This is a genomic window from Leisingera sp. ANG49 (assembly GCF_059694505.1).
This window is the reverse complement of sequence record NZ_JCATZN010000002.1, coordinates 167,938-220,608: the sequence shown is the minus strand read 5'-3', so window position 1 is coordinate 220,608 and position 52,671 is coordinate 167,938. Positions and strand designations below refer to the sequence as shown.

General features: G+C 65.7%; 62 protein-coding genes (2 of these 62 cut by a window edge). 25 read left to right on the top strand and 37 right to left on the bottom strand.

What is annotated here, in order from left to right:
- Positions 1 to 132: the 5' portion of a GNAT family N-acetyltransferase gene (locus AC58NV_RS07485; RefSeq protein WP_497226572.1), read on the bottom strand. Its footprint begins 372 nt before the window's first position; only the first 132 of its 504 coding nucleotides appear in the window; it begins with the start codon at positions 130 to 132; its stop codon lies beyond the left edge, outside the window.
- Positions 133 to 266: 134 nt separating this feature from the next.
- Between AC58NV_RS07485 and recR the strand changes: the two genes are divergently transcribed.
- Entirely contained in the window at positions 267 to 866 is a 600-nt protein-coding gene (gene recR, locus AC58NV_RS07480) for a recombination mediator RecR (protein ID WP_497226571.1), read from the top strand.
- Positions 867 to 912: 46 nt separating this feature from the next.
- Here recR and ltaE read toward each other — a convergent pair whose 3' ends face one another.
- Positions 913 to 1,962, bottom strand: coding sequence for a low-specificity L-threonine aldolase (gene ltaE, locus AC58NV_RS07475; RefSeq protein WP_497226570.1), 1,050 nt, complete (start codon positions 1,960 to 1,962; stop codon positions 913 to 915).
- A complete protein-coding gene (locus AC58NV_RS07470) occupies positions 1,959 to 2,636 on the bottom strand; it encodes a hypothetical protein (protein WP_497226569.1) in 678 nt (225 codons plus the stop codon). Before AC58NV_RS07470 ends, ltaE begins: the two co-directional genes overlap by 4 nt.
- A gap of 137 nt (positions 2,637 to 2,773) precedes the next feature.
- Here AC58NV_RS07470 and AC58NV_RS07465 point away from each other — a divergent pair, with 137 nt between their 5' ends.
- The gene (locus AC58NV_RS07465) at positions 2,774 to 3,661 is read left to right on the top strand and encodes a LysR substrate-binding domain-containing protein (protein ID WP_497226568.1); all 888 of its coding nucleotides are present in this window, start codon (positions 2,774 to 2,776) and stop codon (positions 3,659 to 3,661) included.
- Between the two features lie 96 nt (positions 3,662 to 3,757).
- Here AC58NV_RS07465 and AC58NV_RS07460 read toward each other — a convergent pair whose 3' ends face one another.
- Both AC58NV_RS07460 and AC58NV_RS07455 read right to left on the bottom strand, forming a co-directional pair.
- The gene (locus tag AC58NV_RS07460; protein ID WP_497226567.1) at positions 3,758 to 5,902 is read right to left on the bottom strand and encodes a hybrid sensor histidine kinase/response regulator; all 2,145 of its coding nucleotides are present in this window, start codon (positions 5,900 to 5,902) and stop codon (positions 3,758 to 3,760) included.
- A gap of 324 nt (positions 5,903 to 6,226) precedes the next feature.
- Complete coding sequence (locus tag AC58NV_RS07455; protein ID WP_497226566.1) at positions 6,227 to 6,994, bottom strand: DUF1013 domain-containing protein; 768 nt, start codon at positions 6,992 to 6,994, stop codon at positions 6,227 to 6,229.
- Between the two features lie 146 nt (positions 6,995 to 7,140).
- Between AC58NV_RS07455 and AC58NV_RS07450 the strand changes: the two genes are divergently transcribed.
- The 3 genes from AC58NV_RS07450 to AC58NV_RS07440 all read left to right on the top strand — a co-directional run bounded on the left by AC58NV_RS07450 (position 7,141) and on the right by AC58NV_RS07440 (position 9,546).
- The gene (locus AC58NV_RS07450; RefSeq protein ID WP_497226565.1) at positions 7,141 to 7,788 is read left to right on the top strand and encodes a ribonuclease T2 family protein; all 648 of its coding nucleotides are present in this window, start codon (positions 7,141 to 7,143) and stop codon (positions 7,786 to 7,788) included.
- 210 nt (positions 7,789 to 7,998) lie between these two features.
- Complete coding sequence (locus AC58NV_RS07445) at positions 7,999 to 8,400, top strand: hypothetical protein (protein ID WP_497226564.1); 402 nt, start codon at positions 7,999 to 8,001, stop codon at positions 8,398 to 8,400.
- 288 nt (positions 8,401 to 8,688) lie between these two features.
- Positions 8,689 to 9,546 carry a DUF2189 domain-containing protein gene (locus AC58NV_RS07440; protein ID WP_366661158.1) on the top strand — a complete coding sequence of 286 codons (858 nt, stop codon included), beginning with the start codon at positions 8,689 to 8,691 and terminating at the stop codon, positions 9,544 to 9,546.
- Between the two features lie 66 nt (positions 9,547 to 9,612).
- Here the strand turns inward: AC58NV_RS07440 and AC58NV_RS07435 are convergent, their stop codons facing one another.
- From AC58NV_RS07435 to AC58NV_RS07425, 3 genes are all read right to left on the bottom strand, one after another.
- The gene (locus tag AC58NV_RS07435; protein WP_497226563.1) at positions 9,613 to 10,596 is read right to left on the bottom strand and encodes an NAD(P)H-quinone oxidoreductase; all 984 of its coding nucleotides are present in this window, start codon (positions 10,594 to 10,596) and stop codon (positions 9,613 to 9,615) included.
- A gap of 138 nt (positions 10,597 to 10,734) precedes the next feature.
- A complete protein-coding gene (locus AC58NV_RS07430; protein WP_497226562.1) occupies positions 10,735 to 11,550 on the bottom strand; it encodes a methyltransferase domain-containing protein in 816 nt (271 codons plus the stop codon).
- Between the two features lie 150 nt (positions 11,551 to 11,700).
- Positions 11,701 to 12,402 carry a COQ9 family protein gene (locus AC58NV_RS07425; RefSeq protein WP_497226561.1) on the bottom strand — a complete coding sequence of 234 codons (702 nt, stop codon included), beginning with the start codon at positions 12,400 to 12,402 and terminating at the stop codon, positions 11,701 to 11,703.
- 116 nt (positions 12,403 to 12,518) lie between these two features.
- Between AC58NV_RS07425 and rpsU the strand changes: the two genes are divergently transcribed.
- Together rpsU and AC58NV_RS07415 are read left to right on the top strand one after the other, a co-directional pair.
- Positions 12,519 to 12,725, top strand: a complete 207-nt coding sequence (gene rpsU, locus AC58NV_RS07420) for a 30S ribosomal protein S21 (RefSeq protein ID WP_005614280.1) — start codon at positions 12,519 to 12,521, stop codon at positions 12,723 to 12,725.
- Between the two features lie 791 nt (positions 12,726 to 13,516).
- Positions 13,517 to 14,692, top strand: coding sequence for a CAP domain-containing protein (locus tag AC58NV_RS07415; RefSeq protein ID WP_497226560.1), 1,176 nt, complete (start codon positions 13,517 to 13,519; stop codon positions 14,690 to 14,692).
- Between the two features lie 67 nt (positions 14,693 to 14,759).
- Here AC58NV_RS07415 and ppk2 read toward each other — a convergent pair whose 3' ends face one another.
- Complete coding sequence (ppk2, locus tag AC58NV_RS07410; RefSeq protein ID WP_497226559.1) at positions 14,760 to 15,677, bottom strand: polyphosphate kinase 2; 918 nt, start codon at positions 15,675 to 15,677, stop codon at positions 14,760 to 14,762.
- Between the two features lie 193 nt (positions 15,678 to 15,870).
- Between ppk2 and AC58NV_RS07405 the strand changes: the two genes are divergently transcribed.
- Entirely contained in the window at positions 15,871 to 16,710 is an 840-nt protein-coding gene (locus AC58NV_RS07405) for a CPBP family intramembrane glutamic endopeptidase (protein ID WP_497226558.1), read from the top strand.
- A 57-nt stretch (positions 16,711 to 16,767) separates the two neighbouring features.
- Here the strand turns inward: AC58NV_RS07405 and AC58NV_RS07400 are convergent, their stop codons facing one another.
- Complete coding sequence (locus AC58NV_RS07400) at positions 16,768 to 17,226, bottom strand: Lrp/AsnC family transcriptional regulator (protein WP_008556791.1); 459 nt, start codon at positions 17,224 to 17,226, stop codon at positions 16,768 to 16,770.
- A 139-nt stretch (positions 17,227 to 17,365) separates the two neighbouring features.
- On the opposite strand from AC58NV_RS07400, the gene ald reads away from it, so the two are divergent.
- Positions 17,366 to 18,484: an alanine dehydrogenase gene (ald, locus tag AC58NV_RS07395; RefSeq protein WP_497226557.1), complete on the top strand. Its 1,119-nt coding sequence runs from the start codon at positions 17,366 to 17,368 to the stop codon at positions 18,482 to 18,484.
- A gap of 97 nt (positions 18,485 to 18,581) precedes the next feature.
- Here the strand turns inward: ald and AC58NV_RS07390 are convergent, their stop codons facing one another.
- Positions 18,582 to 18,773 (bottom strand): hypothetical protein, encoded by a 192-nt coding sequence (locus AC58NV_RS07390; protein WP_497226556.1) that lies wholly within the window; start codon positions 18,771 to 18,773, stop codon positions 18,582 to 18,584.
- On the bottom strand, positions 18,770 to 19,093 hold the full coding sequence (locus tag AC58NV_RS07385; protein ID WP_497226555.1) for a YdcH family protein: 324 nt from the start codon (positions 19,091 to 19,093) through the stop codon (positions 18,770 to 18,772). Before AC58NV_RS07385 ends, AC58NV_RS07390 begins: the two co-directional genes overlap by 4 nt.
- A 73-nt stretch (positions 19,094 to 19,166) precedes the next feature.
- Between AC58NV_RS07385 and AC58NV_RS07380 the strand changes: the two genes are divergently transcribed.
- Both AC58NV_RS07380 and AC58NV_RS07375 read left to right on the top strand, forming a co-directional pair.
- Positions 19,167 to 20,090: a hydrogen peroxide-inducible genes activator gene (locus tag AC58NV_RS07380; protein WP_497226554.1), complete on the top strand. Its 924-nt coding sequence runs from the start codon at positions 19,167 to 19,169 to the stop codon at positions 20,088 to 20,090.
- A gap of 180 nt (positions 20,091 to 20,270) precedes the next feature.
- Entirely contained in the window at positions 20,271 to 21,077 is an 807-nt protein-coding gene (locus AC58NV_RS07375; protein ID WP_497226553.1) for a mechanosensitive ion channel family protein, read from the top strand.
- Positions 21,078 to 21,152: 75 nt separating this feature from the next.
- Here the strand turns inward: AC58NV_RS07375 and AC58NV_RS07370 are convergent, their stop codons facing one another.
- From AC58NV_RS07370 to AC58NV_RS07350, 5 genes are all read right to left on the bottom strand, one after another.
- On the bottom strand, positions 21,153 to 21,698 hold the full coding sequence (locus AC58NV_RS07370) for a hypothetical protein (RefSeq protein WP_497226552.1): 546 nt from the start codon (positions 21,696 to 21,698) through the stop codon (positions 21,153 to 21,155).
- A 198-nt stretch (positions 21,699 to 21,896) separates the two neighbouring features.
- Entirely contained in the window at positions 21,897 to 22,427 is a 531-nt protein-coding gene (locus AC58NV_RS07365; protein WP_497226551.1) for a GNAT family N-acetyltransferase, read from the bottom strand.
- Positions 22,424 to 22,873: a YtoQ family protein gene (locus AC58NV_RS07360; RefSeq protein ID WP_497226550.1), complete on the bottom strand. Its 450-nt coding sequence runs from the start codon at positions 22,871 to 22,873 to the stop codon at positions 22,424 to 22,426. Before AC58NV_RS07360 ends, AC58NV_RS07365 begins: the two co-directional genes overlap by 4 nt.
- Positions 22,864 to 23,526, bottom strand: a complete 663-nt coding sequence (locus AC58NV_RS07355; RefSeq protein ID WP_497226549.1) for a phosphoribosyltransferase — start codon at positions 23,524 to 23,526, stop codon at positions 22,864 to 22,866. The genes AC58NV_RS07360 and AC58NV_RS07355 overlap by 10 nt, the downstream gene beginning before the upstream one ends.
- Positions 23,527 to 23,573: 47 nt before the next feature.
- A complete protein-coding gene (locus AC58NV_RS07350; protein WP_497226548.1) occupies positions 23,574 to 24,209 on the bottom strand; it encodes a class I SAM-dependent methyltransferase in 636 nt (211 codons plus the stop codon).
- A gap of 87 nt (positions 24,210 to 24,296) precedes the next feature.
- Here AC58NV_RS07350 and AC58NV_RS07345 point away from each other — a divergent pair, with 87 nt between their 5' ends.
- Positions 24,297 to 25,175, top strand: a complete 879-nt coding sequence (locus AC58NV_RS07345; RefSeq protein WP_497226547.1) for a LysR family transcriptional regulator — start codon at positions 24,297 to 24,299, stop codon at positions 25,173 to 25,175.
- Positions 25,176 to 25,265: 90 nt separating this feature from the next.
- On the opposite strand, the gene pheT is transcribed toward AC58NV_RS07345, so the two are convergent.
- The 5 genes from pheT to AC58NV_RS07320 all read right to left on the bottom strand — a co-directional run bounded on the left by pheT (position 25,266) and on the right by AC58NV_RS07320 (position 31,736).
- Complete coding sequence (gene pheT, locus AC58NV_RS07340; protein ID WP_497226546.1) at positions 25,266 to 27,662, bottom strand: phenylalanine--tRNA ligase subunit beta; 2,397 nt, start codon at positions 27,660 to 27,662, stop codon at positions 25,266 to 25,268.
- An 89-nt stretch (positions 27,663 to 27,751) separates the two neighbouring features.
- Positions 27,752 to 28,567, bottom strand: coding sequence for a CE1 family esterase (locus AC58NV_RS07335; protein ID WP_497226545.1), 816 nt, complete (start codon positions 28,565 to 28,567; stop codon positions 27,752 to 27,754).
- 452 nt (positions 28,568 to 29,019) lie between these two features.
- On the bottom strand, positions 29,020 to 30,093 hold the full coding sequence (gene pheS, locus AC58NV_RS07330; protein WP_497226544.1) for a phenylalanine--tRNA ligase subunit alpha: 1,074 nt from the start codon (positions 30,091 to 30,093) through the stop codon (positions 29,020 to 29,022).
- Positions 30,094 to 30,227: 134 nt separating this feature from the next.
- Positions 30,228 to 30,731: a hypothetical protein gene (locus AC58NV_RS07325; RefSeq protein ID WP_497226543.1), complete on the bottom strand. Its 504-nt coding sequence runs from the start codon at positions 30,729 to 30,731 to the stop codon at positions 30,228 to 30,230.
- A 108-nt stretch (positions 30,732 to 30,839) separates the two neighbouring features.
- Positions 30,840 to 31,736 carry a LysR family transcriptional regulator gene (locus tag AC58NV_RS07320; protein ID WP_497226542.1) on the bottom strand — a complete coding sequence of 299 codons (897 nt, stop codon included), beginning with the start codon at positions 31,734 to 31,736 and terminating at the stop codon, positions 30,840 to 30,842.
- 97 nt (positions 31,737 to 31,833) lie between these two features.
- Here AC58NV_RS07320 and AC58NV_RS07315 point away from each other — a divergent pair, with 97 nt between their 5' ends.
- From AC58NV_RS07315 to AC58NV_RS07305, 3 genes are all read left to right on the top strand, one after another.
- Positions 31,834 to 32,286, top strand: coding sequence for a PACE efflux transporter (locus tag AC58NV_RS07315; RefSeq protein WP_497226541.1), 453 nt, complete (start codon positions 31,834 to 31,836; stop codon positions 32,284 to 32,286).
- A gap of 90 nt (positions 32,287 to 32,376) precedes the next feature.
- Complete coding sequence (locus AC58NV_RS07310; RefSeq protein ID WP_497226540.1) at positions 32,377 to 33,012, top strand: DUF1326 domain-containing protein; 636 nt, start codon at positions 32,377 to 32,379, stop codon at positions 33,010 to 33,012.
- Between the two features lie 93 nt (positions 33,013 to 33,105).
- Positions 33,106 to 33,459: a GFA family protein gene (locus AC58NV_RS07305; RefSeq protein WP_497226539.1), complete on the top strand. Its 354-nt coding sequence runs from the start codon at positions 33,106 to 33,108 to the stop codon at positions 33,457 to 33,459.
- 17 nt (positions 33,460 to 33,476) lie between these two features.
- On the opposite strand, the gene AC58NV_RS07300 is transcribed toward AC58NV_RS07305, so the two are convergent.
- Entirely contained in the window at positions 33,477 to 34,244 is a 768-nt protein-coding gene (locus AC58NV_RS07300; protein WP_497226538.1) for an AraC family transcriptional regulator, read from the bottom strand.
- Positions 34,245 to 34,311: 67 nt separating this feature from the next.
- Here AC58NV_RS07300 and AC58NV_RS07295 point away from each other — a divergent pair, with 67 nt between their 5' ends.
- The 3 genes from AC58NV_RS07295 to AC58NV_RS07285 all read left to right on the top strand — a co-directional run bounded on the left by AC58NV_RS07295 (position 34,312) and on the right by AC58NV_RS07285 (position 36,100).
- Positions 34,312 to 34,914 (top strand): pyridoxamine 5'-phosphate oxidase family protein, encoded by a 603-nt coding sequence (locus AC58NV_RS07295; RefSeq protein WP_497226537.1) that lies wholly within the window; start codon positions 34,312 to 34,314, stop codon positions 34,912 to 34,914.
- Between the two features lie 143 nt (positions 34,915 to 35,057).
- The gene (locus AC58NV_RS07290; protein WP_497226536.1) at positions 35,058 to 35,597 is read left to right on the top strand and encodes a PAS domain-containing protein; all 540 of its coding nucleotides are present in this window, start codon (positions 35,058 to 35,060) and stop codon (positions 35,595 to 35,597) included.
- Complete coding sequence (locus AC58NV_RS07285; protein WP_497226535.1) at positions 35,513 to 36,100, top strand: sensor histidine kinase; 588 nt, start codon at positions 35,513 to 35,515, stop codon at positions 36,098 to 36,100. The genes AC58NV_RS07290 and AC58NV_RS07285 overlap by 85 nt, the downstream gene beginning before the upstream one ends.
- A gap of 65 nt (positions 36,101 to 36,165) precedes the next feature.
- Here AC58NV_RS07285 and AC58NV_RS07280 read toward each other — a convergent pair whose 3' ends face one another.
- The 5 genes from AC58NV_RS07280 to pyk form a co-directional block, all read right to left on the bottom strand.
- Positions 36,166 to 36,558: an ester cyclase gene (locus AC58NV_RS07280; protein WP_497226534.1), complete on the bottom strand. Its 393-nt coding sequence runs from the start codon at positions 36,556 to 36,558 to the stop codon at positions 36,166 to 36,168.
- Between the two features lie 198 nt (positions 36,559 to 36,756).
- Positions 36,757 to 37,122 (bottom strand): 50S ribosomal protein L20, encoded by a 366-nt coding sequence (gene rplT / locus AC58NV_RS07275; RefSeq protein ID WP_008557989.1) that lies wholly within the window; start codon positions 37,120 to 37,122, stop codon positions 36,757 to 36,759.
- A 15-nt stretch (positions 37,123 to 37,137) separates the two neighbouring features.
- Positions 37,138 to 37,338 (bottom strand): 50S ribosomal protein L35, encoded by a 201-nt coding sequence (rpmI, locus tag AC58NV_RS07270; protein WP_366661191.1) that lies wholly within the window; start codon positions 37,336 to 37,338, stop codon positions 37,138 to 37,140.
- Positions 37,339 to 37,456: 118 nt separating this feature from the next.
- Positions 37,457 to 37,678 carry a hypothetical protein gene (locus AC58NV_RS07265; protein ID WP_497226533.1) on the bottom strand — a complete coding sequence of 74 codons (222 nt, stop codon included), beginning with the start codon at positions 37,676 to 37,678 and terminating at the stop codon, positions 37,457 to 37,459.
- Between the two features lie 90 nt (positions 37,679 to 37,768).
- Positions 37,769 to 39,214, bottom strand: a complete 1,446-nt coding sequence (gene pyk / locus AC58NV_RS07260) for a pyruvate kinase (protein WP_497226532.1) — start codon at positions 39,212 to 39,214, stop codon at positions 37,769 to 37,771.
- Positions 39,215 to 39,332: 118 nt separating this feature from the next.
- On the opposite strand from pyk, the gene AC58NV_RS07255 reads away from it, so the two are divergent.
- From AC58NV_RS07255 to AC58NV_RS07245, 3 genes are all read left to right on the top strand, one after another.
- A complete protein-coding gene (locus tag AC58NV_RS07255) occupies positions 39,333 to 40,070 on the top strand; it encodes an N-formylglutamate amidohydrolase (protein ID WP_497226531.1) in 738 nt (245 codons plus the stop codon).
- Positions 40,071 to 40,228: 158 nt separating this feature from the next.
- A complete protein-coding gene (locus AC58NV_RS07250) occupies positions 40,229 to 40,468 on the top strand; it encodes a DUF6868 family protein (protein WP_366661195.1) in 240 nt (79 codons plus the stop codon).
- 84 nt (positions 40,469 to 40,552) lie between these two features.
- Positions 40,553 to 40,867 (top strand): DUF1244 domain-containing protein, encoded by a 315-nt coding sequence (locus AC58NV_RS07245; protein WP_497226530.1) that lies wholly within the window; start codon positions 40,553 to 40,555, stop codon positions 40,865 to 40,867.
- 210 nt (positions 40,868 to 41,077) lie between these two features.
- On the opposite strand, the gene AC58NV_RS07240 is transcribed toward AC58NV_RS07245, so the two are convergent.
- Both AC58NV_RS07240 and AC58NV_RS07235 read right to left on the bottom strand, forming a co-directional pair.
- Entirely contained in the window at positions 41,078 to 42,259 is a 1,182-nt protein-coding gene (locus AC58NV_RS07240) for a CaiB/BaiF CoA transferase family protein (protein ID WP_497226529.1), read from the bottom strand.
- 190 nt (positions 42,260 to 42,449) lie between these two features.
- Complete coding sequence (locus tag AC58NV_RS07235; protein ID WP_497226528.1) at positions 42,450 to 42,938, bottom strand: winged helix-turn-helix transcriptional regulator; 489 nt, start codon at positions 42,936 to 42,938, stop codon at positions 42,450 to 42,452.
- A 72-nt stretch (positions 42,939 to 43,010) separates the two neighbouring features.
- Here AC58NV_RS07235 and AC58NV_RS07230 point away from each other — a divergent pair, with 72 nt between their 5' ends.
- Complete coding sequence (locus tag AC58NV_RS07230) at positions 43,011 to 43,835, top strand: dienelactone hydrolase family protein (protein WP_497226527.1); 825 nt, start codon at positions 43,011 to 43,013, stop codon at positions 43,833 to 43,835.
- Positions 43,836 to 43,869: 34 nt separating this feature from the next.
- On the opposite strand, the gene AC58NV_RS07225 is transcribed toward AC58NV_RS07230, so the two are convergent.
- The 6 genes from AC58NV_RS07225 to AC58NV_RS07200 form a co-directional block, all read right to left on the bottom strand.
- A complete protein-coding gene (locus tag AC58NV_RS07225) occupies positions 43,870 to 44,706 on the bottom strand; it encodes a CE1 family esterase (RefSeq protein ID WP_497226526.1) in 837 nt (278 codons plus the stop codon).
- Between the two features lie 164 nt (positions 44,707 to 44,870).
- Positions 44,871 to 45,107 carry a hypothetical protein gene (locus AC58NV_RS07220; protein ID WP_497226525.1) on the bottom strand — a complete coding sequence of 79 codons (237 nt, stop codon included), beginning with the start codon at positions 45,105 to 45,107 and terminating at the stop codon, positions 44,871 to 44,873.
- Positions 45,108 to 45,429: 322 nt separating this feature from the next.
- Positions 45,430 to 46,290, bottom strand: coding sequence for a D-amino-acid transaminase (locus AC58NV_RS07215; protein ID WP_497226524.1), 861 nt, complete (start codon positions 46,288 to 46,290; stop codon positions 45,430 to 45,432).
- A 10-nt stretch (positions 46,291 to 46,300) separates the two neighbouring features.
- Positions 46,301 to 47,266 (bottom strand): N-acetyl-D-Glu racemase DgcA, encoded by a 966-nt coding sequence (gene dgcA / locus AC58NV_RS07210; RefSeq protein ID WP_497226523.1) that lies wholly within the window; start codon positions 47,264 to 47,266, stop codon positions 46,301 to 46,303.
- 148 nt (positions 47,267 to 47,414) lie between these two features.
- Positions 47,415 to 48,416 (bottom strand): N-acetyltransferase DgcN, encoded by a 1,002-nt coding sequence (dgcN, locus tag AC58NV_RS07205; RefSeq protein WP_497226522.1) that lies wholly within the window; start codon positions 48,414 to 48,416, stop codon positions 47,415 to 47,417.
- A gap of 114 nt (positions 48,417 to 48,530) precedes the next feature.
- A complete protein-coding gene (locus tag AC58NV_RS07200; protein WP_497226521.1) occupies positions 48,531 to 49,802 on the bottom strand; it encodes an MFS transporter in 1,272 nt (423 codons plus the stop codon).
- A gap of 223 nt (positions 49,803 to 50,025) precedes the next feature.
- On the opposite strand from AC58NV_RS07200, the gene AC58NV_RS07195 reads away from it, so the two are divergent.
- A complete protein-coding gene (locus AC58NV_RS07195) occupies positions 50,026 to 50,985 on the top strand; it encodes an L-malyl-CoA/beta-methylmalyl-CoA lyase (protein ID WP_497226520.1) in 960 nt (319 codons plus the stop codon).
- A gap of 67 nt (positions 50,986 to 51,052) precedes the next feature.
- Entirely contained in the window at positions 51,053 to 51,655 is a 603-nt protein-coding gene (locus AC58NV_RS07190) for a hypothetical protein (RefSeq protein WP_497226519.1), read from the top strand.
- Between the two features lie 442 nt (positions 51,656 to 52,097).
- On the opposite strand, the gene AC58NV_RS07185 is transcribed toward AC58NV_RS07190, so the two are convergent.
- On the bottom strand, positions 52,098 to 52,550 hold the full coding sequence (locus tag AC58NV_RS07185; protein ID WP_497226518.1) for an Lrp/AsnC family transcriptional regulator: 453 nt from the start codon (positions 52,548 to 52,550) through the stop codon (positions 52,098 to 52,100).
- A gap of 73 nt (positions 52,551 to 52,623) precedes the next feature.
- On the opposite strand from AC58NV_RS07185, the gene AC58NV_RS07180 reads away from it, so the two are divergent.
- On the top strand, positions 52,624 to 52,671 hold the 5' portion of the coding sequence (locus AC58NV_RS07180) for a LysE family translocator (protein WP_497226517.1). 549 nt of this gene lie beyond the right edge of the window; the window shows 48 of its 597 coding nt (coding positions 1-48); it begins with the start codon at positions 52,624 to 52,626; its stop codon lies beyond the right edge, outside the window.

Sequence of the window (52,671 nt, the reverse complement as noted above, 5' to 3'; positions counted from 1 at the left end):
CAGCAGCGGCATATGCTCGGTCATCCGCGGGTCTGACATGTGGCGGGCGATCTCCTGCGGCGGAACCTCCGTCAGCCGGGCAAAGCGCAGCTGTGAGGAATTGCTTTCTTCCCGCGCCGTGCTGCCTTCCATTCCGAACCCTCCGCCATTCCAGGCAAGGCATACCCCCGGCCCGCAGAAAAACAAACCCCGAGCATTTTGCCGCCCGGCCCTTGCGCTCCCCTGCCCCGGGTGGCCTATATGGAGGTCAGCAAAGGGCCCAAGGCATGATCAAGAATTCCACCAGCGACATCGAAGACCTGATTGCCCTGATGGCCAAGCTGCCGGGGCTCGGGCCCCGCTCGGCCCGGCGCGCGGTGCTGCATCTGATCCGCAAGCGGGCGCTGCTGCTGACGCCCTTGGCCGACGTGATGGGCGAGGTGGCGGCGACAGCGCGCGAGTGCCTCAATTGCGGCAATGTCGGCACCAGCGAGATCTGCCCGATCTGCACCGACGAGGTGCGCGGCAATGGCGAACTGTGCGTGGTCGAGGATGTGGCCGACCTCTGGGCGATGGAACGCTCGGGCGTGTTCAAGGGCCGCTACCACGTGCTGGGCGGCACCCTGTCGGCGCTGGATGCGGTGGGACCGGAGGACCTGCGCATCCCGCGGCTGGCGGACCGGGTCGCCACCGAAGGCATCAGCGAAGTCATCCTGGCGCTGAACGCCACCATCGACGGCCAGACCACGGCGCATTACATCGCCGACCAGCTGCAGGGGCAGGTGAAGCTCACCTCCCTTGCGCAGGGGGTTCCGATCGGCGGCGAGCTGGATTACCTCGACGACGGCACCATCTCCGCCGCGCTCAACGCGCGCAAGGAAATCTGACGGTCAAGCCGGGGACGGGACATTCGAACTTTCCGGCTACTCGCAGTTAGCCGTAAAAACTCCGCAGCGCCTGCACCGCTTGCGCCAGCGCGGCGTCATCCGCGTCCTTGTGAAGCACCATACGGATCGCACCGGAAGTGCCGCCGCCGATTACCACGCCCTCCGCCGCCAGATGCGCCCGCAGCGCATCATTGCGCCCGTCACCCGGCGTGAAGAACACCATATTGGTGGCCTGAGATACCTCTCCGGCGCCCAAGCCCCGAAGCACACCAGCCAGCTCTTCGGCCCGGCCATGATCCTCCGCCAGCCGCACCGTGTTATGCTCCAGCGCATGAAGACCCGCCGCCGCCAGCACACCCGCCTGGCGCATGCCGCCGCCCAGCATCTTGCGCCAGCGCCGCGCCCTGGCAATCAGATCTGCAGGCCCGACCAGAACCGAACCCGCCGGCGTGCCCAGACCCTTGGACAGGCAGACCGAGACCGTATCCACCGGCCCGGCCAGATCCGTTTCCGAACAGCCCAGCGCGGTGATCGCATTGAAGAACCGTGCCCCGTCCAGATGCAGGGACAGCCCAGCTTTGCGCCCGGCCTCCGCCGCAGCCGCCATATCTGCCAGTGGCACCGCCAGCCCATTATGGGTGTTCTCCAGCGACAGCAGGCGGCTGATGGCGAGATGGCTGTCATCCGCCTTCACCGCCCCGGCAACCACGCCCGGATCCAGCGCCCCGTCCGCGCGCACCACCACCGGGCACAGCGCAATCCCTCCCAGGACCGAGGCGCCTGCCGCCTCATAAGCATGCACGTGATACCCCGCGCCCGTGATGATCTCCTCGCCGCGCTGGCAGTGGGCCAGGAGGCCGGCGAGGTTGCTCATGGTTCCGGTGGGCAGGAACAGCGCCGCATCCTTGCCCAGTCGTTCGGCCAAAACCGCTTCCAGCCGGTTCACGGACGGGTCCTCGCCAAAGACGTCATCGCCCAGTTCCGCCGCAGCCATCGCCTGCAGCATGCCCGCATCGGGGCGCGTTACCGTATCGCTGCGCAGATCGCAGAGGACAACATTGCCCCCCGCTCCCGCAAGCCCTGCATATTGGCTCATTCCGTCACCTGATCATAAGCCAGCGCCGCCACGATGTGGACGCGCCGGGTTTCACCCCCGTTCAATGCGGTGTGGTAGCCGCGGGTGTCAGTGAAATACACCGACCCGTCGGCTGGCAAGTGGGTGACGTGATGATTCACGATGAACAGCGACCCGGGGTTGGAGAGCACCGGGATATGCAGCCGCGGCTCCGGGTCGCGGTGCCAGGAATTGCAGTTATAAAGCCCCTTGGACAGCACCCGCGTGCGCCCGATCGGGAAGCGCTTGGCCAGCTCTGCATGCACATGCTCGAAATAAGTGCCCGCAAATTTCGGATTGAACTCGCTGAAGTCCACCTCCGGCACCAGATCCTCGCGCGGCTCCTCGACATACCGCTCATCCGCCCGCAGCCAGTAGCGGCCCGACAGGTCATTGGCGGTCCACTCAGACTGCCCCGGCCGCTGGGTCAGCGGCAGCGCGGCAAAGCCCTGGTCCTGCATGCCGCCCATGAAGTCCTCGCGCTTCAGGCATTCCTCCAGCGCCTCCTGCAGCAGCTGGATGTCAAACCTCAGCGCCAGCCGCTGGATGCCCGGCCCGGGCACAAACTCCGCCACCGAGGCGGAATCGGGCATGGTCTGCATGGCCCGGGTGACGGCCTCCACATCGGCGTCCTTGATCTGCGGTACAAAACTCATGCCGCGCGCTCCCAATTTTCGTGCTGTTCGTGAGTGGTGATGCATTTGACGCCATCGTTGCAGGCCACCAGCCGCAATTAAAGCCGGGCCTTCGCAATGCTTGTTGCAAAATTTGCAACACATGGCAGGGTGGCCGCATGCGCCGCAAGATCCCGCCAACCGCAGCCCTCCTGTGTTTCGAGGCCGCCGCCCGTTCCGGCAGCTTTGCCCAAGGCGCCCGCGCCATGAACCTGTCGCAAAGCGCCTTCAGCCGCCAGATCCAGGGCCTGGAGGCGCAGACCGGCCAGACCCTGTTCAAGCGCGAACGCCAGCGGGTGCAGCTGACCGGCGCGGGCGAGATGCTGCTGCAGGAGCTTTCGCCGCTGCTGGAGGCGCTGGAGGCCGCGTTCTACCGGCTGCGCACCCGCGACAATCCTTACGGCGCGCTCAACATCGGCACCTATCCGACGCTCGGCAGCCGCTGGCTGATGCCGCTTCTGGCCCGGCTGGCACAGGCGCAGCCGCGGCTGACGGTCAACACTATCACCTATCTGGACAATGCGCAGGTGGATGCCAGCCTGGTCGATCTGGCCATCGTGCAGGGCGATCCGCCCTGGCCCGGCTTCCGCGCCGATCTGCTAATGCCGGAAAACCTGGTGGCGGTGGCCGCGCCCGGCCTGCTGGAGGCGCCGCTGCAGGACGCCGCCCGGCTGCTGGACCATCCGGCGCTGCAGCACACCACCCGGCCGCTCAGCTGGCAGATCTGGTTCGAGGATCAGGGACAGGCGCTGCCCGCCCGCCCCACCGGCCCGCTGTTCAGCCAGTTCGAGATGCTGATCGACGCGGTGAAATACGGCCACGGGGTGGCGGTCCTGCCGGAGCTGCTGGTGCGCCGCGAACTGACCGAGGGAACGCTTGTGCCGGCCCATCCGCACCGCTGCACGCCTGCCAGCGCCTATTACCTGCTGACGCCGCAGGCCAAGACCGGCACCAGCCGGATCGAGCGGGTCCGGGCCTGGCTGCTGGAGCAGGCGCCTTCCTGCTAGACGCTGCCGCGCCGCGCGCCCGCGCGGCACCGGGCCCAAGCCTGCCAGGCGGCCCCGCCAGGGGCAGCCGCAGGCGCGGGAGCCCTTCCCCAGCGCCTAGCGGAACAGCGCCTTGTACAGTTTTTCCTTGGTAAAGGGCTTGTCCAGCACCTGCATGCCGTCCAGCTCCGGGAACCCCGCCTCCGCGGCGCTGAAGGCAAAACCGCTCATCATCACCGCGTTCAGCCCGGGCTGGACCTGCAGCAGCCGCGCCAGCGTCTCCCAGCCGCTGCGCCCCGGCATGCTCATGTCGATCACCGCGCCGTCAAACGGCCCCTGCGCCTGCAGCTGCGCCAGCGCCGCGTCATAGCCATCGGCCTGCTCCACCTCGCAGCCGCGCAACTGCAGCAGGCCTGCGACAGCCCGGCGCACGGTGTCCTCGTCGTCGACCACCAGGATGCGGCGCAGCTGCCCCCTGCGCGGCTCCGGCACCGCAGCCGGCCCGGCGGCCTGCACTGTTTCCGCCGCACCGGCCGGGAAATAGAAACGGAAGATGCTGCCGCCGCCCTCCCGGCTCTCCACTGCCAGCCCGCCTCGGTGGTTGCTGATGATGCCCATGGCCGCCGCCAGCCCCAACCCGCGGCCGCCAGGTTTGGTGGTGAAGAACGGGTCGAAAATCCGCGCCACGGTGTCCCGCCCCATGCCGCCGCCGGTGTCGCGCACCTCCAGCAGCAGGCAAGGGCCAGCGGGCATCCTGCGCCCCTTCAGCAGCCGCCGCCGCTCCGCCGCGCCCAGGGAGATGCGCCGGGTCGCGACCGTCACGGTGCCCGCGCCCGGGCCGATCGCCTCCACCGCGTTCAGCACCGCCTGCATCAGCAGCTGCCCAGCCTGCGCCGGGTCTATCTGTGCAGTCAGTTCCCCGCCCGCCAGGTCCAGCACCACCGCCTTGCCCAGCTTGCACTCTGGCGGCACCAGCGCCAGCGCCTCGCGGACAATCCGGTTCAGATCGCAGGTCTCCGGCTGCGGGCTGCCGCCGCCGCGGGCATAGCCCAGCAGCTGCCGCATCAGCCGGGCCGAAGCCTGCAACCCCTGCTCAACCGCCTGCACTTGCGCCACGGCCGGATGCGCCGACTCCAGATGCGCCAGCGCCAGCTCGCTGCGCCCTTGCATCGCGGCCAGCAGGTTGTTGAACTCATGCGCGATGGTGCCCGCCAGCAGCCCCAGGCTCTCGGCCTTGCGCCGCAGCAGCAGCGCCTGTTCCGCCTGCCGCCGCCGCCGCTCCGCCCGGTGGCGGCACAGCTCCAATGCCGCCCGCGCCGCGAACGCTTCAATCAAGCTGTTTTTCTGGAAGCCCGCTGTCATCTTCCGGTCGTGCAGCAGCGCAATGTGGCCGGTCAGCTGCCCGTTTGCGTCCCGCAGCGGCACTCCGAAATACGACTGCAGCCCCTGCGCCCGGAACTGCTGCTGCGCCGGAAACATCTCCTGCAGCCCCGATGGCACCAGGAACGGCTCCCCCTCGCGCAGGAAGGCGCAAGGGGCGCCCTCATAGGGCATCAGCCTGTCCTCGCCCGCCGCGGCATCCTGCCCGCCGTCGCAGCAGGCCAGCACGCGGAAGCTGCCCGGGCTGTCCGCGGCGCATTCGGCGATGACGGCCATGCGCACCCTGAAGGCGCGCTGCAGCTGCTCCGCCAGCTGCCGCAGCGCCGCCCGCGGAGACAGGCTGCCCGGCCCCTGCGCCAGCGCCGCCAGAACGTCGGCCTCCTGCATCGCGGCAAGCTCCGCCCCCAGCCGCGGCGCAAACTGCTGCATGGCAGCGGCGGCCTCTGCTGCCAGCGCCGCCCCCGGCGCCTGCCGCCAGGCCGCCTGCACCAGGCCTACAGCCGCGCCCGCGGCATCCTTCAGCGGCACCCCGGCATAGCTGTTGATGTTTTCCTCGATGAACATGCCGTCCTGCGGATACAGCTGCTGCACCCCGTCCGGCACCACCTGCGGCGCGCCGCTCAGCACCGCATCGCGGCAGGGCGCCCCGCGCGCGTCATATTCGAAATCCCCCAGCTGCAGCCCGTCGAACCAGCTTGCCGCCACCCTCAGGTGTTCGGCCTCCCTGATCCGCAATGCGCTGACTGTGACCAGATCGGCGCCAAAACCCTGCGCCAGCTGATCTGCAAATGCCTGGCAGAACCCGCGGCCGCTTGCGCCGGCCAGTTCCTCCAGATCCAAGCGGCCGCTTGCCCCAAGCGCCGCACCCCCGGATGCGTCCATAACAAATACTCCTGCCACCCCTGCACGGGCCGGCCCAGGGGGCCGGACCACTGGCACAACTCGTCAAACACTGTCCCTTTCACATCGCGGAACCGCCCCTTTTCCAGAGGCCTGCTCCGCGTCACTCAAACCCGCGGGCGGCCTGGAACACAGCCGCACCGCAACATCATGCTGCGCGAGCAACCAGCGCGCAGTCAACATCTTGTATGGTTGAGACTCAATTCTAACAGAAAAAGCCGCAAATCCGGAGCATCGGATCTGCGGCTTTTTAAGGATTTTCCGCTTGCCGGAAGGCCTGGCAGGCCTAGTCCGGACCGGCCAGGATCAGTAGCGGCTGTCCTCGTCGTCGTCCTCGTCGTCGCTGCCTGCGGGCAGGTTGAAGAAGCTGTCGGCGTCCAGAACGTCCTCTTCCTTCTTCTCGTCGTCGTCGTTCAGGCCGCCGCCCAGGGTGAAGGTTTCCAGCCCCTCGATGGCGGTCGGGATCTTCGGCTCGGCGTCCATCTCCAGAGACTGCTCGGTGGACACCAGCTTGCGGCGCTCGTCGTCGCTCATCACGCCGCCTTCGGCCGCCTTCTTGGCCGCCGCCTTCTGCACCGCGGAGTCCAGCTCGGACTGCTTGCACAGGCCCAGCGCCACCGGGTCGATCGGCTGCATGTTGGCGATGTTCCAGTGGGTGCGCTCGCGGATCGACTGGATGGTCGGCTTGGTGGTGCCGACCAGCTTGGCGATCTGGCCGTCGGACAGTTCCGGGTGGAACTTGACCAGCCACAGGATCGAGTTGGGACGGTCCTGGCGCTTGGACAGCGGGGTATAGCGCGGGCCGCGGCGCTTTTCCTCGCCGGCCGCGGCCGGGTTGAATTTGAGCTTCAGCTTGTGCAGCGGATTGGCCTGCGCCTTGTCGATCTCGTCCTGGGTCAGCTGGTTGTTGGCCACCGGGTCAAAGCCCTTGACGCCCACCGCCACTTCGCCGTCGGCGATACCCTGGATCTCCAGTTCGTGCATGCCCACGAAATCGGCGATCTGCTTGAAGCTGATCGTGGTATTGTCCACCAGCCACACGGCGGTTGCCTTGGCCATCAACGGTTTTGCCATGTGCTCATCTCCTTAAAACACCTTTGATCCCCGGATACATCTCTCCCGCCGCCTGAAATGGCGTCCCCGGCGATCCGGGGCAGGTTTCCGTTGTCGGGGAACTTCCGCCCTATATAGTCGGCTTCACTGCATAAGGAAAGAGGCCAATGCGCAAGTTGTTCACAGGTGTTTTTGCGGCTGTTCTGACCTTGCTGCCCGCCCTTGCCGCGGCCGACGGCGAACCGGCGGGCGAGTTCGACTATTACGTGCTGTCGCTCAGCTGGTCGCCGAACTGGTGCGCGCAGGAGGGCGATGCCCGCAATGCGGAGCAATGCGACGCCCGGCACGATTACGGCTGGACCCTGCACGGGCTGTGGCCGCAGTTCCACCGCGGCTGGCCCAGCTACTGCCGCACCGCGGAGACGCCGCCGAGCCGCGCGATGAGCCGGGGCATGGCGGACATCATGGGCAGCCAGGGCCTCGCCTGGCACCAGTGGAAGAAACACGGCACCTGCTCCGGCCTCAGCGCCCGGGACTATTACGCCGCCATGCGCGCGGCCTACACCCGCGTCACCCGCCCCGCCGCCTTCCGCAAGCTGGACAAGCCCGTGACCCTGCCTGCGTCCCTGGTCGAACAGGCCTTCCTGCAGGAAAACCCGGCGCTCACATCCGACAGCCTGACCATCACCTGCCGGGACGGTGCCATCCAGGAGGCGCGCATCTGCCTGTCCAAGGGATTGGAACCGGTGCCCTGCGGACGCAATGTGATCAGGGACTGCACATTGAAGGACGCACGGTTTGCGCCGGTGCGCTGAACCCGCTGGGCGCCGCCGCGGGACCGATGACAATCCGGCGCCGGTTTGGTAAGATCTCCCGCGGGAGAAACTAAGATGAGGGTCCTCGTTTCCCTTTTATTGTCAGTCGCTGCGGCTCCGTCCTCGGCGCAGGACGGCCTGATCGCAGGCCGCATTTCCTGTTCTGCGGCCGGCAGCCACTATGTCGCCGCGGACAGATCCCTGCCACGCATGAACACCCGGCAGAACAGCGGTTTTCCGGCTGGGGCCGCCTTGATCTTTGAATACATGCTTGATCACTCCGGCCGCTTGGAGGTGTTCTTCAGGGAGGAAAACCGCGAGTCGGTTTATTTCGAGGATCCTTTTCTGGCTCAGGGCTTCAGGGGCTTCTCCCCCTTTGCGGGCGTGGCGGAGTTCAGCTCAAATTACCGCAAGTTCTCCTTGGGCCGCCATCACATCAATTACAGCGGGAACGACCAGCTTTTCCTGAAGAAATGCTCCGGAACCGATTGGCGCGGCCACTATGTCCAAACCTTCTTCGGCGGCCACCATATACAGGTCACGAACCTGCATTGCCAAACGGAAGTGGACGCCGTTGATGAGGTTCTGGCCCGCCTGAGAGGGATAAACTAGGCCGGATGCCTTTACCCGGCCGGCAGCCCTCCGGCATCTCACTGCAGGAGATGCAGCATTGCCATAGCAGCTCAAATTTTCAGAGCCTTGAACCAGCAGGCAGATTTGCTTGCCACCTCCGTTTTCCCCCCGCCGAAAGCCGCCGCATCCAAGCCTCCTCCCCATCGCTTGGCGGCAAATGGCTTGCGAAGCAGACTTTTCCGCGTTTCGTGCTACAATGACTCCTGTGCCGCGCCCGGCCCTGCCTGAACGGCACTTCCGTTTTGGTCAGCGAGAAGGAGGAAGCGCATGGCAAAGACAATCGGTAACCCGCTCAGCTGGCTTCTGCAGGGTGCAGAAACCACCGGGCACCATATCAGCGAAACCGTCGGCGAAATGGGCAGCGACGGCGTCAAGGAGCTGCCCAAGGCGCGCGACCTGAGCATGGATGACATCATCCATTCTTTGGCCGCGGGTCTGGAGGATTTTGCCGCCTGCCGCTCGGACGCCATGTTCCTGGTGCTGTTCTACCCGATCATCGGCATTGCGCTGATCGTGATGAGCCTGTCGATGAACCTGCTGCCGCTGATCGTGCCGATGATCATGGGCTTTGCGATCCTCGGGCCGGTCGCCGCGGTCGGGCTTTATGAGATGTCCAAGCGCCGCGAAGCCGGCTTCGAGCCGCGCTGGGTGGACGCCTTCGGCGTCATCCGCTCGCCCGCCTTCGGCGCGATCCTGGTTCTGGGGCTGTATCTGGCGGCGCTGTTCGTGATCTGGCTGGTGGCAGCCGACATGATCTACAGCCGCACCCTGGGGCCGGAGCCGCCGGAATCAATCGCCAGCTTCGCCGCTGCCGTGGTCACCACCCGCGAAGGCTGGATCATGGCCATTACCGGCGGCATCGTGGGCGCGGTCTTTGCCTTTGCGGCGCTGGCGATGAGCCTGGTGTCCTTCCCGCTCCTGCTGGACCGCCATGTGGGTCTGCCGGTCGCGGTGGCCACCTCGATCAAGGTGCTGCGCAAGAACCCGGTCATCTGCATGACCTGGGGCGTGATTGTCGGCGTGTCGCTGGTGGTCGGATCCATCCCCTTCCTGGCCGGGCTGATCATCGTGGTTCCGGTGCTGGGGCATGCCACCTGGCACCTGTACCGCCGCGCGGTGCAGTAAGAGGCGCTATGAAACAAGAAAGGGCCGGCGCATCTGCCGGCCCTTCTGTTTTGCGCATCCTGCGTCTCAGCCCACTTTCAGGACAATCTTGCCGATATGGCCGGAGCTTTCCATCCGGGCGTGCGCCGCGGCTGCCTCCTCCAGCGCAAACTCGCTGTCCATCACCGGCCCAACCTTGCCCGCCTCGATCAAGGGCCAGACCGCCTCGCGCAGGTCCCGGGCGATCTGCGCCTTGGCCAGGTCGCTCTGCGGACGCAGGGTCGAGCCGGTCAGCGTCAGCCGCTTGACCATCATCAGGGCAAAGTTCAGCTCCACCTTCGGCCCCTGCAGAAAGGCGATCTGCACCAGCCGCCCGTCCTCGGCCATCGCCTTGACGTTGCGCGGGATGTAATCGCCCCCGACCATGTCCAGCACCAGATCGGCGCCGCCCTCGTCCCGCAGCACCTTGACGAAATCCTCGTCGCGGTAGTTGATCGCCCGCTCCGCGCCCAAATCCAGGCAGGCCTGGCATTTCTCATCCGATCCGGCGGTCGCGAACACCCGTGCCCCGAACGCCTTGGCCAGCTGGATCGCGGTGGTGCCGATGCCGGACGAGCCGCCATGCACCAGGAACCGCTCCCCGGCCTTCAAGCCCCCGCGGGTGAACACGTTGGACCAGACAGTAAAGAAGGTCTCCGGCAGGCAGGCGGCCTGTTTCAGGTCCAGCCCGGCAGGCACCGGCAGGCAGTGCGCCGCCGGCGTTGCCACGTACTCCGCATAACCGCCGCCCGGCAGCAGCGCGCAGACCTGGTCGCCCGCCGCAATACCGCTGACCCCCGCGCCCACGGCCACCACCTCGCCCGAGGCTTCCAGCCCCGGCAGGTCGCTGGCGCCCTTGGGCGGATCATAGGCGCCAGCGCGCTGCAGCGCATCGGGGCGGTTCACGCCGGCATAGGCCACCTTGATCACCACCTCGCCATGGCCCGGCTGCGGCACCGGGCGCTGCGTCAGCTGCAGCACCTCCGGCCCGCCGGGTTTGCTGATCTCCACCGCGCGCATCATCTCTGTCATCGGAATTTGTCCTCCTGATCCTTGCCACCTGCCTAGCATCCGGCAGGGTGAGCGCAAACAGCAAAGGCGCCGCAGTTGGCGCGCTTTGCGGACAGCGCAATCCGTGGGCCGTGCATGATCAGGGCAGTTTCGCCGCCGTCAGGGCTTCCGCAGGATGTAGGACACGAAGTTGCAGGAGCCGAAGAAGGTTCCGGCCTTGGACGCCGCGTGATGGATCTCCGACCACTGCCGCGCAGCGGCTTCGCTGATATGCCCCGCCGCCACCATCGCGGGCCTGTAGCTGTCCAGCATGCTCTCGAAGAACTCCGCCTTGCCGGCCTCAGCCAGAATCTCAGGCAGGAAATCCGCCAGTTCCAAGCCCGACCCGGGGACCAGTTCAGGGAACTGGCGCATCGCCCGCGGGTGGGCAACAACGGTTTTCAGCAGGGCCTGCAGCGCTTCGTCATTCAGAGCCGGATCGCCTGCGCCGAATATGATCGAGGCATAGTCGCCGTCAAAGACCACCACATGGCCGCCGGGCGCAGTCACACGGGCGGCCTCCTTCAGCACCTGTGCAGGGCTGGTGACGTGGCTGAGCAGCGTATGCAGCACAACGAGGTCGTACTGGTCCTGATTTGCCTCGGTGCCGTGGCTATCGGCAACGTCAAAGGAGATCCGGCCGTCAAGCCCCTCTTCGGCAGCCAGCCGCCGGGCCACCCCGATCAGCTCTGCAGAAAAGTCGGTCCCTGTAAGATTGGCCCCGTCCGCAAGTCTTGCCGCCAGGGCCCGCGTGACAACGCCGGTCCCGCACCCCATGTCGAGCACCTCGCGGCATTGCTCCAGCGGCAGCCGACCGAAGTACCGCTCCCGCATAGCGGCAAATGGCGGATAGGTTCCCCGGTACTCCAGACGGTCCACGACCATCTGCAGTTTTTCACTGTCGAGCTGATCAAGCGACTGAAAGATATCCGCCATCGTGTTTCCTCTCCAACCGGAATACCAAGTAAAGGGAACTTGGCACCAATTCTGGAATCACATCGGCCTTCTGTCTACACACGGCGCTTGCGGCTGGCGAACCGGATCTCTCATCCAGCGGGAAGCAGCAAACCGGCACAGCCGGCCGCCCTATCGCCGCGGATCAACCGACCCCGGCAGGTCATCGCGCGCCTTCGGCGGCTTGATCTGTTCGGCCAGCCAGTTCGGCCCCACCAGCAGAGGTTTCAGCAGCGGGTTCTTCTGCAGCCCGGCCTTCAGCTTCTCGAAGTCCATCACATTATCAATGCGCCGCTCCAGGAAATCCCAGGTCGCCTGATGCTCCAGGCTGTCGTCGCCCAGCCAGTAAAGCACCGTGGCGGAATAGACGCCGGCCAGCGACGCGCGCTTGGTGTACCAGTTCAGGTCATCGGAGCCGTCGCCCAGCGTGTCCCAGATCAGGTCGCAGGTGTTCCAGATCGCCTTGACGCCGTCGCCGGCATATTGCGGCAGCGCCAGCAGCGTGGTGCCGCGGCGCACCGCTTCCTTGTCCTCGACCGCCTCCAGCCGGAACCGCACCGCCGCCGCCACCTTGTCGCGGAACCGCATCCCCGACAGGTCCTCTGCCTGCAGCCGCTCCAGCATCCGCGAATCGCCGCGGGCGTGAAAGGCCAGCGCCAGATCGACGCCGCCGCGCGGGCAGACCGCATGGGCCAGCACCTCCGGCACATCCGCATCTTGGCAGGCGGCGCGGAAGGTCACCTCCGACCAGCCGTCAAACGGCACATGATTCAAGGCTGCCTCCAGCAGTTTGTCCTTAATATCGTCCTGTGCGTGATCGTGGTCTTTGGTCATCTCACCCTCCCGCTTGCGGCATGCTGACACCCTACTAGACAAAAATTGCGCGCTTTGCTATACGGCCACTTCCTGCAAATCCTTGCAACTCAACTTAGAAAGGTGGTGAAAACCACATGCAGGTTAGTGTTCGCGACAACAACGTCGATCAGGCGCTCCGTGCCCTGAAGAAAAAGCTGCAGCGTGAAGGCGTCTTCCGCGAAATGAAGCTCAAGCAACATTTCGAGAAGCCGTCCGAGAAAAAAGCGCGCGAGAAAGCTGAAGCGATCCGCCGTGCCCGTAAACTGGCACGCAAGAAAGCCCAGCGCGAAGGTCTGCTGTAAGCACCAAGCGCAGCCCGAAAAGTGGATACCGGTTTTCGGATCAAGCTGCGCGGCAAACAGACCAGGCTCTCCAGCTTTGGACAGCACTAAGGCAGATCCCCGGATCCGCCGGAACATACGTTCAGACGACCCCCGCGGCCCCGCCCGGGGGTTTGTCATTTGGGGCACCCCGTTCGGGTAGTCCTGCTCCAGGGCGGGCCGGTCCTGCCTCTAAGGGATGCATGCAACGATCGCGAATTGATTAGAATTACACCTTTAGGGTGTATTTCCGCGCAGCACTCTGCTATACAGAGATCACGGCAGGGCAAGTCAGTTGCGTTTCCCTAACCATTGCCCCGCCGGCCGGGCTTGGAACACCCGGTTTCCCGAAACCCTGGGCAGGCGGCGCTACCCCCCTTTACCGGCGCTGGTCTTGGTCCCTGCAAACAAGGCTCGTCTCTCCCGGGTTTCCAATATTACCGGACGCTGCCCCCCCCCGGCGGCGTCCGGACCGTTTCAGACCTCTGATTCCGTCCCCGCCACACTGCCTGCTGCCGCAGCGCCGAGGCGAATCCCCTGACTGGCGTCAAGGGGCCGGCAAGGCGGCGGACAACCGCCGCTGCCCTCCGTGGCCGGGCCGCAACGGTCCAAACTGGCAAAACGCGCAGAAATCCGCGTACCATCCGCCGCCCAACGGGCAGAGCTCCGCCGTAAAACCGTAAAACCGCCCTCTCCGACTTTCGGCCCAAACAATTTCCTTTAACCGGATGGCGCACCGCCGGAGGTCCGGCACACTTATGGAGCAGTTAACGATGTCACAGGCAAGCGTTCTCGAGCGGCAGATGCTCGAGCTGATCAACGCCGAGCGCACTTCGCGCGGGCTTAACCCGGTCCAGCTGGAGCTGCGGCTCAATGATTCCGCCGAGGATCACAGCGAATGGATGCTGCAGGCGGACGTGTTCTCGCACACCGGTTCGGGCGGCTCCAGCGCCGGCGACCGGATGGCAGATGCCGGCTTTGTGTTCTCCGGCAGCTGGACCTGGGCCGAAAACATTGCCTGGCAGAGCGAACGCGGCGCCCCCGGCCTGGCCGATGACGTGATCGACCTGCACAATTCGCTGATGAACAGCCCCGGCCACCGCGCCAACATCCTCAGCCCCAATGTCGAAGTAATCGGCATCGGCATCGAACAGGGCAACTTCAATGGCTGGGATGCCGTGATGGTCACCCAGAACTTCGCCAAGACCAGCGCGCCGCTGCAGCTCGACACCGGATCCGGCGGCGGTTCGGGCGGCGGCACCGGCAGCGGCCCCACCGCAGGCGACGACGTCCTGACCCTGAGCAGCGCCGGCACTCTGGACGGCCTGGGAGGTAACGATTCGCTGACCGGCAGCGGCGGTAGCGACAATCTGATGGGCAACGACGGCCGCGATACCATCTATGGCGAGGGCGGCAATGACGTCCTGCGGGGCGGCATCCAGGGCGACCGCATGTACGGCGGCACCGGACGCGACACCCTGCTGGGTGACGACGGCTACGACAAGATTTCCGGAAACGGCGGCGATGACTCCATCGGCGGCGGTGCCGGCTACGACCGGCTCTGGGGCGGCGGCGGCAACGACACCATGCGGGGCAGCTACGGCAATGACAAGCTGTGGGGCGGTACCGGCAATGACATCCTGTATGGTGGTAGCGGCAAGGATACCCTGGACGGCGACACCGGCAATGACCGTCTGACCGGCAAAAGCGGCGCTGACCTGTTTGTCTTCAGTGACGGCAATGACACCGTCACCGATTTCAGCGTGAGCGCCAGCGGCGAACGCATCGACCTGGGCGATGCCACTGGCATCACCAGCTTCTCCGACCTGATGAACAACCACGTCAGCCAGACCGCAAACGGCCTGCTGATCACCGACACCGACGGCGACACCATGCTGCTGGCCGGCATTACAGAACAGCAGCTGAACTCCGGCGACTTCCTGTTCTGACACTCCCACCGGGCAAACAAGAAAGGGGCGTGCCGCGGCACGCCCCTTTCTGCATTTCCGTCAGCCCTCAGTAGATCTTCGGCACATAGAGCTCATCCGGCAGCACCTGGCGCTCGTAGTCCGGATTGTACTTGCGGTCCGGCAGCTCGACCTTCTCGTGCTGCACCTCTTCATAAGGGATCTTGGTCAGCAGGTGCTCGATGCAGTTCAGCCGCTCGCGCTTCTTGTCGTTGCCTTCAACGATGTACCAGGGCGCCTCCGCGATGTTGGTGCGCTCCAGCATTTCTTCCTTGGCCTTGGTATACTGTTCCCAGCGGATCCGGCTCTCCAGATCCATCGGTGACAGCTTCCACTGTTTCATCGGATCGTGAATGCGCATCATGAACCGCAACTGCTGCTCCTCGTCGGTGATCGAGAACCAGTATTTCAGCAGGATGATGCCCGACCGCACCAGCATCCGCTCGAATTCGGGAATATCCTGGAAGAACTGCTCAACCTGGTCTTCCGTGGCAAAGCCCATCACCCGCTCAACACCCGCCCGGTTGTACCAGGAGCGGTCGAACAGCACGATCTCGCCGCCCGCAGGCAGATGCGGCACATAACGCTGGAAATACCACTGGCTCTGCTCGCGGCGGTTCGGCGCCGGCAGCGCCACCACCCGCGCCACCCGCGGGTCCAGCCGCTGGGTGATCCGCTTGATCACCCCGCCCTTGCCCGCCGCGTCGCGGCCCTCGAACAGGATGCAGACCTTGGCACCGGTGTGCTGCACCCAGTCCTGCACCTTGATCAGCTCCGCCTGCAGCCGCAAGAGGTTGCGGAAATAGACCTGCCGGTCGAGCATCTCCGGATGCTGCTCGCGGTAGATCTTGCGGATCTCCTGGCTCAGCATCGGCTCGGCGAACTCGATCTCGATGTCCTCGTCCAGCGTGTCCTGCAGCTCCGCTTCCAGCCAGTCGAGGGAGGCGGTCTCAAATTCGCGGGTCACGGGCGGGTTCCTTCCTTGTCAGCTGGTGCAAAGTCTGCCTTTTAGCGGTGGCATGTGACGGAGTGATGTCACCCGCCTGCCTGCAGCTTCCTTTAAGGCAAGCGGAATTCCCGGGCATGTTCAAGCGCAAAAGCCGCAGGCGGCCCGCACAACCGGCTGGAAACTCGCCGGATGAGCGGATTATGTGCAGGCCATGAGCTTTGTTCTGAACTCCCTGCCCCAGACCTGGCCCTGGCTGATCCTGATGGCGGCGCTGGCTGCCGGCTGGACCGGGAACCGCGGGCTGGCCTTTGCCATGCTTGCAGCCTTTGCCGGGGCCGCGCTTGCGATCGGGCACCTGACGCCGCTGGCGCTGATGGCGCTGGCCGCCGGCCTGCTGTTTGCCGCCTTCCTCCCCCGCACCCGCGCCCCGGCCGCGCTCATCGCCCACGCGGTGCTGGTGCTGTGGTCGCTGGCGCTCAGCGTGCATCTGGTTCCGGGGGTGCAGAACCTGCTGATCCTCGACCAGGTGCAAACCGGCCCCGCCAGCGCGCCCTACTCGCTGTATCTGAACCTCGACAAGCCGCTGGTGTTCTTTGCCCTGCTGCTCGCCTGGCCCGCGCTGCTGCGGCGCAATGATCCGGCGGAGCGCCTGGCCTTGCTGTCCGGCCTGCTGCTTCTCGCCGCGCTGCTGCCGCTGGCCCTGCTGACCGGCGCGCTGCGGCTGGAACCCGGCTTGCCGGAATGGGCGCTCCTGTGGATGGCATCGAACCTGCTGCTCACTTGCCTGGCAGAGGAAGCCTTCTTCCGCGGCTACCTGCAGCAGGGCCTCAGCCGCCGCTTCGGGCCTGCCGCGGGCATCGCCGCGGCCAGCCTGCTGTTCGGCCTCGCCCACATCGGTGCCGGTCCTGCGGTGGCCGCATTCGCTGCGCTGCTGGGTCTGGCCTGCGGGCTGGGTTATTGGGGAACAGGCCGGTTCTGCGTGCCGGTGCTGATGCACTTTGCCTTCAACCTCGCCCACCTCCTGCTGTTCACCTACCCCGGTCCGGCCTAGGGTCCGGCACCGCCCGGTGCACAGGGGGTGCACGCAGGACACCCCCGGAATCCCGCCTCAGACCGGCAGCGCCGTGGTCTTGAACACCGTGCGCAGGGCAAAGCTCGACTGCATCTGCGCCACCCCCGGCAGCCGCGCCAGATGCTGGCGGTGGATGCGGGCGAAATCCTCGGTGTTCTCCGCCACCACCTTTAGGATATAGTCTGCCGTCCCCGCCATCAGATGGCACTCCAGCACATCCGGAATCCGCGACACCGCTTTCTCGAACGCGTCCAGCACCTCATCCGCCTGGCCGGACAGGGTGATCTCCACAAACACCGTCGACGGCACGTTCATCTTGCGCGCATCCAGGAGCGCGACATAATCGCGGATATACCCTTCCGCCTCCAGCCGCTGCACCCGCCTGTGGCAGGCCGAGGCCGACAGGTTCACGCGCTCCGACAGGTCGGCGTTGGAGATGCGGCCCTGCTTTTGCAGCACCGAGAGAATGCGACGATCTGTTTCGTCCAGCGACATTTTGCGAAGATCCTTGCTGTGTTTTGCCGTTATACGCGAAGAATCTTCGAAAGCCATGTTTTTATTCCGCCCAAAAAAGAAGCACATTTCGGGCTGCCTGCGTCAAAATGACCGCAGAGAGTTTTGAGGAGATACTCACATGAAAATCGGCTGCCCCACCGAAATCAAACCGCAGGAATTCCGCGTCGGCATGACCCCGGACGCCGCCCGCGAGGCCGTTCTGCGCGGCCATGAGGTTGTCATCCAGCAAGGCGCCGGCATGGGCGCAGGCTTCACCGACGAGGACTATGCCGCCGCCGGTGCCGTGATCCTGGACACCGCCGAGGAAATCTTTGCCACCGCCGACATGATCGTCAAGGTGAAGGAGCCGCAGGCGGTTGAGCGCAAGATGCTGCGTGAAAACCAGCTGCTGTTCACCTACCTGCACCTGGCACCCGATCCGGAGCAGACCAAGGACCTGCTGGAAAGCGGTTGTACCGCAATTGCTTACGAGACCGTCACCGACGACCGTGGCGGCCTGCCGCTGCTGGCGCCGATGTCGGAAGTGGCCGGCCGCCTGGCCCCGCAGGTCGGCAGCTGGACCCTGCAGAAGGCCAACGGCGGCCGCGGCGTGCTGATGGGCGGCGTACCCGGCGTGGCCCCGGCCAAGGTGGTGGTGATCGGCGGCGGCGTCGTCGGCACCCACGCAGCCAAGATCGCGGCCGGCATGGGCGCGGATGTCACCATCCTCGACCGCTCGCTGACCCGCCTGAAGTATCTGGACGACGTCTTCGGCCGCACCTTCAAGAACCAGTACTCCACCGCCGGCGCCACCGCTGAGCTGGTGCGCGAGGCCGACATGGTGATCGGCGCGGTTCTGGTCCCCGGTGCCGCAGCTCCGAAACTAGTGACCCGCGCGCAGCTGTCCGAGATGAAGCCGGGCGCGGTGCTGGTGGACGTGGCCATTGACCAGGGCGGCTGCTTCGAGACCTCCAAGGCGACCACCCACGCCGACCCGATCTATGAGGTAGACGGCATCATGCACTACTGCGTGGCCAACATGCCGGGCGCCGTGGCGCGCACCTCGACCCAGGCCCTGGGCAACGCCACCATGCCCTTCATGCTGAACCTGGCCAACAAGGGCTGGCGCCAGGCCTGCGAGGACGACCCGCACCTGCTAAACGGCCTGAACGTGCACGCAGGCCAGCTGACCTACTACGCGGTCGGCGAGGCCCTGGGCATCGACGTGCTGTCGCCGAAACTGGCGCTCAAGCAGTAAGCCGCTTTTCAGCGCAATAGACAGAAGCCCCGCCCTCCGGCGGGGCTTCTTCACACTTAGTCTCCCTGCCAGACTTGGCAGCCTTTCCCCGGCGCCTTCAGGCCTTGCCGGCGCCAATCCGGGCAACAAGAACCGCCCGGCGGCGTGTTTTGACGCTCACATGCGGGCTGCCTCCATCGGGGCCGTCATCGTCGTCCTCATCATCAAGGATTGCCGCACGCATGTCGTCCAGATCGGCGCTGTGCATAAACCGCCTTCCCGGATGCCGCAGATCAGAATGCAGGATCATGCCGGCTCTCCCGAACCGCGGTGCTGCGGCGACAGGCGCCCCAGCCCATGATGCCGCAGCAGCGCCAGGCAGCGCACCATTTCATCCTTGATCTGCAGACGCCGCAGTTTCAGCCCGCGCAGGATCAGGCTGCACGGTGCGGGCCGCTTTAGCTCAGTCGCGATTTTCGCCTTCACGTCCTGATGCTTCAAACGCAGCTGCGTCAGCCGTACCTGGAGAGAAAACGCCTTTACCCGGGGACTGTCTTTCATCAATTTACCTCCTTTTCCGGTTCTTTGGGCTGTGTGTATCGGTGACCCGATTTTCAGATAGGCAAGCATTGCCCCCGCTAGAAGCCAATCTTACTTTGTATAAAGATTGGTTTTTCCTATCTAACGGCACAGAGAGGATCCTTTGGCTGCCATAACCTTGCGCCAGCTCCGCTACTTCAGCGTGCTCAGCAAATCGCTGCAGTACCGCAATGCTGCGCGCCAGCTTGGCATCAGCCAGCCCTCGCTCAGCCTGCAGATTAACGCGCTGGAGGAGACGCTTGGCACCCGCCTGGCAGAAAGACGGCGCAGCGGCCTGATCCTGACGCCTGAGGGCCGGGAGGTCGCAGCGCGGGCCGAAAAGATCCTGCAGGATGTCGAAAAGCTCTACCGGATCAGCGGCCCGTCTGAAAACAGGCTCACGGGCACTCTGCGCCTCGGCTCGTCCCCGACCATCGGCCCGTACCTGCTGCCCAGGGTGCTCCGGCAGCTGCACACGGCCTATCCGGACCTGAAGCTTGTCATTCGGGACGGAACGCCGCGCGAAATGACCGAGGACCTGCTGGCCGGAAAACACGATCTTGTCCTGACCCAGCTGCCAATCGCCAGGGACGACGTCAGCCACAAGTTCCTGTTCCGGGAGCCTCTGTATCTGGCCGTTCCGCGGGAACACCGTTTGGCAGGCCAAGACCATGTCAGGAAAGCTGATCTGGCAGGCGAGAACCTGATCAGTTTGAACTCTGCCTATCTGCTCAGCCGCCAGGTTTCAGACCTAAGTGCGGCCTCAGGGGCGAACCTGCGCGAAGACTTCGAAGGCACCAGCCTGGATGCGCTGCGCCAGATGGTTTCACTTGGGATGGGCATGACGCTGCTTCCCGCGCTCTATGCCAGTTCCGAAGTCAAACCGAGGGAGAGCGACGTTGCAATCGTGCCGATGAAGCCGGGGATGTACCGCCAGGTCGGACTGGCCTGGCGGCAGTCAAGCGGAACGCCAGCCAGTTTCCTGAAGCTCACTGAATTCATCCGCAGCGTGACCGAGCAGGAATTCGCAAAGAAGGTCGTTCTGTAGCCGCGGACCTGAGCCGGCACGCGCACCGCTGGTCCGGCCTGCCAGTGCCCGGCCGCAAGCCCTAGCTCCCCTGCAAGTTGAGCCGCAGCCGCCCGATCTTTCCCCGCTGCGCGCTATTGCCACAGCTGCTCTCTTGCACGACAGTCCGGCGCACAAAAAACGCGAATAGGGACAGCGGATATGGAACAACTGATTGAACAGGCCGGCGCGCTGTGGCCGCTGCTGGTGGCAGGCGTCAAGGCGCTGGTGGTTCTGATCCTCGGCTGGATCGCCACCGGCTGGATCAGCGCCGCGGTGCGCAACCGCATCAACAAGACGCCGCAGATCGACCCCACCCTCGGCAATTTCGCCGCCAGCATGATCCGCTGGGCGCTGCTGGCGGTGGTGCTGGTCGCCATCCTCAATATTTTCGGGATCGAGGCCACCAGCCTGGTTGCGATGCTGGGCGCCGCCACCCTGGCGATCGGCCTGGCGCTGCAGGGCACGCTCAGCGACCTGGCGGCGGGTTTCATGCTGGTCCTGTTCCGCCCCTATAAGATCGGCCAGTATGTCGACATCGGCGGCACCTCCGGCACGGTGAAGGACGTGAACCTGTTCGTGACCGAACTGGCGACGCCGGACAACGTGCAGATCATCGTCCCCAACGGTCAGGCCTGGGGCTCGGTCATCACCAACTTCTCGCACCACCCGACCCGCCGCGTCGACATGGTGTTCGGCATCGACTACGGCGACAATGCCGAAACCGCCAAGGCAATCATCCTGGCCCTGGCCAAAGGCGACGCCCGGGTGCTGCAGGACCCGGAGCCCTGGGTGCGGGTGACCAACCTGGGCGACAGCTCGGTCGACCTGACCGCGCGGGTCTGGTGCAAGGCGGAGGACTACTGGGAGCTGAAATTCGCCCTGACCCAGGGCGTGAAAGAGGCCTTTGACGCCCAGGGCATCTCCATCCCCTATCCGCATTCTGTGGAAATCAAGAAGGCGGGCTGAGGCGCTCCCGCCCGTCTTTGGCCCCTATCGGGGCCGCATCCCGTTGGGTCCGGCGCCCCGCCTGCGGCGGGGCGTTCACGCCTCCGGGGCCTGCCGGGCCGCTTGTGCCGCCTTGGCGGCCGCCTGCCGCGCCCGCGCTTCCCGGGCACGGTCCTGCACCCTGTCCTCCGCTTCAACCGGCGGCCAGCCGCAAAGCACGGTATACCCCTCGAGATCGGTAAAGGCCCATTGCGCGGCGATCAGCTGGTAGCTCTTCATTTCCCAGCCGGAGGCATCCGGCTCGAACCGCAGACGCCAGGTGCCGCGCACCCGCACCGGCAGGCGCAGCCGGCTGATCTGGTTCATTGCCTCGTGGCCGTTCAGGGCCGCCCGCGCCCCCTGCATCCGCAGTTTCTTCATCCGCTCGACCAGGCTCGCAGCCTCGCGCAGGCGGCGGCCGGCAAACACCACCTCGACCTCGGTGTTCGGCTGCACGATCCCCTTCACCACCAGGTCGCCGCGGTTGTTGCGGCTGAACACCGGCACCAGCTCCACCGGCACCTCGCGCACCTCGCGCTTGAACAGCCCCGCATCCTCAATCAGCGGGGTAACTTGCGCGGCAGGGCGGCGGCGGTTCTTCATAAGGCAGTCCTGAACACCGCCCTCCGCGGAGGACAGTGCCTTTTAGTGTTCGGGTGTCACCGGCAGACTAGACCGCCGCCCGTTAAAGAAGCGTTGAAGAGGGGGGGCGAAGCGGCGCGGCTTCCTGCAGGGGGAACGCGCCCCCAAAGCCGCTGAACGCGCGAAGGTTTTCAGCACACCCGGCCAGGCGCCGCGGACTCAGCGCCGGGAAATGGCCCGTTTCATGACCAGCGTGGGGTTGCCCCGGTACAGGGCCTCGCCCGCAGGCGCATAGCCCAGTTTGATCGCCACCCTATGTGACACCGTGTGGGCCGGGTCGAAGATGCAGGCGGTTTCCGCCCAGTCCGTCGCCTCTGCCGCCCATCTGTGAATGCGGCCGACCGCCTCGGTGGCGATGCCCTGCCCGTGCACCTCCGGCGCCAGCACCCAGCCCGCTTCCGGAACGCCTGCCAGCGGCGGATCCATGCTGCGCTGGTAATCGGCAAAGCCCACCTCGCCGATGAACCGGCCGCTGTCGCGCAGGGTGACCGCCCAGTAGCCGTATCCCAGCGCCTGCCAATGGCCGATGTAGCGCAGCAACCGGGTCCAGCTTTCCTCTGGCGTCGAGGGCGTGCCGGAAATGAAACGCACCACCTCCGGCTCTGCCCAAAGCGCCGCCACGGCGTCAAAATCCTGCGCCTGGTGCGGGCGCAGGATCAGCCGCTCGGTCTCAAGCGCCGGAGCTGTCATGCAGGCAGCTTGCCGGTCAGCACATAGGTGAGGATCTCGACCACCTGGCGCGGCTCCTCTGCCACCGCCAGCGCGGCGGCGTGGACCTCTTTCAGCGCATGCTGATGCTCCGGCGGGCTCAGGACGATGATCGACTTGCCCAGCGCCGCTGCATAGCCCGCATCAAAGGCCGCGTTCCACTGCTTGTACTTGTCGCCGAAGCGCACCACCACGACGTCCGCGTCCGCAATCCCCTTGCGGGTGCGGATCGCATTGACCATCGCGCCCTTGTGGTCGTGCCAGTACTTGTTCTCCTCGGCGCCCAGCACCGCCACGCCGCAATCGTCGCTGGCGTCATGGTCGGTCACCGGCGCGCTGAAGCTCACTTCCAGCCCCTTTGCGCCGTCGATGATCTGCTCCCGCCAGTCGGTGTGAATCTCGCCCGAGAGGTAAACGTTCAATGCCACTTCGTGTCCTTTCCTGCGCCAGCTTCCGGAGCCGCGGCCAAGGCGGCCATGACCTCGTCATCGCTGGTTTGCATAAAATCCCTGTAATGCGCGCCGACCGCCCAGAAGTCCCTGGGGCTCAGCAGGCAGACCAGAGTATCTACCAGCGGGCGCAGTTCGTCCACCGCTTCCGGCGGCGCGACGGGAACCGCCAGGATCACCGCCGCCGGCTTGCGCTCCTTGAGCCAGAAATGCGCCGCCATGAAGGTCGCGCCCGTGGCGATCCCGTCATCCACCACGATGACGGTGCGGCCTTCCAGCTCCACCGGATCGCGCCCTTGCAAATAGCTGGCGCGGCGGGCGGCGTTTTCCTCCCGCGCCCGGGCCACCTGTGCGGCAAAATCCTCCGGCTTCATGCCTGTGGCCTGCAAGAGCGCGCCGTTGAATATGGGATTGCTGCCCTCGGCCAGGGCGCCTGCCGCCAGCTCCGGGTTGGAGGGCATGCCGATCTTGCGGATCAGGACCAGGTCCAGGGGCGCGCGCAGTTTCTGCGCAATCGGCAGCGCCACAGGCACCCCGCCCCGCGGCAGCGCCAGCACCACGGGATCCGTCATCGGCAGTTCAGCCAGTTTTCCGGCCAGCTGAAGCCCGGCGGAAATCCGGTCCTCGAACATGTCAGCCTCCACCCCGTAAGCTAGCACGGATGGGGCAAAGGCAAAACTCAGCGCCGCCGCGCCACCAGATAGCGCCCCGGCGTGTCCGCCGGGTAGTTGCCGGTTTCGATGATCTCGAACCCGGCCGTCTGCACCGCCGCCTCCAGCTTGCGGATGTCCATGAAGTCCACAAAGCCGGGCGCCTTCCCCGCCAGCCGCATCAGCGGGATGGCCACCGTGAACAGCCAGTATTTCCAGCTGCCCCGCTTCTCGCCCAGGCAGGGCGTCTTGGAGATGAACAGCCCGCCAGGCCGCAGCCGCGCGGCAACGCCATCCAGAACCTGCTCCAGATCCGGCAGCAGATGCAGCAGGTTATGCGCCAGCACCGCGTCAAACGGGCCTTCCGGCGCCTGCCCGGCGCTGCAGCAGTGGAATTCGATGTTGGCCGTGCCCGCATTCCAGGCCCGCTCGCGGCCGACCTCCAGCATCGCCTCCGACAGATCGGTCGCTGTGATCCTGGCCACGCCCGGTGCCAGCTCGATCGCGGTGGAGCCGGTGCCGCAGCCCAGTTCCAGAACGGCATCATCCGCCTTGAGATAGGACCGTGTCCGCTCCAGCGTGTAGCGGTAAGCATCCATGTCGCGGATCGGCGATTTGGCGTACTTCGGGGCGATCTTGTTCCAAAAGCGGGCGTCGGCGGTCATGGCGGGTCTCCTTGGTTGCCGAAACCCTACCTATGCAGGAACCAAGGATAAATTGCCGAAATCCGCAAGGCTGATATACATATTTGCATGAATGCACCCGACTGGAACCATATCCGCGCCTTTCTCGCCACCGCTGAAACCGGCTCGCTGTCGGCCGCCGCGCGGCAGCTTGGCCTGACTCAGCCGACGCTGTCGCGCCAGGTCGCGGCACTGGAGACGGAACTGGGCGTGCTGCTGTTCGAACGGCTGGGCCGCTCGCTGGCGCTGACCGAAGCCGGGCATGAGCTGCGCGCCCACAGCCGCAGAATGGGCGCGGCTGCGGACGCGCTGGCCCTAGCCGCCAGCGGCCAGGCGCAATCGATCGAGGGCACGGTGCGCATCACCGCCTCGGATGTGATGTCCGCCCATGTGCTGCCGCCCCTGCTGCAGCAGCTGCGCCAGCGGGCGCCCAACCTCACCGTCGACGTGGTGGCCGCCAATGATATCCGCGACCTGATGCGGCGCGAGGCCGATATCGCCATCCGACACGTCCGCCCGGCGCAGCCCGAACTGATCGCCCGGCTGGTGCAGGAGGCGACCGGGCATTTTTATGCCGCCAGGACCTACCTGGACCGGCGCGGCCGCCCGTCTTCCCTTGCGGATTTGGGAAACCATGATTTTGTCAGCTTCGGCGACACCGAGCGGATGATCAGCTACCTGGTGCCGATGGGAATCCCCGTCACCGCGGAGAACTTCCGCATCGGTTCCAACAGCGGCCTGGTGTGCTGGGAACTGGTCCGGCAGGGGTTCGGCATCACCCCGATGTCGGATGAGGTCGCTGCCGCCGCGCCGGAAGTGGAGCGTGTGCTGCCCGGCAGCGATGCCATCACCTTCCCGGTCTGGCTCACCACCCACCGCGAGCTGCACACCAGCCGCCGCATCCGGCTGGTGTTCGATCTGCTGGCGGAGTTCTTCTCTGCCAGGTGACATGAAAAGGGCAGCGCCCCGCAGGGTGCGCTGCCCAAAAGTTTTCTGAAAACTTTTGCCAAGGCTTTAAAAAAAGCCCAGGAACCGCCGTTACCCGCGCAGGGTGCCGCCGGTGGCCTTGGCCACCTTGGCAATGATTTTCTCGCTCACCGCCTCAATGTCCTTTTCCTTCAGCGTCTTGTCGCTGGGCTGCAGCCGCACGGTGATCGCCAGCGACTTCTTGCCCTCGCCCAGGGAGCCGCCGATGAACTCGTCAAAAACGCGTACGTCCTCGATCAGCGCCTTGTCGGCACCGGCGGCGGCATTGACTAGGGTCAGCGCCTCGACATCGGCATCGACCACAAAGGCAAAGTCGCGCTCCACCGCCTGCAGATCGCTGATTGCCAGCGCCGGGCGGGTGGCGCCGGATTTACGCGGCAGCGGCACCTCATCCGGGAAAATGGTAAAGGCAACAGCCGCGCCCTTGATGCCCATCGCTTTCAGCACCTTCGGGTGCAGCTCGCCAAAGACGCCGAGGGTCTTCTTCGGGCCCAGGCAAATGCGGCCATGGCGGCCCGGGTGCCACCAGGCGGCGCCTTCGCGCAGGATCTGCACCTTGGCGGGCGCGCCGATGGCGGCCAGCACCGCCTCAACGCCCGCCTTGGCATCATAAAGGTCCACCGCGCGCGAGGCGCCATGCACGTCTTTCGGCCCGGTGCGGCCCACCAAGAGGCCCGCGATCTGATTGACCTGCTCGCCCGGTTCGCCGCCGGTGAAGGCCGGACCGGCCTCGAACAGCGCCAGATCCATGTAGCCGCGCGCCTGGTTGCGGGCCGCGGCCTGCAGCAGGCCCGCCAGCAGGTCCGGACGCATGTGCGACATCTCGGAAGAGATCGGGTTGGCCAGCATGGTGGCATCGTCACCACCGCCGAACAGCGCAGCGGAGGCCTTGTCGATGAAGCTGTAGCTGACGACCTCATTGTAGCCGAGGCTGGCGCAAGTGCGGCGCGCCATCTGCTGGCGGCGCTGCTGCGGCGTCATCACCGGTTTCGGGATACCGTCGGTCAGCCGCGGCAGCGGTTTGCCCACCAGCTTGGTCAGCGAGGCAATCCGCGCGACCTCTTCCACCAGGTCGGCCTCGCCCTGCACGTCCGGGCGCCAGCTGGGCACATGCGCCATATTGCCTTCCAGGCGGAAGCCCAGGCGGGTCAGGGTCTGGCGCTGATCGCTTTCCGGGATCTCCATCCCCACCAGCGACTGCACCCGGTCCGCGTCCAGCTTGTAAGCGCGGGAATGGTCCGGCACATCGCCCGCGATCACCACCTCCGACGGTTCGCCGCCGCAGAGGTCCAGGATCATCTGGGTCGCCCGGTGCAGGCCCTCGATGGTGTATTCCGGGTCCACCCCGCGCTCAAAGCGGTAGCGCGCGTCGGAGTTGATCTTGAGCGCCCGGCCCGCCATGGCGATCTGCACGTGATCCCAGAACGCGCTCTCCAGGAACACATCCACGGTCTCCTCGGTGCAGCCGGTCTCCTCGCCACCCATGATGCCGCCGATGCTCTCGGGACCGTTGGCGTCGGAAATCACCATCTGGCCAGCGCCGAAGGTGTATTCCTTCTCATCCAGCGCCTTCAGCGTCTCGCCGCCAGCCGCGCGGTGCACCCGCAGGTCGCCTGCGACCTTGGCCGCGTCGAACACATGCAGCGGGCGGTTCTGGTCGAAGGTGAAGAAGTTGGTGATGTCCACCAGCGCCGAAATCGGGCGCAGGCCGATCGCCTTCAGCCGGTCCTGCAGCCACTGCGGCGAGGGGCCGTTTTTCACACCCTTGATCACCCGGCCCGCAAACAGCGGGCAGCCGTCCAGCGTGTCCTCGTCGATGGTCACCTTGACCGGGCTGGCGAAATCGCCCGGGATCGCCTCGAACGCGCGGGTTTTCAGGGTGCCGAGGCCGCGCGCCGCCAGGTCGCGGGCAATGCCGTAGACGCCCAGCGCATCGGGGCGGTTCGGGGTGATCGCGATCTCGATCACCGGATCGACCTTGGCCGGATCGTTCTCCGCCAGCCAGTCCACGAACTTGTCGCCAACCGCGCCCGAGGGCAGCTCGATGATGCCGTCATGCTCTTCCGACAGCTCCAGCTCGCGCTCGGACGCCATCATGCCGAAGCTCTCAACGCCGCGGATCTTGCCGACGCCGATGGTGATGTCGAGGCCGGGGATATACATGCCCGGCTTGCAGACCACCACGGTGATGCCTTCGCGCGCGTTCGGCGCACCGCAGATGATCTGCAGCTCGCCCTCGTCGGTGTCCACCTTGCAGACCCGCAGCTTGTCGGCATCCGGGTGCTTCTCGGCGTGCTTCACATAACCGAGGGTAAAGTCCTTCAGCGCGTCCGCCGGATTGACGACCTCTTCGACCTCAAGGCCCAGATCGGTCAGGGCATCAGTGATCTCTTCCACCGAGGCGTCGGTGTCGAGGTGGTCTTTCAGCCAGGAAAGCGTGAATTTCATCGGTCGGGGACCCCTTGGCAGACATGCGTGTTTGACCCGAGGCAATGGCAAAGAATGCGCCAAGGTTCAAGGGTTCAGCGCCCCCGCGCTCAAGGATAGCTGGGAGTGAGGTTCAAAAGCTCATCCAATTGCCGCCCGATCCAGCCATGCGGGATGAAATGGCCGCCGGGATGGGTGTCCAGCACCACCTGCCCTTGCGTGCAGCCCGCCCAGACCGTGCGCTCCAACTTCAGGAAGTCGACCACCTGCCACTGCCCCAGCGCCCGTGCCGCACCGCAGCCCAGCCGCGCCCGCCACAGCGCTACCGGATAGGTCCGCTCGCCGCCGGGGCCATAGGGGAAGTCCATCACCGTATCCTTCAGCCCGTGCACATGCCTCACCTCGCGCGGCGCTTCCGGGCAGTCCTCGCTCTGCTGAAGGGTGCCCGCCACCGCCAAGAGCGCCGCCACATCATTGCCGCTGTGGCAGACATACCGCCAGGCCATGGCCGCACCATAGGAGTAGCCGGAGACATAAATGCGTTCGGGATCAACAGGGTAACGCTCGGCGACGTCCGCTAGCACCGCGTCGGAAAAGGCCACGTACTCCGTCTCTGCCGACCAGAAATCCCAGGTCTTGCGCCGTCCGTTCGGCGTCACCAGCAGCACGCCGCGGCGCTTGGCCGAGGCCCCCACCCGTTCGCTTTTCTGGGCATGGCGCCCGGTGCGGGACCAGCCGTGGAAATGCAAGAGCACCGGCAGCGGCGAGACTCCGTCCCAGCCCTCCGGCTCCATCACGTGATAGGAGCGGTCCCCCAGTTCGCAGGGTGTTGCGTCCTGGCACCCGCCGGGTTTCGACGGCCCCATGGCAGCAGCGGCTGAGGCCCACAGCAGGGCGGCGGAAAGGGAAAGAACAGCTCGGATCATTCGCCCTAGGGTAGCTGCCGTGCGGCAGCTGTCACGTCACAAGTTTGTGGGCGGCAGCGACTAAGCCGCGTCATCGCCTGACCGCGGGCTGGCGACCCAACGATAGTGTTTGGCAGTTTATGCCGGCCAAGTCCGTACAGCGTCTGGCTGGTGCGCTGGTGGCACCAAATCGCCTGCCCGTGCGGCGGTCAGGCGATGGCGCGGCGGCCTCTCGGCCTTGATTCCGCGCTAGGTCATTTCAAAAAACTGAACCGTACTTTGGCGCTGTCGTTTCCGCAAATCACAGAGCATAGCTCCCTTCCCCCGGAGCGGCGGCGGTCACGCACTGTTTTTTCACCACCGAGGGCAGCGCCCGTCCCGGCGGGGTGGGAAGCGAAGCGCCCGCCCCGTGGGGGCGGGTCGGGCGCTGCCCGGCCTGCCGGCCGGGCGGAAGTTCTGAAACTATGGAGGGTTTACCGGCTCAAACCGCCATGCAGCGCCGGCATGTCCAGGCTCTGGAAGCCGTAGTGGCGCAGCCAGCGCAGGTCGCTGTCGAAGAAGGCGCGCAGGTCGGGGATGCCGTATTTCAGCATCGCCAGGCGGTCGATGCCGATGCCGAAGGCAAAGCCCTGGTAGATCTCCGGGTCGATGCCGCCCGCGGCAATCACCTTGGGGTGCACCATGCCGGAGCCGAGGATCTCCATCCAGTCGTCGCCCTCGCCGATCTTCAGCGCACCGCCCTCCCAGGAGCAGCGGATATCGACCTCGGCCGACGGCTCGGTGAAGGGGAAATGCGAGGCGCGGAAGCGCAGCTCGACATCGTCCACCTCAAAGAAGGATTTGACGAATTCCTCCAGCACCCACTTGAGGTTCGCCATCGAGATGTCCTTGTCCAGCGCCAGGCCTTCGACCTGGTGGAACATCGGCGTGTGGGTCTGGTCATAGTCGGCACGGTAGACGCCGCCCGGGCAGATGATGCGCAACGGCGCGCCCATCTTCTCCATCGACCGGATCTGCACCGGCGAGGTATGGGTGCGCAGCACATGCGGCGGGCGGTTGTCGCCCTCGGCCCGGTGCATATAGAAGGTGTCCATCTCGGCGCGTGCCGGATGGTGGCCGGGGATGTTCAGCGCATCGAAGTTGTACCAGTCGGTGTCAATCCGCGGGCCTTCGGCGACGGAGAAGCCGAGTTCCGCAAAGATCGCGGTGATCTCTTCCTTCACCTGGCTGATCGGATGCAGGCTGCCCTGACGAGCGGGGCGCGACGGCAGGGTCACGTCCAGCCATTCGGTGCGCAGGCGCTCATCCAGCGCGGCATCTTCCAGACCGGCCTTCTTGGCCACGAGGGCCGAGTTGATCTCATCCTTCAGCGCGTTCAGCGCCGGGCCGGCCACCTGGCGCTCTTCCGGGGTCATCTTGCCCAGCTCGCGCATCTTCAGCGCCACTTCGCCTTTCTTGCCGACGGCGGCAAGGCGGATCGCCTCCAGCGCCGCCTCGTCGGCGGCCTCTGCAATCTGACCCAGGTACTTGGCTTTAAGATCGTCCATCACGGCCCCTCGAATTCTGCTTGTGCCCTGCTACCACAAGGGCCGCTGAAAGCAAGAGGGCGGGGACGGATGGCGGGCGGGTGTGTTGTTGGCTCTTGCCAACACTCACTCCAGCGCGCGTTATCTTCTGCGTGCTAACTCTCAAGCGGATGCCCATCCTCGTCATGACGGCCACCGTGGAACCTCCACCAATCGATACTTCTGATAACCTCTTCAAAGCTCCCACAGGGCTCGACCAGCTCAAAAAGCTGCTCCAGATCGCTCGAACCATATCGTTTTACGGCAAGCAAAACTGCTTCTTTGAACTCAACAAGTCCGACGGTTTCCACTGAAGCCAGCTTGGGTCCGTGATAAACAAGAGATTCGAACATCTTGGAGAAGATCGTAGGGAGCATCAAAATCTCCAAAAGCATGCAAACCTTTTCGCTAAAACGAAAAAATCCGCTATCACCACAGTACCAATAGATCTTTCCGTCTGCGGCAAACACTTGACCTCGGGAGTATTTGCCGATGACCGGGATGCGAGTCCAAGTTGTAAACCCAGTCAGCCCTTTCACTATGTTGAAGCCCGTAAATTTGTTTGTGTCTGTCTCCTCAATGAGAAAGACCGGATAAAAAAGCTGTTTGTGCAAATTCATGTTCAGTTGGACACTCCTGGAAGTTCCGCGGCAGAGACAGCGGCGCATTTTCACGTTTCAATCATTCATTGAACTGGAAGTCTCACGCAAACTGTTCGAACACCCTTCTCAACACCGCCAGGCCTCCTGCGGCAGCTTCAGCAGATGCTGCTGCAGCCATTGCCCGGCCTGCCCCAGCACCCGCTGCGACGTCCAGACCACGTCCACGCCCGCCAGCGCGTCGCTCTGCTGGAAGCCAAAGCGCAGCCGCACCAGGGCGCCGCTGTCCAGATGCGGCTGCACCGCGGGCAGCGGCAGTTCGGCCCAGCCCAGCCCCTGCTGCAGCAGCTCGATAATCATACCCGGGCTTTCCGCACACCAGACAGAGGCGCTGTAGACCTCACCGATCAGCCAGCGGGCCTCCTGCGAGCGGCTTTGCAGCACCAGCTGCCTGTGCGCCCGCAGGTCGCGGTGCGCGAGCGGGCCAAGGGCGGCCAGCGGGTGATCCCGCCCGCAAACCGGCACCGCCACCGTGTGGCCGACACCGCGGAACTGGAACCCCTCCGGGTAGCTCTCCTGCTCCGTCATCAGCCCCAGGTCGGCGCGCCCCTCCTTCAGCAGCGCCGCGGTGTCATTGGGGCCGGCCGACAGGATCTCCAGCGCCACATGCGGATAGGCTTCGGCAAAGCCGCGCAGCGCCTCCAGCAGCGGTGCCAGGTTCAGCCCCTGCTCCACCACCAGGCACAGGCTGTCCTCCACCCCTTCCGCCATCGACGCCGCCTTGGCGGCAAACTCCCGCTGGCCCAGCAGGATCCCGCGCGCGTGCGGCAGCATCTCCTGCCCCGCCCTTGTCAGCACCGGCGAGCGCCCGCTGCGGTCAAACAGCTGCAGCCCGCAGTCGATCTCCAGATTGGCAATCGCGGTTGAGACCGCCGACTGCGCCTTGCCCATCCGCCGCGCCGCGGCCGAGAAGGAGCCCAGTTCGGCGGCCAGCACAAAGGCCTGCAGGGTTTCCGGAGACATCATGGCCAACCTATCAGATTTTCAGATACATACTAACTGGAAGTATCATGAAACGGGGATAGAACAAAGGCAACGCCCTGACTTCAAAAGGAGGCACAGAATGGCAGGCAAAGTTGCAATGCGCACCGCAAGGGACCGGCTGCGCTATACCATCAGCTTCGAAATCCTGCTGATGGCGGCACTGGTGCCGGTTGGCGCGGCCTTCTTCGACAAGCCGCTCAGCGATATCGGCCTCTTGGGCGCCTTCCTGTCGGTGAAGGCAATGCTGCTGAACCTCCTCTACAACTGGCTCTTCGATCAGGCCGACGCCAGGGCGGGACGGATTTCCAGCGACCGCTCGCCGCTGGGCCGGGTGCTGCACGCCATCGGGTTCGAGGCGACGCTGCTGATCACCTCGCTGCCGGTCTACATCTGGTGGCTGAACCTCGGCCTCTGGCAGGCGCTGGCGACCGACCTGACGGTGACTTCCTTCGTGGTGGTCTACACCTACGGCTTCACCCTCGCCTACGACCGCCTGTTCCCGCTCGCCCCGGCGGAGGCTGGCCGCTCCTGACCCGCCGCCCGGCGAGGGCGCCGGTTTTATGCTATACTTGCGGTGCGCGGCACAGCGCATCTCACTCAGCAGAACGACCGGAGGACAGCCATGGCACATGTGGATTGGTATATCGAAGGCCCCAGCTTCGGAAACTGCAACTGCAACTATGGCTGCCCCTGCCAGTTCGAGGACCTGCCCACCCACGGGTTTTGCACCGGGTTCGAGGTGATCCACATCGACAGGGGCCATTTCGGCGGCACCGACCTGACGGGCGCCCGCGCCGCGCTGCTCTATGCCTGGCCCGGCCCGGTCTTCGAGGGCAAGGGCGCCCTGCAGGCGATCATCGACGACCGCGCCAGCGACGCCCAGCGGGCGGCGCTGGAAACCGTGCTCATGGGCGGCGAAACGGACGAGGAAGCCACCCACTGGTGGGTCTACCGCGCCATGTGCGACACCGTGCATGAAACGCTGATCAAGCGGATCGACTACGAGGCCGACATCGAAAACCGCACCGCCAGGCTGGACATCGAAGGGCTGGTCACGTCCACCGGCCGCCCGATCCGGCCCCCGCATGGCGACGGCGAGCACCGGGTGCAGATCGGCATCCCCGGCGGTATCGAGTTCACCCTGGCCGAAATCGGCAGCGCCTCCACCAAATCCAATGCTGCGATCAAGCTGGACCTGGACGACAGCTATGGCCAGTGGGCCATCATTCGCCACGGCCCCCATGGGGTGGCCGCCTGAGGCCGACGGGCGTCAAATCCGCACAAACCGCTTGCCCGCACCCCGCTGGCCCGGCCAAGCTTGCCACGTTCCCCTAACCAGCTCAGGCAAGCCATGAGAAACTATTCAGGCAGCTGTCATTGCGGCGCTGTCCGCTTTTCCTTCCTTGCGCCGAAAGTCACCAGTGCAATGCAATGCGACTGCTCGATCTGCATCCGCAAGACCGCCTTCCTGAGCCCCTTCAAGGTGCCGAAGGACGATATGAAGATCACCGCAGCCGGTGACGCGCTGAAGACCTACCGTTTCGGCACACTGGCTGCGCAGCATCACTTCTGCGGCACCTGCGGCATCCATACCTTTGTGGAGCCGCGACTGTCGCCCGGCACTTTCCGCGTCAACCTTGGATGTATCGACGGCGTGGATACCTTGCACCTTCCATTGGAGATTTTCGATGGCAAGAGCTTGTAACACCAGCCGGACCCCGTTCAAATCACCCGCCGCATCATCTCCTGCAAGGACTGGCGGCTGGCATAGCCCAGCCGCTGGGCCACCTGCTCCATCCGCTCGCCGCGCGCCTCGGCCCGCAGCGCGATCTGGCAGCGCAGCCGGCCGCGCCAGGCGCCTAAGCTCAGCCCCGTCTGCTGCTGGAACCGGCGGGTGAAGCTGCGGCGGCTCATCCCCGCCAATGCCGCCCAATGGTCGATCGTTTGCACGCTGCCGGGGCTGTCCATCAGCGCATCGCAGACCCGCCGCAGCCGCGCATCCGCCGGATACGGCAGCGCCAGCGGCGATTTTTCCGCCGCACCCAGCTCGATCAGGATCAGCCGGCTCAGATGATGCGCCCGGGTCGGCAGCGGCCAGGGGTTGTTCATCCCGCACAGCGCCGCGATCAGCCCCGCCAGCAGCGGAGAGACCGTCACCGCCCGGCACTCCGCCATCATCTCCGCCCCTGTCTCTGCCGGGTCGATATAGAGGGACTGCAGCTGCACCTCCCCCGCCATGCGGATCTCATGCGGCATCCCCGCCGGAACGATCAGCCCCGACCCCGCCGGCACCGCCCAGCTGGTGCCGCCGGCCTCTGCCATCATCAGCCCGGCCACCGCATAGACCAGCTGATGCCGCGGGTGGGTGTGCCAGGCGGAGACATAGCCGTCCGGGTAGCGGCGGGCATAAGACGCCACCCCATGCGGCAGCTCCTGCACCGCATCGGCAGAGGTCTGGCTCCGCGGGATGATTTCCGGAATTTGGCCCATTTGCGCCAAAATTGGCCCCATCGCCCCAAAAGGGCAAGATAAAACGCAACCAAAAGGAGACAGGCCGATGCAGACACTCACCACCACCGATGAGCTTGAAGAGATCTACGGCGCCCCGGTGCCGCAGTCGCTGACAAAGGTCACCAGCCGTCTGACGCCGCTCTACCGCGACTGGATCGGGGCGTCGCGGTTCCTGGTCCTGTCCACCATCGGGGCCGAAGGCACCGACGCCAGCCCGCGGGGCGACGACGGCCCGGTGGTGCATATGGCGGACGACCGGACCCTCTGGCTGCCCGACTGGCGCGGCAACAACCGCATCGACTCCTTGCGCAACATCGTCCGCGACCCGCGCGTCAGCCTGATGTTCATGGTACCGGGCTGCAACAACGTGGTGCGGGTCAACGGCACCGCCGTGCTGACCGCGGACGAGGGCCTGCGCAGCCATTTCGCCCGCAAATCCCTGCTGCCAGCCACCGTCGCGGTGATCACCATCCAGGAGCTCTATTTCCAATGCGCCAAGGCGCTGATGCGCTCGCGCCTGTGGGACCCGGACGCAGACCGCCCCGCCGTCCCCACAGCAGGCCAGTTCCTGAAGGAGCAGGAGGCGGCGTTCGAGGCCGAGGCCTATGACTCCGGCTATGCGGAATACGCCAAGTCCAGGATGTGGTAGGCGCCGCAGCCGGCGGCGGGCCGCGGCGCGCAGCTGATGCACGCAGAGGATGCGTTTTCCCGCCAGCCCAACACCTTGAGGCTTGCCAGACACTTTGCGGCATGTGCAGAATGGTCCGCCGACGCTGCTCATGGACCGCGCCTATGCCTACCCACATGGACCGCACCAGCCTGACCTGGAAGGTCACGCCCGATCTGCTGGGCGTGGTCGACGCCTCCGGCGTCTTCATGGACACCAACCCGGCCTGGTTCCGCACCCTCGGCCTGCTGCCGGAAGAAATCGAGAGCCGCCAGTTCTTCGACTTTCTGCACCCGGATGACATGTCCCGGACTGAGGCCGCCTTTGAACGGGTCAAGCACGGCGAGCCGGTCCTGCAGTTCGAGAACCGCTACCGCCACAAGGACGGTACCTACCGCTGGCTGTCCTGGAACGCGGTGCCGGAGGGCGACCGCTTCTATTGCAACGCCCGGGATGTGACCAAAGCCAAGGAGCAGGAGCTGCACTTGGCCACCCGCGAGCAGGAGGCCCGCTTCCGCGAGCAGTTCATCGCGGTGCTGGGCCACGACCTGCGCAATCCGCTGTCGGCGCCGCGCTGCGGTTGCTGGAGAACGAGCCGCAATCGGCCAAGGCGCTGGAGATTCTGGCCCTGGGCCGCCAGTCCGTCACCCGCATGTCAGCGCTGATCAACGACATCCTCGATTTCGCCCGCTCGCGCCTGGGCGACGGCATCGAGGTTGAGCGTTCGGCCAGCGCAGAGCTGCGGCCGGTGCTGGCGCAAGCGGTCGAGGAGATCCGGCTGGCGAACCAGGCCGCCCCGATCACCGAGAACTACAGTTTCGCCGACCCGCTGAACTGCGACACCGACCGCATCGCGCAGCTGGTTTCCAACCTCCTGTCCAACGCCGTTACCCACGGCGCGCCAGGAAAACCGGTGACCGTGACCGCCCGCGATGACGGAAGCGATTTCCTGCTGTCGGTCGCCAACCAGGGGGATCCGATCCCGGGAGGCACAATGGCCCTGCTGTTCGAGCCTTTCACCCGCTCCGGCACCCGCGAGTCGCAAAACGGGCTTGGCCTCGGCCTCTACATCGCCCAGCAGATCGCCAAGGCGCACGGCGGCCTGCTCACGGCGGAGTCGGATGAGGTGCAGACGGTCTTCACCCTGCGGATGCCGCGCCAGGGCTGACCAGCGCAGGCGCGCCGGCGTTGCCGCGCAGACGAACTGGCCTGCCCTGCCGCGGCTGCCGAACCTTACCCCGAGACCTGGCGCTCGTAGTCTTCTGCGTCGAACCACCCCTGGGAGGACGTGATCTTCATGCCGTCGTCCAGCTCCCATTCCTCCCAGCCGCTCACGCTAAGCGGGTTGCCGGTCCCGGCGTGGTGGCCTGTGAATGTCCACATGTACAAAACATGGGCGCCAGCCCCGCGGATGCCATCGCAGCTGAGATGCAAGTCCGGCACATCCGCGTGAAATCCTGCGGCCATCTCGGTGAGGCCGCTGTGACCGCTCGACGGCTCCCCGCGGTTGATCACAATACTGCTGCCCGGATCATGGAAAGCCGCGACCTGCTCCGGCACTTTTGAGTTCCAAGCCTCCGTATATCGTTGCGCAAGATCATCCAGCTGACTTTGAGAGTATGGCATTTTCAACCTCCTGCCGTGCTGAACAGGCTAACTAGCGCAGGCATAAAAGGCGGCAAGCGGCCAGCTCCCGGGCCTCCAGGCCGGAAGGCCGGGTGCCGCCTGACACCGGTCCAGCGCGCCCGGGCCCCGTCTGATCCCCCAAACGCAAAAAGGCCGCCCCGATGGGCGGCCTTTTCTGAATTCCAAAGCTCCGGAGCCTTAGGCTGCCAGCGCGTCCTGTGCCTGGCGCACGATCGCACCGAAGGCTTCGGGCTCGTGCACGGCCAGATCGGCCAGAACCTTGCGGTCCACTTCGATGCCGGCCAGGGTCAGGCCGTTGATGAAGCGGGAGTAGGTCAGCGCTTCGTCGTGCGAACGCACAGCAGCGTTGATCCGCTGGATCCACAGCGCGCGGAAGTTGCGCTTGCGGTTCTTACGGTCGCGGGTTGCGTACTGGTTCGCCTTGTCGACGGCCTGACGGGCAACCTTGAAGGTGTTCTTGCGGCGGCCGTAGTAACCTTTGGCTGCCTTGATGACCTTCTTGTGACGGGCGTGAGTTGTGGTACCACCTTTAACGCGGGACATATCTCAGATCTCCTCTTAGCGGTCGTAGGGCATGAAGCCCTTGACGATCTTTGCGTCGGGTGCCGACAGGGTGGTGGTGCCGCGGGCATCGCGGATGAATTTCTTGGTGCGTTTGATCATGCCGTGGCGCTTGCCGGCCTGACCAGCCATGACCTTGCCGGTCGCGGTCACCTTGAAGCGCTTCTTGGCGCTCGACTTCGTCTTCATCTTGGGCATTTCCGTCTCCTTCAATGCAGGTTCGCTAGACGCGCGACTCGGCATGCCTAAGAAAGGCCGGCCGCGCGGAACAGAGCTGCCCTTTACGCAATGCTTGCACCGGGAGCAAGCGGATTCTCTAAAGAAACCGGCCGACAACCCGGAAAAACACGTCCGGGATCTCCTCGACGCTGTAGCCGCCGGGATTCGTCATCACCGCATAGGTAACCAGCCCGATGGCAATCAGGATGGTCAAAACCGACGCCCGCGGCGGGCGGCGTTCGCTGAGCGCGGACATCACCGACGGCACCGTGAAACCCGCAATGATCAGCCCCAGGATCAGCGCCAGATCCGTATCCATGAACCACGTCCCCCGTCAACACAGCAACACGGGAAATGGTAGGCGCAGGCAGCGGCATTTCAATCGCCGCCCCCTGCTCCGGCTGGCCGCTTACTCCGGATCGGTGCTGTAGATCAGCCGCTCGTCGCAGGGCGCGATGCGCAGGATGTTGGTGGTGCCCGGCACGTTGAAGGGCACCCCCGCGGTGACCACGATCTGGTCGCCCTCACTGGCATAGCCACCCGACCGCGCCGCCCGCGCGGCGCTGACAACCGCGCCCTTGAAGCGGTCCAGCTCCGGCGTCATCACGCATTTGCAGCCCCAGCTGAGGCACAGCCGCCGCGCCGTAGTACTGACCGGGGTCATCGCGATGATCGGCACGCCAGGGCGTTCCCGCGCGGTCAGCAGCGCAGTGGTGCCGGACTGGGTGAAACAGCAGATCGCCTTGATCTCAGTCTTCTCTGCAATTTCCCGCGCCGCGGCAACGATGCCGTCCGCCACCGTGGTGCCCTTGGCCGAGCGCGACGACGCGATGATCTGGGTATAAGTCGGGTCAGCCTCAACCTCGACCGCCACCTTGTCCATGGTCTGCACCGCTTGCACCGGATACTGGCCGGCCGCGCTTTCGGCGCTCAGCATTACCGCATCGGCGCCCTCATAGATGGCGGTGGCAACGTCGGAGACCTCGGCCCGGGTCGGCATCGGGCTTTCGATCATGCTTTCCAGCATCTGGGTCGCCACGATCACCGGCTTGGCCGCGGCCCGGCACTTGCGCACCAGCCGTTTCTGAATCGGCGGCACCGCCGCCACCGGCAGTTCGACGCCAAGGTCGCCGCGCGCCACCATGATGCCGTCGGAGGCATCCAGGATGGCCTCGAAATCCTCCACCGCCTGCGGCTTCTCAATCTTCGATAGCACCGCCGCGCGGCCATCGGCCAGCGCGCGCGCCTCATAGACATCCTTGGCCCGCTGCACAAAGGACAGCGCCAGCCAGTCCACCCCCAGGGAGCAGACAAATTCCAGGTCCGCACGGTCCTTCTCGGACAAGGCCGCCAGCGGCAGCACCACGTCGGGCACATTCACCCCCTTGCGGTTGGAAATCGTGCCGCCGGTCTCCACCGTGCAGTCGGCAAAGTCCGGGCCGCAGTCATCCACCACCAGGCGGATCTTGCCGTCATTGACCAAGAGATGCGCGCCCGGCTCCAGCGCCTGGAAGATCTCCGGATGCGGCAGGCACACGCGCGACACGTCGCCCTCCGCCTCATCCAGGTCGAGGCGGAATTTCGCCCCCTCCTCCAGCTCCTCGGCGCCGTTGGCAAACACACCCACCCGCAGCTTCGGGCCCTGCAGGTCGGCCAGAATCGCAATCGGGCTGTCCAGATCCTGCTCCACCTGGCGGATGATCTTGTGCTTCTCGGCGATCTCCGGGTGGCTGCCGTGCGACATGTTCAGGCGGAACACATCGGCGCCCGCCTCATGCAGCGCGCGGATGGTCTCGTAGGTCTCCGAGGCCGGCCCCAAAGTGGCGACAATCTTCACATTGCGCGATCGTTTCATTGGGTTCCTCTCCTCCGGACCTGACTTATGTTACCGCAAACAGCTCGGGGTGCTTATCCCCCAATTCCCATTTCCGCGCAACTCCCGTAAAGAGATTGCGGCAAAACATATCAGGCTCATGACATATACTCCCTTTTTTGTTCACGGCGCAGACCGCCCCGCCCGCTGGCTGATCACCTGCGACCACGCAACCAACCATGTGCCGGAATTTGCCGGCGGCGGCGACCTCGGCCTCCCGCGCGAGGACATGGAGCGCCACATCGCCTATGACGTCGGCGCCTATGAGGTGTCCAAGCTCCTGGGCGAGATGCTGGACGCGCCGGTGGTGGCGTCGAATTTCTCCCGCCTGGTGATCGACCCCAACCGCGGCGAGGATGACCCCACCCTGCTGATGAAGCTTTATGACGGCACCATCATCCCGGCCAACCGCCACGCGGGCGAAGCCGAGCTGAAGGAGCGGCTGGAAGGCTGCTACCGCCCCTACCACCGGGCGCTGGCGCGGCTGGCGGAACGGCCCCGCACGGTGATCGTCTCGGTGCACAGCTTCACCCGCCAGCTGCGCGGACGGCCGCCGCGGCCCTGGGAGATCGGCATCCTGTTCCCCGAGGGCGAGCGGTTCTCGCCCTTCGTCGTGGACGAGCTGAACCGCGAGGACGGCCTGTGCGTCGGCGTCAATGAGCCTTACACCGGCTATCTGCCCGGCGACGCGATCGAAACCCACGCCACCAAGCCCGGCCGCCCCAACACGCTGATCGAGCTCAGGAATGACCTGATTGCCGAGCACAAGGGCCAGCATGAATGGGCCGAGCGCCTCGCCCGCATCCTGCCCCAGGCGCTGGAAACCTCCGGCCTCTGACCTCGAATCTGTACCGGAATCCGGCGCGAATTCCGTCCCGGGAAACGCGTGTTTTCCGGGCCGTTCCCCGCGCCGGGAAACGGCTCCGCGTTGCAGAACCAGCGCTGCACCCCCATATCTGTAACGGAAACGCGGGATTTTCCGGGAAAGGAGCAGTCATGACCCAGGAAACCCTCTCTGCCTTTTTCGGCTGGCTGACCCTGCTGCACATCGGCCTGTTCACCCTCTCCGCCGTCCTTCTGATGCTGATGCGGGACTGGGTGGCCGGCCTGCACGCCCGCATGTTCGGGCTGGCACCCGCGGATGTCAGCCTCACCGTCTACCGCTGGCTCGGCACCTACAAGATCGTGATTTTCGCCACCGCGCTGGGGCCGTGGCTGGCGCTGCAGCTGATCTGACCCTGCCGCACCCCGCCATTGCCCGCCCCCGCCGCGGCTGCTAGGCCTGTGCCAAACACCCCGCACTCACTCAGGACCTCCGCCATGGACAAGCAAACCGAGACCGAAATCCAGGCCGCCGCCTTCCGCCGCCTGCAAAAGCACCTGATGGAAGACCGCACTGATGTGCAGAACATCGACCTGATGAACATGGCCGGCTTCTGCCGCAACTGCCTGGCCCGCTGGTACCAGGAAGCCGCCAACGAGCGCGGCATCGACATGGACAAGACCGAAGCCCGCGAAATCTACTACGGCATGACCATGGAAGAGTGGAAAGCCAACTACCAGACCGAGGCCAGCGCCGAGAAACAGGCGGCCTTCGAGGTCGCGTTTAAGGAAAACGTGACCGACAAGCAGTAGGCCTTGCCCGGCGCCTGCGGGCGGATGGGCTCTGAGGCCACTAAACGCTCCCGCGCCCGCACGAAACCCCGGCCCAGGGCCGGACTTCCGGACGGCCTTCGGCCCGGCGCCGCGCACAGCGCGGCCCCGGGCCCAACTGCGGGGGCTGCATTTTCAATGCAGGTCCGGCAGGCGGGAGCGCTCCGGTTGTGAAATGACCGGGCCGGGCGGTCAGGCCACCACGCCGCGGGACTTGAGCGCTGCGAAAGCCTCCGGCGTGATGCCGATCCCCGCCAGCACTTCGGCACTGTCGGCGCCATGCGCGCGCGGGCCGTGATCCAGCTCCGGGCTGCCGTGGCCGTAGGCGAATCCCGCAACCGCCAGTCTTTGCCCCTCGGCCTCCTGCACTGCGCCGCGCGCCTGGTAATGCGGTTCGGCCAGGCTTTCCTCCAGATGCCGCACCCGGGCCGCGGGCACGTGGTGGGCGTTCAGCAGCTCCTCCCATTCCGCCGCAGTGCGGGTCAGCATCACATCTACCAGAACTTCGGTGTCCCAAATCCGGCGGGCGGCGATCTCTGCCCTAGGGGTATTGGCAATCGCCTCCGCCTCCGCCGGGCGGCCGACAGTGCGCATCAGCGCCGCCATCTGCTTGCTGGTATAGGCCCCGATCATCAGGGTGCCCGCCGCGGTCTGATAGGCGGCATAGCCCGCCAGCGACGGATCCCGGTTGCCATGCGGGCGCGGCCCCTTGCCGGTGTGCAGCGCCTGGCAGGTGCCGGAGTTCTGCAGCATCAGCGCCGCATCCGCCATCGCCACGTCGATATAGCGCCCCTGCCCGGTCACCGCCCGGCCGTAAAGCGCCGCCGAGATGGCCAGAGCCGCCTGCGCGCCGGTGCCGTAATCCACCATTGCGGGCCCCACCCGCAACGGGTCCTGCCCAGCCTCGCCATTGGCGGCCATGATGCCGCTGAAGGCCTGGATCACCGTGTCGTAAGCGGGGTGCTCCGCTTTCGGCCCCTGCTGCCCGAAACCGCTGATGGCGCAGTAGATCAGGTCCGGTTTCAGCTCTGCCAGCCGCTCATAGGTGAGGCCCAGCCGCTGCACCGCTGGCAGCGTGTAATTCAACACCACCACATCGGCCGTCTCCACCAGCCGGGCAAAGATCTCCTGGCCTTCGGAACCGGCCAGATCCAGCGCCAGGCATTTCTTGCCCGCCGCCTGGGCCTGGAACGCCAGCCCCATGCCCCGGGCATTCAGTTCCGGATCGGCACCCTCACCCCGGGTCATGTCGGGCTGGGCCGCCGGCTCGATCTTGATCACCTCGGCCCCCAGCACCGCCAGCTGATAGGCCGCAAAGGGCCCGGCATACACATGGGTCAGGTCGAGAACCCGCACTCCTTCAAATGGCCGCATGGATTGTCCTCCCGGTTTCCGCAAGGCTAGGCGCGGCGGCCGCCAGTTACCGGCCCGTTTCCGCCATCGGCTGCGTCGTTTTCCTGCCGGATGCAGAGCCTGCAGGAGGGGCGCTGCCCCTCTTGGTCTGGCGGCCAATTCACCCCGTAGTATTTGCCCAAAGGTGAAAGGAGCCGGACTGGCTGCCGCCTCAGCCTCTCAGCCGCAACGCCGCGCGCGCCGGATCAACCGGCGCCCCCTCCGCATCCACCAGTGCGACCCGCAGCGGTGCGCCGGTTTCCCGGTCCGCCACCTCGACAGGCGCCGCGCCGCCGGTGACATGCGCCTCCCCCCATTGGGTCAGCGCCAGAAAGGTCAGCGCCAGCCCGCGCCCGGCCTCCGTCAGCACATAGGCCTGGCGCACGCGGTCGCCGGCCTCCTGATAGGGCCGCTTTTCCAGGATCCCGCGCGCCACCAGACTGTTCAGCCGGTCCGTCAGGGTGGAGCGCGGCGCCTTCAGGTCCTCGCGCATATCGTCATAGCGGCAGACGCCGTAGAACGCCTCCCGCAGGATCAAGAGCGTCCAGCGGTCACCCAGGATCTCCGCGGCCAGCGCCATCGGGCACTGCTCCTTGGGCACCAGGGCGCGGCGGCGGATGGCGGGCAGGGTTTCACGGGAATCAGAGGCTGGGTTTGACATGCGGACCCAGATAGGGGATTTCTATCTGAGTTCAAAATCAAGACTCAGATTCGCAGACAGGAAGGACACCCGATGACCAAGCGCCCGCTGGACCAGGATGACACGCTGGAGGATTTCGAGCCGCGGCGGATCAGCCTCAACGATGCTGAGAAAACCGTGCATGTGTCAGGCAGCGGACCGGCGGTGATCGTGATGGCGGAAATGCCGGGGATCAGCCCGCATGTCGCCCGCTTTGCCCGCTGGGTGCGTGATGCGGGGTTCACCGTCTACATGCCGTCGCTGTTCGGCCGCGACGGTGCCTTGGCCACGGCGGAGGACGGCGCAGAGGTGTTCCGCCGCGCCTGCGTCAGCGCCGAGTTCCGCGCCTTTGCGGGCAATGGCTCCAGCCCTGTCACCCAATGGCTGCGGGCGCTGGCGCGGCTGGCGCACCAGGACTGCGGCGGCCCCGGCACCGGCGCCATCGGCATGTGTTTCACCGGCAATTTCGCCCTGTCGATGATGCTGGAGCCCTCCATGCTGGCGCCGGTGCTGGCGCAGCCCTCGCTGCCGCTGGACAACCCCGCTGGCGTCGAAAGCCCGCCGGAGGAGCTGGCCGCCGTGCGCGACCGGCTGGAGCGCGAGGACCTCACCGTGCTGGCCTACCGGTTCCAGGGCGACGCCTTCTGCCAGGCCCAGCGTTTTGCCGCCTATGCCGAGGCTTTGGGAGACCACTTCGACGCCCGCACCCTGCCAGACAGCGCCGCCGCCGCAGACGTGCCGCCGTTCTTTGCCAAACACGTCCCCACCCCGCACAGCGTGGTGACCGCGCATCTGGTGGATGAGGCGGGCAGCCCGACGCTGACCGCGCGGGATGAGATCCTCAGCTTCTTCAAGGAGCGGCTGACGGAGCGCGGCTGATCACACGGGCGGCGGGGCAGCCCTGCCCCGCCCCTCAGCGCTCCACCCCCTCGAACCAGTCCAGCGCCATGGCGCTCCAGTCCTTGGGCAGGCCGTGGCCGCCCTTGTGCAGGATCAGCTCCAGCCCGCCGGCATCGCAGTCCCAGCGCTTGCGCCAGATGCCGTCTTCGGTCTCATGCCCTGCGGCATTTCTGCGGCAGCTGTTTTCGCGGCGCCACAGCTGCAGCCCTTCCCAGATATCGGCCTGTATGATCTCAGCAACCGAACCTTGGATCACCCGGCCTTCCAGCGGCACGACCTTGTCGGTGAAACCATGGATGTGCAGCAGCCGCACCGGCCCCTTGCAGTCCTGCGCCATCGGCAGCCAGAAACCGCCGGCAACCGCCGCATAGGCAGCCGCAAACTCCGGCGCCTGGCACGCTGCATCCCACACCATCGAGCCGCCGCGGGAGAAGCCGCTCAGCAGCAGCCGGTCCGCCTCCACCCCGGCGCGGGCGGCGGCATCCGCCAGCACATCGCGCAGAAACGCCAGGTCGTTGCGCGGATAGGTGTTCCAGCCGTCGCGCACCGACCAGTCCGCGGGCTTGCCCTCTTTCCAGGGCAGCCCGTTTGGGACAATCACCGCATAGCCGCGCCGGGTGAAACCCGCCACCAGTCCGGTGTTGGCAATCACCTTGGCGCCGCTGCTGCCATAGCCATGCAGGAACATCACCGCCGGCCCGCCCTGCCAGGCCTCCGGCAGGGCCATATGGTATTCGCCGCCGTCAATCCGGCACGGCGCCTCCCCGCCGCACGCCGAGGCCCCCTCCGCCGCCGCTGCCGGCGCGGCCAGCAGCCCCGCTGCCAGCAGCATCCATATCCGGTTCAGCATCTGCGCTCCTCTCCCGTCCGGTTCACGGCCAAGCCTATCACACTCAACAGGCGCTGCTGCGGCCATGAAAAAGGCCGCCCGTTCTGGGCGGCCGTTGCAAATTTCTTCTCTTAAATCCCCGGACCGCCGGTCCGCAGCAGGGCGCGCACCCCCGGACGGTGCGCCTAACCGCGGAAGCGGCCCAGAAGCCGGGAGGCCAGTGCGCCGGAGGCCGGACGTTCCCGCGCCAGGAGCTTGCCAGCCAGCCACCCCCGGCTGGCATGCGCCTCGGCATAATCGGGATGCTCCACCACTTCCGCGGTCAGCACCTGGCGGACAGCGGCCAGAATTTCCGCGTCGCTCGGCTCTGCGGCCTGGCTGTTCACGGTTTCCCCGATCTCTGGCTGGTAACACTGCTGCATCTGGAACCTCCACGGTCTGCGGCTCTGGCTGGCGGCCCCCCTGGCCGGCTCCCATCACCTGAAATCAGAGTACCGCATTCCGCCGCCAACGGGCGCATTTTGTGTAAAATTAGTTAAAATCCTGAGCCGTAAGACGGGTTTCAGGGAACAGTCGCCCAACCCGACACCCATTGTTGCCAGGGGCTGGAAAATACGCTGTTTCATCCGCTTTGAAACCAGGCTTTTGCGCTCTGCCGCACAGCCCGGAACAGTGGAATTGATTCTCTTTTGAACAAAAAACCGCCCCGAAGGGCGGCCTTTCGATCCGGTCCGGCAATCAGCCTCAGACCGCTTTATTGCGGCTTTCTTCCAGGTAGATCTCGCGCAGGCGCTTGGCGATGGGGCCCGGGGTGCCATCGCCCAGGGTGACGCCGTCGATCTCCACCACCGGCATCACAAAGGCGCTGGCAGAGGTGGTGAAGGCCTCGTCCGCGTCTTTGGCTTCCTCGATGGTGAACAGGCGCTCCTCGATCTCCATCTGCGCTTCCGCCGCCAGCCGCAGCACCGCGGCGCGGGTGATGCCGTGCAGGATGTCGTTGCTGAGCGGACGGGTCACGATCTTGCCGTTCTTCACGTAATAGGCGTTGTTGGAGGTGCCTTCGGTCACAAAGCCGTCCTCGATCAGCCAGGCATCATCGGCGCCGGCCTTCTTGGCCATCATCTTGCCCATCGACGGGTACAGCAGCTGCACCGTCTTGATGTCGCGGCGGCCCCAGCGGATGTCCTCGATCGAGATGATCTTGGCACCTTTCGCGGCAGCGGGGCTGTCGGCCAGGCCGGGCTTGTTCTGGGTGAACAGCACGAGGCTCGGCGGGGTGTCGGCGGAGGGGAACACGAAGTCCCTGTCGCCGTCGGAGCCGCGGGAGACTTGCAGATAGACCAGGCCTTCCTCGATGCCGTTCAGCTCCACCAGCTTGCGGTGGATTTCCAAGAGCTCCTCCTTGGAGCAGGGCGACGCCATATCCAGCTCTTTCAGCGAGCGGTCCAGGCGCACCGCGTGGCCTTCGAAGTCGATCAGTTTGCCGTCGAGGACAGAAGTCACCTCATAAACCGCATCGGCAAACAGGAAGCCGCGGTCAAAGATCGAAACCTTGGCCTCGTTTTCCGGCAGGTATTCGCCATTCACATAAACGGTACGGGTCATAGTCGTCTCCTCAGCCCCAGAGTGCAGCCACAGGCGGGTGCACGCCGTCGGCATCAAATGTCAAAGGTTCGTCGCGGTCTTCGGCCAGAAGCAGCGGCCCGTCAAGATCCGTAACCGCCGCACCCTGCGCCACAAGCGTCGCGGGCGCCATCGCCAGCGACGATCCGACCATGCAGCCGACCATCACCTGGTAGCCCTCGGCCAGCGCCTGCTCGCGCAGCTTCAGCGCCTCGGTCAACCCGCCGGTCTTGTCCAGCTTGATGTTGACCACATCGTATTTGCCCTTGAGCTTGGGCAGGCTTTCGCGGTCATGGCAGCTCTCGTCGGCGCAGACCGGCACCGGGCGCTCCATACCTATCAGGGCTTCGTCCTCACCTGCGGGCAGAGGCTGTTCCACCAGCTCCACGCCTAGGCGCACCAGATGCGGCGCCAGCTCGGCATAGACCTCTGCCGACCAGCCCTCATTGGCGTCGATGATGATCTTGGCATCGGGCGCGCCGGCGCGCACCGCTTCCAGGCGCGGCATGTCGTCGGGGGTGCCCAGCTTGATTTTCAAGAGCGGCCGGTGGGCGTTCTCCGCCGCCTGCGCCTGCATCTTCTCGGGCGTATCCAGCGACAGCGTGTAGGCGGTGATCTCAGCCTTGGGCTCCGGCAGGCCTGCCAGCTCCCAGACCCGCTTGCCGGCCTGTTTCGCCTCCAGATCCCACAGCGCGCAGTCAACCGCATTGCGGGCAGCGCCGGCGGGCAGCAGCGATTGCAGCTCTTCGCGGGTGAAATCGGCGGGCAGCCCTTCGATCTCGGCCGTCACGCTGTCCAGCGTCTCGTTGTAACGGGCATAGGGCACGCATTCGCCCCAGCCGGTGACGCCGTCCTTTTCGACCCGCACGGTCAGCACCTTGGCCTCGGTGCGCGAGCCGCGCGAGATGGTGAAGACCTGCGCCAGTTTGAAGACGTCCGGGGTGACGGTGATGTTCATGAAACTGCCCTTTCCTGCGGCCCTCCGCAGTCGGCGGGCCCTGGCGCGATGCCCGGCCAACGGGGCACCTGCCTTTTCATCTTTCCAAAAAATACTCCCGCCGGAGGCACCGGCCCTGTCGGCACGCGCCTCCGGCGGGGCTGTTAGATCAGACTGCGGCCAGCGCGTCCACCAGGCGGCCGGCGCCGTGGCGGTACGGGTCGACGGCGGGCAGGCCCATGCGCTCTTCCACCTCGGCCAGGTATTTCACCGCCTCGTCCTCGGTCAGGTGCTGGGTGTTCACCGAGATGCCGACGATCTGGCAGGCCGGGTTGGCCCGCCGGGCCAGCGGCAGCGACACCTCGCGCAGCTCTTCCAGGGCCGGCACGTCGTAATCCGGCAGACCGCGCATATGGGTGCGGGTCGGCTCGTGGCACAGGATCAGCGCGTCCGGCTGGCCGCCGTGCACCAGCGCCATGGTGACGCCCGAGTAGGACACGTGGAACAGCGAGCCCTGGCCCTCGATCAGGTCCCAGTGGTCGTCGTCATTGTCCGGGGTCAGATACTCGATGGAGCCCGCCATGAAGTCCGCCACAACCGCGTCCAGCGGCACGCCGTGGCCGGTGATCAGGATGCCGGTCTGGCCGGTGGCGCGGAAGGTCGACTTGATGCCGCGCTTCTGCATCTCGGCGTCCATCGCCATGGCGGTGTACATCTTGCCGACCGAGCAGTCGGTGCCGACGGCCAGGCAGCGCTTGCCGCTGCGCTTGACGCCATTGGCAATCGGGTAGCCGACGGTGGGGACGCGCACGTCGTGCAGGGTGCCGCCGTGGGTCTGGGCCGCGGCCACCAGGTCGCCCTCGTCGCGCAGCAGGTTGTGCAGGCCGGAGGCCAGGTCATAACCCATTTCCAGCGCCTCGATCAGCACCTCTTTCCACGCGGGCGAGATCACGCCGCCGCGGTTGGCAACGCCGATCACCAGGGTCTTGGCGCCGGCTTCCTTGGCCTCGGCCAGGGTCAGCTCCTTGAGGCCCAGGTCCGCGCCGCAGCCCGGCAGGGAAATCTGGCCGACCGCGTGGTCGGGACGCCAGTCGCGAATGCCGATGGCAACCTTGGCAGCCAGCATGTCGGGCGCATCGCCCAGGAACAGCAGATAAGGGGTCTCGATCATCGCGCTCATCCTTCCAGTATAACAGGTCGCGTCAATTTCGGGCGAATTTCGCGCAAAGTCCTCTCGAAATCGCGCAGGAAAGTTTCGCTTGCGCGACTTTCTTCGCAATAACGGTCAAACTGTCGAAGATTCTCCCTCCGCTTCGCGACTTGTTCGCGATTCCTCCTCCTGCGACCAGCTTTCTGCCTGCAGGGCACCGGGCTGCGCCACGCCGATCACGCCCATCGCCTGGAACTCGCCGGTGTCCTCCGGCGCCTCGGAACTGGCCCGGCGGGCAATGGCGATCAGCGCAACGACAATGCCGACCCCGATCAGCAGGTACTGCAGGCCCCGCCCGTCTGCGAGGCCGATCATGTTCGGGCCGATCAGAATGCCGAAGAACTGACCCAGCTGCAGCAGGAACGCCATAGTGCCGCTGGCGGGCACCACCTGGCCCGGCTGCAGGTGGTCGTTGGCATGGGCCGCGAGGATCGAGTAGATCGGCAGCGTGGTGGCCGCTATCACCGAGAAGCCGATCACGATGCGCGACGGCGCCGTGTCCACCGCCATCCACAAGGCCACCAACGCGGAAATCCCGGACAGCGCGATCACCACATAGCGGCGGTCGGTGCGGTCCGACAGCCACCCCACCGGGTATTGCACCAGTGCCGAGGCGATCAGCGCAATCACCAGCGCGCCGGAGGCCTGCGCCTCGCTGAAACCGTTCTGCAGCGCATACAGCGGCAGGCTGATGTACCAGGCCACCACCCCGGCGCCCATGATGACGATGCCCAGCACCGTCATCGGCGACACTTTGTACAGCCGCGTCACCGGCATCCGGTCCGGGGCGGAATACTCCGGCGCCCGGTTGTTGGACAGCAGCAAGGGCACGATCGCCACCGACAGCAGGATCGAGGTGACCCCGAACAGCAGGTTGCCGCTGGGGTCCGGCAGGCCGACCATCGCGGTGCCCAGCGCCGGCCCCGCCGTCTGGATGATGAAATAGACCGACAGAACCTGGGCGCGGATGCGGTTTTCCGACTTGGCGTTGAGCCAGCTTTCGGTGATCACGTAGAGCCCCGGGAAACAGAACCCCGCCAGGAGCCGCATCAGCGCCCAGCTGACCGGGTCCGCGGTCAGCAGATGGGCAATTGCGGCGACCGAAACCATCGACGCCAGCGCCGAGAACACCCGGATATGGCCCACTTTCTCGATCAGCCGCGGCGTCAGCATGGTGCCGGCCAGCGCCCCCAGCGGGTAGCAGGACTGCATGATCGAGATCTCCAGTTCGGAAAACCCCAGGGTGGCCCCCCGGATTGTCAGCAGCGTGACCAGCAGCCCGTTGCCGACCATCAGCATCATCATGCCCAGAAACAGGGCCCAGTTCTCGATCAATGCGCGTCTCATGAAACTCCTTTCCCGTACCGGGCTTGCGGCCGGCGCCATGCCCCACCCCTAAGGCGGCCGCGGCGGCACATTCGCGCATGTTTGCGACGGAAACGGCGCAAACGGGATTGCCGCAACGCGGCGTCTCTTGCCGCAGGTGCAAAATCCGCTTGCAAGGGGGTGCGCAATTTAATAACTCAAGGATCGAAAATTCTGCAATTTCCTTACCCCGGGAGGTCTCCGCATGTCATTCCGCATCCAGCCCGCAGCCCCTGCGCGCCCCAACCGCTGCCAGCTGTTCGGCCCCGGCTCGAAGGTGAAACTGTTCGAGAAGATGGCGGCCTCGGCGGCGGATGTGATCAACCTCGACCTGGAGGATTCGGTGGCGCCGGATGACAAGGATCAGGCCCGCGCCAATGTGATCGAGGCGATCAACAGCGTGGACTGGGGCAGCAAGTACCTGTCGGTGCGGATCAACGGGCTCGACACCCCCTACTGGTACCGCGATGTGGTGGACATCCTGGAGCAGGCCGGCGACCGGCTCGACCAGATCATGATCCCCAAGGTGGGCTGCGCCGAGGATGTCTATGCGGTGGACGCGCTGGTCACCGCCATCGAGCGCGCCAAGGGCCGCACCAAGCAGGTGTCCTTTGAGGTGATCATCGAGTCGGCGGCGGGCATCGCGCATGCGGAAGACATCGCCAGATCCTCGCCCCGTCTGCAGGCGATGAGCCTGGGGGCTGCGGATTTCGCCGCCTCGATGGGGATGCAGACCACCGGCATCGGCGGCACCCAGGAGAATTACTACATGATCCGCGAGGGCCAGAAGCACTGGTCCGACCCCTGGCACTGGGCGCAGGCCGCCATCGTTGCCGCCTGCCGCACCCATGGCATCCTGCCGGTGGACGGGCCGTTCGGGGATTTCTCCGACGAGGACGGCTATATCGCCCAGGCGAAACGCTCGGCGACCTTGGGCATGGTCGGCAAATGGGCGATCCACCCCAGCCAGATCGCGCTGGCCAACCAGGTCTTCACCCCCTCCGATGAAGCGGTGCAGGAAGCCCGCGAGATCCTGGCTGCGATGGAAGAGGCCAAGGCCTCCGGCGCCGGCGCAACCGTCTACAAGGGCCGTCTTGTCGATATCGCCTCGATCAAGCAGGCTGAGGTGATTGTGGCGCAGGCCGAGCTGATCGCGGGCAGCTGACGCCGGTCCGTGATTGAAAGTTCCAAGGGCGTCCCGCCGGGGCGCCCTTTTTTGATTGGAGAGAAGAATGCCGGATTTGACGTTGCTGCATACGGCTGAGGTGCATGTGGAAACCTTCCGGGCGCTGGCGCCGGGGGCCGTGCTGGGCCAGCAGGTGCGCACCGATTGGCTGGAGCGGGCACAAAGCGGGATTGATGCCGCGCTTAAGGCCGAGATTGCCGCGGCCGTTGCGGCGGCGGACGGCCCGGTCCTGTGCACCTGCACCACCCTTGGCCCGGCGGCGGAGGAGACAGGCGCCATCCGCATCGACTGGCCGATGATGCAGGAGGCCGCACGCATCGGCGGTCCGGTGCTGATGGCCTATTGCCTTGGAAGCACCGCGGAGCCCTCGGAAGCGCTGCTGCGCCGCGCCTTCGGGGCGCGCGATCCGGATCTCACCTGCCTGGAGCTGGGCCAGCACTGGCCGCTGTTCGAAGCCGGGGATGGTGCGGGATTCGCAGCTGCCATCGCGGCGGATGCGGCCGAGGCGCTGGCGGCAATGGATTTTGCCTGCGTGGTGCTGGCGCAGGCCTCGATGGCCGGGGCGGCGGAGCTGCTGCGCGAGCAGACACGGGTGCCGGTCCTGGCCTCGCCGGAGATAGCGCTGCGGGCGCTGTTGCGTGGCGGGTGACGGCGGGCGGGATCGCCCACCCTGCGGGCAACCGTTGGAGCCCGGCCAAGGCCCCTGCCCTGCCGGTGTGTCTGGTCCGTATCTGCCTGTTTCCATGTTCCGGTTCAGCGGAAGCATTATGGACTGACGGCGCCGCCAGAATGGCGGAGATGGACGGGCGTATCCGCCAGCGTGCTAAACGTTGTCTCTGCACGGCCCTGCTGCCAGGCAGGGTCCGGTTCCAAGGGTGCCGGGGAGCCAAGCCCCGGCGGGTGATCGCGACCGGGAGCAAGACTGCCAAAAGCGGCTTAATATCCGGTGAGGCCAGCGTACGCAGGGTGCGCAACACCTGCAGCCGCGCGCCTGAGGCTACTCTGGCGCAATGAGTATTTGGACAAAGAAGAAGGGACGGAACCTGTGCTTCTTCTTTGCTCAAATACTCAATTTCCAACCGGGCCGGGGATCACGCCCGCAGATCCTTGGGCGAGCCCATCACCACATAGGTGGTGATCGCGGTGACATAAGGCGAAGTGCCAAGGATATCGGTGTGGAACTTCTTGTAGCTCGGCAGGTCTGCGCATTCGACACGCAGGAGGTATTCGATGGTGCCGGTGATGTTGTGGCATTCGACTACCTCCGGCGCCGCCTGCATGGCGCGCTCGAAGGCTTCCTGCGCCTCCTTGGTGTGCTCGCCCAGGCCGACGCCGATATAGGTGGCAAAACCCACCCCCAGCTTCTGCCGGTCCAGAACCGCGCGGTAGCCGGTGATGACGCCTTCGCGCTCCAGTTCCTGCACCCGGCGCAGGCAGGCGGAGGGCGAGAGGCCCACGCGCTCCGCCAGTTCCAGGTTGCTGATCCGGCCGTCGCGGGAAAGTTCCTGCAATATCTGCTGGTTTATCTTGTCATTTTTCGCCATTGGTTGCGAAAATAAGGGCATATTCTGGCAAAACGCAATTTCATTTGGCTGGTTTGGCGCAATGATTTTGCGCATGACCTATGAACTCCTCACCGCGCTGGCGCTGTTTGCCTTTGTCTCC

Bases quoted from the DNA above. Each gene is read 5' to 3' on its own strand.
- recR (WP_497226571.1), top strand. From the start codon at position 267: ATGATCAAGAATTCCACCAGCGACATCGAAGACCTGATTGCCCTGATG.
- ltaE (WP_497226570.1), bottom strand. From the start codon at position 1,962: ATGAGCCAATATGCAGGGCTTGCGGGAGCGGGGGGCAATGTTGTCCTC.
- AC58NV_RS07470 (WP_497226569.1), bottom strand. From the start codon at position 2,636: ATGAGTTTTGTACCGCAGATCAAGGACGCCGATGTGGAGGCCGTCACC.
- AC58NV_RS07465 (WP_497226568.1), top strand. From the start codon at position 2,774: ATGCGCCGCAAGATCCCGCCAACCGCAGCCCTCCTGTGTTTCGAGGCC.
- AC58NV_RS07460 (WP_497226567.1), bottom strand. From the start codon at position 5,902: ATGGACGCATCCGGGGGTGCGGCGCTTGGGGCAAGCGGCCGCTTGGAT.
- AC58NV_RS07455 (WP_497226566.1), bottom strand. From the start codon at position 6,994: ATGGCAAAACCGTTGATGGCCAAGGCAACCGCCGTGTGGCTGGTGGAC.
- AC58NV_RS07450 (WP_497226565.1), top strand. From the start codon at position 7,141: ATGCGCAAGTTGTTCACAGGTGTTTTTGCGGCTGTTCTGACCTTGCTG.
- AC58NV_RS07445 (WP_497226564.1), top strand. From the start codon at position 7,999: ATGAACACCCGGCAGAACAGCGGTTTTCCGGCTGGGGCCGCCTTGATC.
- AC58NV_RS07440 (WP_366661158.1), top strand. From the start codon at position 8,689: ATGGCAAAGACAATCGGTAACCCGCTCAGCTGGCTTCTGCAGGGTGCA.
- AC58NV_RS07435 (WP_497226563.1), bottom strand. From the start codon at position 10,596: ATGACAGAGATGATGCGCGCGGTGGAGATCAGCAAACCCGGCGGGCCG.
- AC58NV_RS07430 (WP_497226562.1), bottom strand. From the start codon at position 11,550: ATGGCGGATATCTTTCAGTCGCTTGATCAGCTCGACAGTGAAAAACTG.
- AC58NV_RS07425 (WP_497226561.1), bottom strand. From the start codon at position 12,402: ATGACCAAAGACCACGATCACGCACAGGACGATATTAAGGACAAACTG.
- rpsU (WP_005614280.1), top strand. From the start codon at position 12,519: ATGCAGGTTAGTGTTCGCGACAACAACGTCGATCAGGCGCTCCGTGCC.
- AC58NV_RS07415 (WP_497226560.1), top strand. From the start codon at position 13,517: ATGTCACAGGCAAGCGTTCTCGAGCGGCAGATGCTCGAGCTGATCAAC.
- AC58NV_RS07405 (WP_497226558.1), top strand. From the start codon at position 15,871: ATGAGCTTTGTTCTGAACTCCCTGCCCCAGACCTGGCCCTGGCTGATC.
- AC58NV_RS07400 (WP_008556791.1), bottom strand. From the start codon at position 17,226: ATGTCGCTGGACGAAACAGATCGTCGCATTCTCTCGGTGCTGCAAAAG.
- ald (WP_497226557.1), top strand. From the start codon at position 17,366: ATGAAAATCGGCTGCCCCACCGAAATCAAACCGCAGGAATTCCGCGTC.
- AC58NV_RS07390 (WP_497226556.1), bottom strand. From the start codon at position 18,773: ATGATCCTGCATTCTGATCTGCGGCATCCGGGAAGGCGGTTTATGCAC.
- AC58NV_RS07385 (WP_497226555.1), bottom strand. From the start codon at position 19,093: ATGCTTGCCTATCTGAAAATCGGGTCACCGATACACACAGCCCAAAGA.
- AC58NV_RS07375 (WP_497226553.1), top strand. From the start codon at position 20,271: ATGGAACAACTGATTGAACAGGCCGGCGCGCTGTGGCCGCTGCTGGTG.
- AC58NV_RS07370 (WP_497226552.1), bottom strand. From the start codon at position 21,698: ATGAAGAACCGCCGCCGCCCTGCCGCGCAAGTTACCCCGCTGATTGAG.
- AC58NV_RS07365 (WP_497226551.1), bottom strand. From the start codon at position 22,427: ATGACAGCTCCGGCGCTTGAGACCGAGCGGCTGATCCTGCGCCCGCAC.
- AC58NV_RS07355 (WP_497226549.1), bottom strand. From the start codon at position 23,526: ATGTTCGAGGACCGGATTTCCGCCGGGCTTCAGCTGGCCGGAAAACTG.
- AC58NV_RS07350 (WP_497226548.1), bottom strand. From the start codon at position 24,209: ATGACCGCCGACGCCCGCTTTTGGAACAAGATCGCCCCGAAGTACGCC.
- AC58NV_RS07345 (WP_497226547.1), top strand. From the start codon at position 24,297: ATGAATGCACCCGACTGGAACCATATCCGCGCCTTTCTCGCCACCGCT.
- pheT (WP_497226546.1), bottom strand. From the start codon at position 27,662: ATGAAATTCACGCTTTCCTGGCTGAAAGACCACCTCGACACCGACGCC.
- AC58NV_RS07335 (WP_497226545.1), bottom strand. From the start codon at position 28,567: ATGATCCGAGCTGTTCTTTCCCTTTCCGCCGCCCTGCTGTGGGCCTCA.
- pheS (WP_497226544.1), bottom strand. From the start codon at position 30,093: ATGGACGATCTTAAAGCCAAGTACCTGGGTCAGATTGCAGAGGCCGCC.
- AC58NV_RS07325 (WP_497226543.1), bottom strand. From the start codon at position 30,731: ATGAATTTGCACAAACAGCTTTTTTATCCGGTCTTTCTCATTGAGGAG.
- AC58NV_RS07320 (WP_497226542.1), bottom strand. From the start codon at position 31,736: ATGATGTCTCCGGAAACCCTGCAGGCCTTTGTGCTGGCCGCCGAACTG.
- AC58NV_RS07315 (WP_497226541.1), top strand. From the start codon at position 31,834: ATGGCAGGCAAAGTTGCAATGCGCACCGCAAGGGACCGGCTGCGCTAT.
- AC58NV_RS07310 (WP_497226540.1), top strand. From the start codon at position 32,377: ATGGCACATGTGGATTGGTATATCGAAGGCCCCAGCTTCGGAAACTGC.
- AC58NV_RS07305 (WP_497226539.1), top strand. From the start codon at position 33,106: ATGAGAAACTATTCAGGCAGCTGTCATTGCGGCGCTGTCCGCTTTTCC.
- AC58NV_RS07300 (WP_497226538.1), bottom strand. From the start codon at position 34,244: ATGGGCCAAATTCCGGAAATCATCCCGCGGAGCCAGACCTCTGCCGAT.
- AC58NV_RS07295 (WP_497226537.1), top strand. From the start codon at position 34,312: ATGCAGACACTCACCACCACCGATGAGCTTGAAGAGATCTACGGCGCC.
- AC58NV_RS07290 (WP_497226536.1), top strand. From the start codon at position 35,058: ATGCCTACCCACATGGACCGCACCAGCCTGACCTGGAAGGTCACGCCC.
- AC58NV_RS07280 (WP_497226534.1), bottom strand. From the start codon at position 36,558: ATGCCATACTCTCAAAGTCAGCTGGATGATCTTGCGCAACGATATACG.
- rplT (WP_008557989.1), bottom strand. From the start codon at position 37,122: ATGTCCCGCGTTAAAGGTGGTACCACAACTCACGCCCGTCACAAGAAG.
- rpmI (WP_366661191.1), bottom strand. From the start codon at position 37,338: ATGCCCAAGATGAAGACGAAGTCGAGCGCCAAGAAGCGCTTCAAGGTG.
- AC58NV_RS07265 (WP_497226533.1), bottom strand. From the start codon at position 37,678: ATGGATACGGATCTGGCGCTGATCCTGGGGCTGATCATTGCGGGTTTC.
- pyk (WP_497226532.1), bottom strand. From the start codon at position 39,214: ATGAAACGATCGCGCAATGTGAAGATTGTCGCCACTTTGGGGCCGGCC.
- AC58NV_RS07255 (WP_497226531.1), top strand. From the start codon at position 39,333: ATGACATATACTCCCTTTTTTGTTCACGGCGCAGACCGCCCCGCCCGC.
- AC58NV_RS07250 (WP_366661195.1), top strand. From the start codon at position 40,229: ATGACCCAGGAAACCCTCTCTGCCTTTTTCGGCTGGCTGACCCTGCTG.
- AC58NV_RS07245 (WP_497226530.1), top strand. From the start codon at position 40,553: ATGGACAAGCAAACCGAGACCGAAATCCAGGCCGCCGCCTTCCGCCGC.
- AC58NV_RS07240 (WP_497226529.1), bottom strand. From the start codon at position 42,259: ATGCGGCCATTTGAAGGAGTGCGGGTTCTCGACCTGACCCATGTGTAT.
- AC58NV_RS07235 (WP_497226528.1), bottom strand. From the start codon at position 42,938: ATGTCAAACCCAGCCTCTGATTCCCGTGAAACCCTGCCCGCCATCCGC.
- AC58NV_RS07230 (WP_497226527.1), top strand. From the start codon at position 43,011: ATGACCAAGCGCCCGCTGGACCAGGATGACACGCTGGAGGATTTCGAG.
- AC58NV_RS07225 (WP_497226526.1), bottom strand. From the start codon at position 44,706: ATGCTGAACCGGATATGGATGCTGCTGGCAGCGGGGCTGCTGGCCGCG.
- AC58NV_RS07220 (WP_497226525.1), bottom strand. From the start codon at position 45,107: ATGCAGCAGTGTTACCAGCCAGAGATCGGGGAAACCGTGAACAGCCAG.
- AC58NV_RS07215 (WP_497226524.1), bottom strand. From the start codon at position 46,290: ATGACCCGTACCGTTTATGTGAATGGCGAATACCTGCCGGAAAACGAG.
- dgcA (WP_497226523.1), bottom strand. From the start codon at position 47,266: ATGAACATCACCGTCACCCCGGACGTCTTCAAACTGGCGCAGGTCTTC.
- dgcN (WP_497226522.1), bottom strand. From the start codon at position 48,416: ATGATCGAGACCCCTTATCTGCTGTTCCTGGGCGATGCGCCCGACATG.
- AC58NV_RS07200 (WP_497226521.1), bottom strand. From the start codon at position 49,802: ATGAGACGCGCATTGATCGAGAACTGGGCCCTGTTTCTGGGCATGATG.
- AC58NV_RS07195 (WP_497226520.1), top strand. From the start codon at position 50,026: ATGTCATTCCGCATCCAGCCCGCAGCCCCTGCGCGCCCCAACCGCTGC.
- AC58NV_RS07190 (WP_497226519.1), top strand. From the start codon at position 51,053: ATGCCGGATTTGACGTTGCTGCATACGGCTGAGGTGCATGTGGAAACC.
- AC58NV_RS07185 (WP_497226518.1), bottom strand. From the start codon at position 52,550: ATGGCGAAAAATGACAAGATAAACCAGCAGATATTGCAGGAACTTTCC.